54 protein-coding genes, 6 pseudogenes and 2 riboswitches (2 of these 62 only partly in view) are annotated in these 55,076 nt (G+C 64.9%); of the genes and pseudogenes, 22 read left to right on the top strand and 38 right to left on the bottom strand.

Annotation, left to right across the window (positions count from 1 at the left end):
* The 3 genes in view from ADT71_RS26175 to rpmF are tightly spaced (at most 27 nt apart) and all read right to left on the bottom strand, a layout consistent with a single transcriptional unit that may run on beyond the window.
* On the bottom strand, positions 1-272 hold the 5' portion of the coding sequence (locus ADT71_RS26175; RefSeq protein WP_054441642.1) for a beta-ketoacyl-ACP synthase III. The gene continues 697 nt to the left of window position 1, outside the view; only the first 272 of its 969 coding nucleotides appear in the window; it begins with the start codon at positions 270-272; its stop codon lies beyond the left edge, outside the window.
* Positions 272-1,333 (bottom strand): phosphate acyltransferase PlsX, encoded by a 1,062-nt coding sequence (gene plsX / locus ADT71_RS26170; protein ID WP_054441641.1) that lies wholly within the window; start codon positions 1,331-1,333, stop codon positions 272-274. Before plsX ends, ADT71_RS26175 begins: the two co-directional genes overlap by 1 nt.
* 27 nt (positions 1,334-1,360) lie before the next feature.
* Complete coding sequence (rpmF, locus tag ADT71_RS30805; RefSeq protein WP_082370565.1) at positions 1,361-1,540, bottom strand: 50S ribosomal protein L32; 180 nt, start codon at positions 1,538-1,540, stop codon at positions 1,361-1,363.
* Between the two features lie 161 nt (positions 1,541-1,701).
* Here rpmF and ADT71_RS26165 point away from each other — a divergent pair, with 161 nt between their 5' ends.
* The gene (locus ADT71_RS26165) at positions 1,702-2,094 is read left to right on the top strand and encodes an MAPEG family protein (RefSeq protein WP_054441640.1); all 393 of its coding nucleotides are present in this window, start codon (positions 1,702-1,704) and stop codon (positions 2,092-2,094) included.
* A gap of 61 nt (positions 2,095-2,155) precedes the next feature.
* On the opposite strand, the gene ADT71_RS26160 is transcribed toward ADT71_RS26165, so the two are convergent.
* Both ADT71_RS26160 and ADT71_RS26155 read right to left on the bottom strand, forming a co-directional pair.
* On the bottom strand, positions 2,156-2,812 hold the full coding sequence (locus tag ADT71_RS26160; protein WP_132468760.1) for an MBL fold metallo-hydrolase: 657 nt from the start codon (positions 2,810-2,812) through the stop codon (positions 2,156-2,158).
* A gap of 76 nt (positions 2,813-2,888) precedes the next feature.
* A complete protein-coding gene (locus ADT71_RS26155) occupies positions 2,889-3,713 on the bottom strand; it encodes a S24 family peptidase (protein ID WP_347812924.1) in 825 nt (274 codons plus the stop codon).
* Between the two features lie 100 nt (positions 3,714-3,813).
* Between ADT71_RS26155 and ADT71_RS26145 the strand changes: the two genes are divergently transcribed.
* Positions 3,814-4,206, top strand: coding sequence for a hypothetical protein (locus tag ADT71_RS26145; protein ID WP_231636205.1), 393 nt, complete (start codon positions 3,814-3,816; stop codon positions 4,204-4,206).
* A gap of 58 nt (positions 4,207-4,264) precedes the next feature.
* Here ADT71_RS26145 and ADT71_RS26140 read toward each other — a convergent pair whose 3' ends face one another.
* The 7 genes and pseudogenes from ADT71_RS26140 to ADT71_RS26115 form a co-directional block, all read right to left on the bottom strand.
* Positions 4,265-5,938, bottom strand: coding sequence for an acetolactate synthase large subunit (locus tag ADT71_RS26140; protein WP_054441634.1), 1,674 nt, complete (start codon positions 5,936-5,938; stop codon positions 4,265-4,267).
* Between the two features lie 76 nt (positions 5,939-6,014).
* A complete protein-coding gene (locus tag ADT71_RS36040) occupies positions 6,015-6,374 on the bottom strand; it encodes an NAD(P)-dependent oxidoreductase (RefSeq protein WP_369818342.1) in 360 nt (119 codons plus the stop codon).
* Between the two features lie 5 nt (positions 6,375-6,379).
* Positions 6,380-6,952: an NAD(P)-dependent oxidoreductase gene (locus tag ADT71_RS36035; protein ID WP_369818341.1), complete on the bottom strand. Its 573-nt coding sequence runs from the start codon at positions 6,950-6,952 to the stop codon at positions 6,380-6,382.
* Between the two features lie 120 nt (positions 6,953-7,072).
* On the bottom strand, positions 7,073-8,536 hold the full coding sequence (gene cysS / locus ADT71_RS26130; RefSeq protein WP_054441629.1) for a cysteine--tRNA ligase: 1,464 nt from the start codon (positions 8,534-8,536) through the stop codon (positions 7,073-7,075).
* 82 nt (positions 8,537-8,618) lie between these two features.
* Positions 8,619-10,433, bottom strand: a complete 1,815-nt coding sequence (gene cobT / locus ADT71_RS26125) for a cobaltochelatase subunit CobT (protein ID WP_054441624.1) — start codon at positions 10,431-10,433, stop codon at positions 8,619-8,621.
* Positions 10,434-10,537: 104 nt separating this feature from the next.
* Positions 10,538-11,187, bottom strand: a pseudogene (fsa, locus tag ADT71_RS26120) (fructose-6-phosphate aldolase).
* Between the two features lie 119 nt (positions 11,188-11,306).
* Positions 11,307-12,035 (bottom strand): DUF4197 family protein, encoded by a 729-nt coding sequence (locus tag ADT71_RS26115; protein ID WP_054441743.1) that lies wholly within the window; start codon positions 12,033-12,035, stop codon positions 11,307-11,309.
* Between the two features lie 48 nt (positions 12,036-12,083).
* Between ADT71_RS26115 and ADT71_RS26110 the strand changes: the two genes are divergently transcribed.
* Positions 12,084-14,249, top strand: a complete 2,166-nt coding sequence (locus ADT71_RS26110) for a primosomal protein N' (protein WP_054441623.1) — start codon at positions 12,084-12,086, stop codon at positions 14,247-14,249.
* 10 nt (positions 14,250-14,259) lie between these two features.
* Here the strand turns inward: ADT71_RS26110 and ada are convergent, their stop codons facing one another.
* Complete coding sequence (gene ada, locus ADT71_RS26105; protein WP_197283124.1) at positions 14,260-15,312, bottom strand: bifunctional DNA-binding transcriptional regulator/O6-methylguanine-DNA methyltransferase Ada; 1,053 nt, start codon at positions 15,310-15,312, stop codon at positions 14,260-14,262.
* A gap of 563 nt (positions 15,313-15,875) precedes the next feature.
* Here ada and ADT71_RS26095 point away from each other — a divergent pair.
* From ADT71_RS26095 to ADT71_RS26075, 5 genes and pseudogenes are all read left to right on the top strand, one after another.
* Positions 15,876-16,430, top strand: coding sequence for a F0F1 ATP synthase subunit delta (locus ADT71_RS26095; RefSeq protein WP_054441615.1), 555 nt, complete (start codon positions 15,876-15,878; stop codon positions 16,428-16,430).
* Between the two features lie 13 nt (positions 16,431-16,443).
* Positions 16,444-17,972: pseudogene (atpA, locus tag ADT71_RS26090) on the top strand (F0F1 ATP synthase subunit alpha).
* 103 nt (positions 17,973-18,075) lie between these two features.
* On the top strand, positions 18,076-18,957 hold the full coding sequence (locus ADT71_RS26085; RefSeq protein WP_054441613.1) for a F0F1 ATP synthase subunit gamma: 882 nt from the start codon (positions 18,076-18,078) through the stop codon (positions 18,955-18,957).
* Between the two features lie 24 nt (positions 18,958-18,981).
* Positions 18,982-20,439 (top strand): F0F1 ATP synthase subunit beta, encoded by a 1,458-nt coding sequence (atpD, locus tag ADT71_RS26080; protein WP_054441611.1) that lies wholly within the window; start codon positions 18,982-18,984, stop codon positions 20,437-20,439.
* A 6-nt stretch (positions 20,440-20,445) separates the two neighbouring features.
* Positions 20,446-20,703, top strand: a complete 258-nt coding sequence (locus ADT71_RS26075; protein WP_054441608.1) for an ATP synthase F1 subunit epsilon — start codon at positions 20,446-20,448, stop codon at positions 20,701-20,703.
* Positions 20,704-20,796: 93 nt separating this feature from the next.
* Here the strand turns inward: ADT71_RS26075 and ADT71_RS26070 are convergent, their stop codons facing one another.
* From ADT71_RS26070 to ADT71_RS34520, 3 genes are all read right to left on the bottom strand, one after another.
* The gene (locus tag ADT71_RS26070; RefSeq protein WP_054441607.1) at positions 20,797-21,681 is read right to left on the bottom strand and encodes a sulfatase-like hydrolase/transferase; all 885 of its coding nucleotides are present in this window, start codon (positions 21,679-21,681) and stop codon (positions 20,797-20,799) included.
* Positions 21,678-22,106, bottom strand: a complete 429-nt coding sequence (locus ADT71_RS26065; protein ID WP_054441605.1) for a hypothetical protein — start codon at positions 22,104-22,106, stop codon at positions 21,678-21,680. Before ADT71_RS26065 ends, ADT71_RS26070 begins: the two co-directional genes overlap by 4 nt.
* A gap of 73 nt (positions 22,107-22,179) precedes the next feature.
* The gene (locus tag ADT71_RS34520; protein WP_082370573.1) at positions 22,180-22,473 is read right to left on the bottom strand and encodes an HNH endonuclease; all 294 of its coding nucleotides are present in this window, start codon (positions 22,471-22,473) and stop codon (positions 22,180-22,182) included.
* 141 nt (positions 22,474-22,614) lie between these two features.
* Here ADT71_RS34520 and ADT71_RS26060 point away from each other — a divergent pair, with 141 nt between their 5' ends.
* Entirely contained in the window at positions 22,615-24,135 is a 1,521-nt protein-coding gene (locus ADT71_RS26060) for a CpaF family protein (RefSeq protein WP_082370564.1), read from the top strand.
* 417 nt (positions 24,136-24,552) lie between these two features.
* Here the strand turns inward: ADT71_RS26060 and ADT71_RS26055 are convergent, their stop codons facing one another.
* Positions 24,553-24,759 carry a hypothetical protein gene (locus ADT71_RS26055; RefSeq protein ID WP_054441604.1) on the bottom strand — a complete coding sequence of 69 codons (207 nt, stop codon included), beginning with the start codon at positions 24,757-24,759 and terminating at the stop codon, positions 24,553-24,555.
* Between the two features lie 101 nt (positions 24,760-24,860).
* Between ADT71_RS26055 and ADT71_RS26050 the strand changes: the two genes are divergently transcribed.
* The 3 genes from ADT71_RS26050 to ADT71_RS30795 all read left to right on the top strand — a co-directional run bounded on the left by ADT71_RS26050 (position 24,861) and on the right by ADT71_RS30795 (position 26,206).
* Positions 24,861-25,757 carry a DMT family transporter gene (locus ADT71_RS26050; RefSeq protein ID WP_054441602.1) on the top strand — a complete coding sequence of 299 codons (897 nt, stop codon included), beginning with the start codon at positions 24,861-24,863 and terminating at the stop codon, positions 25,755-25,757.
* An 86-nt stretch (positions 25,758-25,843) separates the two neighbouring features.
* The gene (locus ADT71_RS26045) at positions 25,844-25,978 is read left to right on the top strand and encodes an entericidin A/B family lipoprotein (protein WP_054441740.1); all 135 of its coding nucleotides are present in this window, start codon (positions 25,844-25,846) and stop codon (positions 25,976-25,978) included.
* Positions 25,979-26,077: 99 nt separating this feature from the next.
* Positions 26,078-26,206 (top strand): entericidin A/B family lipoprotein, encoded by a 129-nt coding sequence (locus ADT71_RS30795; protein ID WP_082370563.1) that lies wholly within the window; start codon positions 26,078-26,080, stop codon positions 26,204-26,206.
* 98 nt (positions 26,207-26,304) lie between these two features.
* Here the strand turns inward: ADT71_RS30795 and ADT71_RS26040 are convergent, their stop codons facing one another.
* From ADT71_RS26040 to ADT71_RS30790, 12 genes and pseudogenes are all read right to left on the bottom strand, one after another.
* Positions 26,305-26,766 (bottom strand): DUF1453 domain-containing protein, encoded by a 462-nt coding sequence (locus ADT71_RS26040; protein WP_231636203.1) that lies wholly within the window; start codon positions 26,764-26,766, stop codon positions 26,305-26,307.
* 58 nt (positions 26,767-26,824) lie between these two features.
* Positions 26,825-28,429 carry an aminomethyl-transferring glycine dehydrogenase subunit GcvPB gene (gcvPB, locus tag ADT71_RS26035; protein WP_054441598.1) on the bottom strand — a complete coding sequence of 535 codons (1,605 nt, stop codon included), beginning with the start codon at positions 28,427-28,429 and terminating at the stop codon, positions 26,825-26,827.
* Entirely contained in the window at positions 28,426-29,784 is a 1,359-nt protein-coding gene (gcvPA, locus tag ADT71_RS26030; RefSeq protein ID WP_054441597.1) for an aminomethyl-transferring glycine dehydrogenase subunit GcvPA, read from the bottom strand. The genes gcvPB and gcvPA overlap by 4 nt, the downstream gene beginning before the upstream one ends.
* 30 nt (positions 29,785-29,814) lie before the next feature.
* Positions 29,815-30,186: a glycine cleavage system protein GcvH gene (gene gcvH / locus ADT71_RS26025; protein ID WP_054441594.1), complete on the bottom strand. Its 372-nt coding sequence runs from the start codon at positions 30,184-30,186 to the stop codon at positions 29,815-29,817.
* An 11-nt stretch (positions 30,187-30,197) separates the two neighbouring features.
* On the bottom strand, positions 30,198-31,331 hold the full coding sequence (gene gcvT / locus ADT71_RS26020) for a glycine cleavage system aminomethyltransferase GcvT (RefSeq protein WP_231636202.1): 1,134 nt from the start codon (positions 31,329-31,331) through the stop codon (positions 30,198-30,200).
* A 34-nt stretch (positions 31,332-31,365) separates the two neighbouring features.
* A riboswitch (glycine riboswitch) is annotated at positions 31,366-31,488 on the bottom strand.
* 1 nt (position 31,489) lies between these two features.
* Positions 31,490-31,593: riboswitch (glycine riboswitch) on the bottom strand.
* A 92-nt stretch (positions 31,594-31,685) separates the two neighbouring features.
* Positions 31,686-32,378: an NAD(P)H-binding protein gene (locus ADT71_RS26015; protein ID WP_054441592.1), complete on the bottom strand. Its 693-nt coding sequence runs from the start codon at positions 32,376-32,378 to the stop codon at positions 31,686-31,688.
* Positions 32,371-33,531, bottom strand: coding sequence for a deoxyguanosinetriphosphate triphosphohydrolase (locus tag ADT71_RS26010; protein ID WP_054441590.1), 1,161 nt, complete (start codon positions 33,529-33,531; stop codon positions 32,371-32,373). The genes ADT71_RS26015 and ADT71_RS26010 overlap by 8 nt, the downstream gene beginning before the upstream one ends.
* A gap of 41 nt (positions 33,532-33,572) precedes the next feature.
* Positions 33,573-33,890 carry a hypothetical protein gene (locus tag ADT71_RS26005; RefSeq protein WP_054441588.1) on the bottom strand — a complete coding sequence of 106 codons (318 nt, stop codon included), beginning with the start codon at positions 33,888-33,890 and terminating at the stop codon, positions 33,573-33,575.
* Between the two features lie 24 nt (positions 33,891-33,914).
* Positions 33,915-35,388: pseudogene (locus ADT71_RS26000) on the bottom strand (NAD(P)(+) transhydrogenase (Re/Si-specific) subunit beta).
* Positions 35,388-35,705 carry an NAD(P) transhydrogenase subunit alpha gene (locus ADT71_RS25995; RefSeq protein WP_054441587.1) on the bottom strand — a complete coding sequence of 106 codons (318 nt, stop codon included), beginning with the start codon at positions 35,703-35,705 and terminating at the stop codon, positions 35,388-35,390. Before ADT71_RS25995 ends, ADT71_RS26000 begins: the two are co-directional and overlap by 1 nt.
* Positions 35,706-35,756: 51 nt before the next feature.
* Positions 35,757-36,890: pseudogene (locus tag ADT71_RS25990) on the bottom strand (NAD(P) transhydrogenase subunit alpha).
* Between the two features lie 2 nt (positions 36,891-36,892).
* On the bottom strand, positions 36,893-37,018 hold the full coding sequence (locus tag ADT71_RS30790) for an aa3-type cytochrome c oxidase subunit IV (RefSeq protein ID WP_082370561.1): 126 nt from the start codon (positions 37,016-37,018) through the stop codon (positions 36,893-36,895).
* Positions 37,019-37,265: 247 nt separating this feature from the next.
* Here ADT71_RS30790 and ADT71_RS25985 point away from each other — a divergent pair.
* Positions 37,266-38,689: pseudogene (locus ADT71_RS25985) on the top strand (sigma-54-dependent transcriptional regulator).
* A 96-nt stretch (positions 38,690-38,785) separates the two neighbouring features.
* Here the strand turns inward: ADT71_RS25985 and ADT71_RS25980 are convergent.
* Complete coding sequence (locus ADT71_RS25980) at positions 38,786-39,157, bottom strand: hypothetical protein (RefSeq protein ID WP_054441585.1); 372 nt, start codon at positions 39,155-39,157, stop codon at positions 38,786-38,788.
* A gap of 333 nt (positions 39,158-39,490) precedes the next feature.
* On the opposite strand from ADT71_RS25980, the gene ADT71_RS25975 reads away from it, so the two are divergent.
* Positions 39,491-40,234 carry an SDR family NAD(P)-dependent oxidoreductase gene (locus ADT71_RS25975; RefSeq protein WP_054441738.1) on the top strand — a complete coding sequence of 248 codons (744 nt, stop codon included), beginning with the start codon at positions 39,491-39,493 and terminating at the stop codon, positions 40,232-40,234.
* An 8-nt stretch (positions 40,235-40,242) separates the two neighbouring features.
* On the opposite strand, the gene folP is transcribed toward ADT71_RS25975, so the two are convergent.
* From folP to ADT71_RS25955, 4 genes and pseudogenes are all read right to left on the bottom strand, one after another.
* Positions 40,243-41,367, bottom strand: a complete 1,125-nt coding sequence (gene folP, locus ADT71_RS25970; RefSeq protein ID WP_054441583.1) for a dihydropteroate synthase — start codon at positions 41,365-41,367, stop codon at positions 40,243-40,245.
* A gap of 175 nt (positions 41,368-41,542) precedes the next feature.
* Positions 41,543-42,675 (bottom strand): annotated as a pseudogene (locus tag ADT71_RS25965) (site-specific DNA-methyltransferase).
* A gap of 383 nt (positions 42,676-43,058) precedes the next feature.
* Positions 43,059-43,973 (bottom strand): oxidoreductase, encoded by a 915-nt coding sequence (locus tag ADT71_RS25960; protein WP_054441579.1) that lies wholly within the window; start codon positions 43,971-43,973, stop codon positions 43,059-43,061.
* A gap of 13 nt (positions 43,974-43,986) precedes the next feature.
* Positions 43,987-44,619 (bottom strand): ribonuclease HII, encoded by a 633-nt coding sequence (locus ADT71_RS25955; protein ID WP_054441577.1) that lies wholly within the window; start codon positions 44,617-44,619, stop codon positions 43,987-43,989.
* On the opposite strand from ADT71_RS25955, the gene ADT71_RS25950 reads away from it, so the two are divergent.
* From ADT71_RS25950 to ADT71_RS25920, 7 genes are all read left to right on the top strand, one after another.
* Positions 44,618-45,799, top strand: a complete 1,182-nt coding sequence (locus tag ADT71_RS25950) for a PQQ-dependent sugar dehydrogenase (RefSeq protein ID WP_054441576.1) — start codon at positions 44,618-44,620, stop codon at positions 45,797-45,799. The two genes, ADT71_RS25955 and ADT71_RS25950, sit on opposite strands and share 2 nt — an antisense overlap.
* Before the next feature lie 65 nt (positions 45,800-45,864).
* On the top strand, positions 45,865-46,383 hold the full coding sequence (locus ADT71_RS25945) for a GNAT family N-acetyltransferase (RefSeq protein WP_054441574.1): 519 nt from the start codon (positions 45,865-45,867) through the stop codon (positions 46,381-46,383).
* Positions 46,384-46,456: 73 nt separating this feature from the next.
* Positions 46,457-47,002 (top strand): DUF1285 domain-containing protein, encoded by a 546-nt coding sequence (locus ADT71_RS25940; RefSeq protein WP_054441572.1) that lies wholly within the window; start codon positions 46,457-46,459, stop codon positions 47,000-47,002.
* Positions 46,999-47,592 carry a CoA pyrophosphatase gene (locus tag ADT71_RS25935; RefSeq protein ID WP_054441571.1) on the top strand — a complete coding sequence of 198 codons (594 nt, stop codon included), beginning with the start codon at positions 46,999-47,001 and terminating at the stop codon, positions 47,590-47,592. Before ADT71_RS25940 ends, ADT71_RS25935 begins: the two co-directional genes overlap by 4 nt.
* Complete coding sequence (locus tag ADT71_RS25930) at positions 47,585-48,757, top strand: CCA tRNA nucleotidyltransferase (RefSeq protein WP_054441569.1); 1,173 nt, start codon at positions 47,585-47,587, stop codon at positions 48,755-48,757. The genes ADT71_RS25935 and ADT71_RS25930 overlap by 8 nt, the downstream gene beginning before the upstream one ends.
* A 2-nt stretch (positions 48,758-48,759) precedes the next feature.
* Positions 48,760-49,395 (top strand): TIGR02281 family clan AA aspartic protease, encoded by a 636-nt coding sequence (locus ADT71_RS25925; protein WP_231636211.1) that lies wholly within the window; start codon positions 48,760-48,762, stop codon positions 49,393-49,395.
* A 43-nt stretch (positions 49,396-49,438) separates the two neighbouring features.
* A complete protein-coding gene (locus ADT71_RS25920) occupies positions 49,439-50,095 on the top strand; it encodes a TIGR02281 family clan AA aspartic protease (protein ID WP_054441563.1) in 657 nt (218 codons plus the stop codon).
* 52 nt (positions 50,096-50,147) lie between these two features.
* Here ADT71_RS25920 and parC read toward each other — a convergent pair whose 3' ends face one another.
* Positions 50,148-52,442 carry a DNA topoisomerase IV subunit A gene (gene parC, locus ADT71_RS25915; RefSeq protein ID WP_054441560.1) on the bottom strand — a complete coding sequence of 765 codons (2,295 nt, stop codon included), beginning with the start codon at positions 52,440-52,442 and terminating at the stop codon, positions 50,148-50,150.
* Between the two features lie 118 nt (positions 52,443-52,560).
* Here parC and ADT71_RS25910 point away from each other — a divergent pair, with 118 nt between their 5' ends.
* The gene (locus ADT71_RS25910) at positions 52,561-53,409 is read left to right on the top strand and encodes a DUF4349 domain-containing protein (RefSeq protein ID WP_054441558.1); all 849 of its coding nucleotides are present in this window, start codon (positions 52,561-52,563) and stop codon (positions 53,407-53,409) included.
* 41 nt (positions 53,410-53,450) lie between these two features.
* Here ADT71_RS25910 and ADT71_RS25905 read toward each other — a convergent pair whose 3' ends face one another.
* The 3 genes in view from ADT71_RS25905 to ADT71_RS25895 are tightly spaced (at most 4 nt apart) and all read right to left on the bottom strand, a layout consistent with a single transcriptional unit that may run on beyond the window.
* A complete protein-coding gene (locus ADT71_RS25905; RefSeq protein WP_369818345.1) occupies positions 53,451-53,780 on the bottom strand; it encodes a 2Fe-2S iron-sulfur cluster-binding protein in 330 nt (109 codons plus the stop codon).
* Between the two features lie 4 nt (positions 53,781-53,784).
* Entirely contained in the window at positions 53,785-54,864 is a 1,080-nt protein-coding gene (locus ADT71_RS25900) for a cysteine desulfurase family protein (protein WP_054441554.1), read from the bottom strand.
* On the bottom strand, positions 54,861-55,076 hold the final stretch of the coding sequence (locus ADT71_RS25895; protein WP_054441552.1) for a cysteine desulfurase family protein. The gene runs 828 nt beyond the window's last position; the window shows 216 of its 1,044 coding nt (coding positions 829-1,044); the start codon falls outside the window, past its right edge; its stop codon occupies positions 54,861-54,863. The genes ADT71_RS25900 and ADT71_RS25895 overlap by 4 nt, the downstream gene beginning before the upstream one ends.

Raw genomic sequence — 55,076 nt, 5'->3', positions numbered from 1 at the left:
GTTGCCGGAAAAGTCTGGTCGGGTGTTGCCGTGGCAAGCACGATCAGGTCGATCGAGGAGGCGTCGATCCCGGCAGCCTCAATCGCCTTGCGTGCGGCATCCGTTGCCAGGCTCGACGTGGTCTCGTCGGGCGCGGCGATGTGCCGGTTGGAAATGCCGGTACGCTCGACGATCCACTCGTCGCTCGTATCAACCTGTTCGGCAAGTTCCGCGTTGCTGACCGAGCGGCGCGGCAGGGCGGAACCCGTACCGACCAGAACCGAACGAATCATCAGGCACTCTCTTCCTGGACACGCGACTTGCGCAGGGACGCCCCGCCCACGCGGGCAAGGTCGGCGGATATCCGCTCGGTCACGTTTTCCTCCAGGAGCCGCGCGGTCACCGCCACGGCATTTGCGACGCCTGCGGCATTCGCGCCGCCATGGCTCTTCACGACAATACCGTTGAGGCCCAGGAAGACCGCGCCATTATGGTTATTGGGATCGAGGTGGTGCTTGAGCAGCTCGGTAGCAGGCTTCGAGATCAGGAAACCGATCTTGGAGCGGAGCGAACTGGTAAATCCGCGCCGCAGCAGGTCCGCCACGAATCGCGCCGTACCCTCGACCGCCTTCAGAGCGATGTTGCCCGAGAATCCGTCGGTTACGACGACATCCATCGAACCGCTGCCGAGCTTGTCCGCTTCGGTGAACCCGTCGAAAGACATCGACAGGTCGCCAGCCGCTTTCTTGAGGGTCGCCGCCGCTTCGCGCAGCATATCAGTGCCCTTGGTTTCTTCCGAACCGATGTTCAGAAGACGCACGCGCGGCTGCTCACGCCCCGTGGCGACGCGGGCATAGGCAGCACCCATGATCGCGAACTGCACGAGGTTGCGGGCATCGCACTCGGCATTGGCGCCGAGATCGAGCATGACAAGATCGTTGTCCCCAAGCGTCGGCAGCAGGGCTGCAAGCGCCGGGCGATCGATTCCGGGCATGGTCCGCAAGGTCAGCTTGGAAATCGCCATCAGCGCGCCGGTGTTGCCGGCGCTGACGGCGGCTCCGGCGTCACCCGCCTTCACCGCCTCGATCGCGCGTCCCATCGAGGTGCCCTTGGCCCGGCGCAAGGCCTGACTGGGCTTATCCTCACCGCTGATAACGCCTTCGGTATGCAGAATCTCGGAAGAAGCCCTGAGATTCGGATGATTTTCGAGCGCGGCCTTGATCCGCGGCTCATCACCGACCAGCAGGAACTTGAAACGATCATGACGACGGCGCGCGAGCGCAGCGCCCTCAATCATGACGCGCACGCCCTCGTCGCCGCCCATCGCATCGATCGCGATACGCGGCAGACTCATGGGCACTCTCCGGGAATCGTCGTAATCTTAGACTTCAACCGCGACGATTTCACGACCATTGTAGTGGCCGCAAGCGTTGCAGAGGTTGTGCGGGCGCTTCAGCTCACCGCAGTTGGGGCATTCGTGGAACGCTTCAACCTGCAGAGCATCGTGGCTGCGGCGCATGCCCCGGCGAGACGGGGACGTTTTTCTTTTAGGGACAGCCATTTCGGCACCTGTTCCTGGAATTGAATGTCAAAAAGGCCGCCGGAAACCGTGTTCGCGGACCGGCGGCTTGCGAAGGCGCGCCTATAACCGATTTCACACGAGTTGCAACCCGTTCCGCCCCGCCGCATGAACGCGAAATCGACAAAGAGGAAATTGCACCAATGATTCTGCAGACCACACTGTGCCTTGCGGCCGCCGCCGGTGTCATCACCTTCTGGCATATAGTGCGGATCGGACAATTGCGCATGCGCGAAAAGGTGCTCTTCGGCGACGGCGGTCACGAACGCCTGGGCCGCCGCATGCGCGCGCAGCCGAATTTCGTGGAAAGCACTCCCTTCCTGCTGATCCTCGTCGCCGCGATCGAGATGACGGGCAAGGCCGGCCCCTGGCTGGCGATCGCCGGCTCGATCTTCATGCTGGGCCGTGTGGCACACGCTCTTGGAATGGACATCGGCAAGCCCAACCTGCTGCGGGTAGGCGGCGTTATCATTACAGTGCTGACGCTGCTCGGGCTGTCGGTCATGGCGCTGCTGATCGCGCTGGGACGGTTCTGAGAATCAAAAAGGGGCGGCGCATCGACGCCGCCCCTCTCAAGAGTACCAAAGCCCGGCCGCTTCAGCCCGGAAGCCCCCGCTCCAGCGCAACATCCCCGACATAGGGATTCGTCCGCCGCTCATCCCCGAACGTGCTGATCGGGCCGTGACCGGGAACGAACGTGACATCGTCACCCAGCGGCCAGAGCTTCCGGGTTATCGAATCGACGAGATCCGCCAGATTGCCCCGCGGGAAGTCCCAGCGGCCAATTCCGCCCTGGAACAGCACGTCCCCCACCATGGCGAACTTACTCGGCTCATGATGGAAGACGACATGGCCCGGCGTATGCCCCGGGCAATGGACGACATCGAGCTCAAGGTCTCCCACCGTTACCTTATCGCCATCGTCGAGCCATCGATTCGGCTCGAAAGTCTGCGCCTCCATGTTCCAGCGAGGGCCATCGTCATTGAGCTGGGCGATCCAGAATCGGTCTTCTTCGTGCGGCCCCTCGATCGGCACGCCCATCTCCCTGGCGAAGATGCCGGCCATGCCGCAATGGTCCAGATGACCATGAGTCACGAGGATCTTTTCCAGAGTAACGCCCGTTTTCTCCAAGGCCTGACGCAGCTTGGGCAGGTCACCGCCGGGATCCACGAACGCGCCGCGCATGGTCTTCGTGCACCAGATCAGCGAACAATTCTGCTGAAGCGGGGTAACGGGAATGATGCCGACGCGCATCGGCTGCTCCTGAATATCGGTCATGCCTGCGGAAATGGCCGCAAGCCCCGGCCAATGCAACCGTCACCGACAGCCGCTAGATGCGCCCGCCCTTCCACACGACGCGGCCGATCACCTGGATATCCTCAAGCCCACATTCGAGCGGGCGATAGGCGGAATTGTCGCTCAACAAGGTGATACGTCCGCCTCGCCCCGCAGCCAGGCGCTTCACCAATACGGAATCATCCAGACGAACGACGTGAATACCGTCACGCAACGGCCGCCAGTCACGGTCCACGAGAATCTCGTCTCCGTCACGCAAGGTCGGCTCCATCGAATCGCCGCTGACCGCGATTGCGGAAAGCATGTCCGGGCGCAGCCCCATCGATCGCAACCATCGGGACGAAAACCGAATCGCCCCGAATACATCCTCGCCATCCGGCAAAGCGCCGGGACCAGCGGAGGCGCCCACTGAAAGGCGCGGAACTTCCACCCAATCCCCACTGGAGACATTTCCCGCGACTTCGGCGTATTTTTCTTTCGCCTTGCCCAGCTCAGCCTCGTCCACCCCGAAGTACCGCGCCAGCAGGCCACGGTCCTCCTCCTCCAGTTTGCGAGGGCTGCCCTTCTTGATAAATTGCTGAAGATAGCTCTGATTTTTGCCGATCATGCGTGAAAGACTGGACAAGCTAGCACCGCGAGCCTCGGCCAATTCAAGCAGTCGGGAGCGGACTTCAGGGCTTTCCATAATGTAATCCATAACAAGAGGAAATTTCCTAGACAAGTAGGAAATAGATGGAACATAAAAAGAACGCAAGCCCATCGAACGGAGCCTCTCATCCCGATGCTTATTCGCCAGATCGAACGCTTCCTGCGCCTGACAGACATGGCCTGGACCAGATTCGGACGGCTCGCCGCCCATGATCCGCGATTTGTCGGCGATCTCCGCAATGGCCGTACGCCCCGCGCCGGAACGGCGGCGCGGATCGAACTATTCATGACGAACTACCTGGAGAGCACCCATGCACGTTAATCTCGCCCATGACCGCTCGATGCTGGCCTCGGCGCACGCATCCGCTCGGGAAGCCATGGGCGGCGCCGCACGCGGTCCCTGGGTTCCGCTGCTATCGGCAGTGCTGAAGCTGGCAGGGCCGGAAGTGGAATTCCTGCGCCATGCCGAGCGCCCCTGGAGCAGTGCCACATTCTCAGGCTCGCGCCACACCATCGCTCTGGCCTTTACCGGCGAGGCCGCCATCACCGCTGGCGAGAACCTTATCGAAGCCCTGCCCGAACACGAATTCACCATTCCCCGACAGCTCGTCGCCGATGCGGCGCTCGGTGAAGTCGCGCACGAAGCCGGGCCGCCTGCACGCATGACGGTGGAACTGGAACTGCTGCTGCTTGAGGACTTCTGAGATCGCCGAAAGGCTGAAATGAAAAAGGCAGGGATGAAACCCTGCCTTTTTCATATTATCAAAGCGCTGCCGAAAGCTCCTTGATCTCGATATTGAGGATCCGGTCGTTTTCCGAATAATCGACCGGGCAATCTATCAGGTGGACACCGGGCGTATCCCGGCAATGAGCCAGCAATTCCTTGAGATGCGCGGCGCTTTCAACTCGGTAGCCGTTCGCGCCATAGCTTTCGGCATACTTCACGAAGTCCGGGTTGCCATAGGTCAGACCAAAGTCGGCAAAGCCCATGTTGGCCTGCTTCCAGCGGATCATTCCGAAAGCGTTGTCGTTCAGGATCAGAACGGTGAGATTGAGACCAAGCCGCACCGCCGTCTCCATCTCCTGGCTATTCATCATGAAGCCGCCATCGCCGCAGACGGCGAAAATCTTCCGATTCGGATAGACCATCGCGCTTGCCATGGCCGAAGGTAGCCCTGCCCCCATCGATGCAAGCGCGTTGTCCAGCAACACGGTGTTCGGCTTGCAGGCGCAATAACCACGAGCGAACCAGAGCTTGTAGACCCCGTTGTCGAGACAGACGATCGCATCATCAGGCAGCGCTTCACGCACCTGCTGAACGAGATGGGGCGGGAAGATCGGAAAGCGTTCGTCAGCCGCCAGTCGGTCGGTATGCTCGACCTCGGCCTTGCGATAGCCGAGCATGGCTTCGAAATTCCATCTGGCAGAGGGCGTGATCGCTTCCTTGATCTGCCACATGGCGTTGGCAATATCGCCGATCACCTCGACATGCGGGAAGTAGACGGGGTCAACCTCGGCGGTCTTGGTCGAGATGTGAATGACCACGCGATCATCCCGCGTACCGTCGTTATGCATGAAGAACGGCGGCTTCTCGATCACGTCATGGCCGATGTTGACGATGCAGTCGGCATCCTCGATCGCACGGTGAACGAAGTCCCCCGACGACAGAGCCGCGCAACCGAGGAAACGGGGATGGCGCTCGTCGATCACGCCCTTGCCGAGTTGGGTGGTCAGGAAGGGAATGCCGGTCTTCTCGACGAACTCACCCAGCATCTTGCTGGTCATCTTGCGGTTGGCACCCGCTCCGATCACCAGCACCGGCCGCTTGGCCTTCTCCAGCGCTGCCACCGCCTGTGCGATCGATTTCACATCGGCGGTTGGCCGGCGCACCGTCGAGCGCAGGATGGGGCGCGAATCGGTGTACTCGTCGGCAATGTCTTCCGGCAGTTCGACATGGGTCGCGCCGGGCTTTTCCTCCTCGGCGATGCGGAATGCCTCACGCACGCGGCTCGGGATATTGTCCGAACTTGCCATCTGGTGCGCATACTTGGTGATCGGCTGCATCATCGAGACGACATCGAGGATCTGGAACCGACCCTGCTTGGACTTCTTGATCGGCTTCTGGCCCGTAATCATCAGCATCGGCATCCCGCCCAGCGTCGCATAGGCGGCAGCGGTGACGAAATTCGTTGCCCCCGGGCCGAGGGTCGAAAGGCATACCCCCGCCTTGCCGGTATGGCGGCCGTACGTCGCCGCCATGAAGCCCGCGCCCTGCTCGTGACGCGTGAGGATCAGTTTGATCTTCCGCGACCGTGAGAGCGAATCGAGGAAATCGAGGTTCTCCTCGCCCGGAACGCCGAAGATATATTCGACGCCTTCCGCCTCAAGACATTCGATGAATAGATCGGACGCCTTGCGCTTGTCGCTCTCTGCCATGTGCACCTTCCCTCAAACCGTTTGCACATGTCTCGGGAAATGTGGCGCACAATTCAATGGCGCTCATGCCGGCGCTTCAATAGCCATTCGACAGATCGACCAGGTGTTCGAGCGGCTCACCGCGAACGAAGTGTTGAAGATTGCCGAGAAAACGCGCCGATCCGCGCTCGAACAATGCATCCTGCGCGCGGCCGGAGAGATGCATCGATATATGGATATTTGCACGCGACCACAGCGCATGGTCTGCGGGAAGCGGTTCAGGCTCGGTAACGTCGAGGAACGCTCCGCCCAGATGGCCCGAGTCGATGGAAGCAAGCAAGGCATCCTGCTCGATCACCGTTCCGCGTGCGAAATTGAGGAAGACGGCCCCCGGCTTCATCGCCGCGAACTCGGCCTCGCCGAACATGCGCAAGGTTTCCGGTGTGGAAGGGACCACGGCAATCACCCAGTCGAACCGGCCAAGCTCGGCCCGCCACGCGTCGGAGCCCAGCTCGCCCGCCCCCGGCCGCGCCGGACCCCGGTGACTTCCGCCCCGAATACACGCAGCATCTCGCCGATACGGCCGCCGATCTCTCCCGATCCGACCACCAGCACCTTCGAGCCAAGCAGTTCGCGCTTGCCGGGCGGTTCCATCAGCCATTCATGCCGGTCCTGCGCCCTCACCACTTCGCGCCAGCCCTTCGCCACCGTGAGCATGCCCATAAGGGCATATTCGGCGACGGACTGGGCATGAATTCCCGAACCATTGGTAAGCCGGATTCCGCGCTCGCTCAGAACCCGGAGCGGGAGCCAGTCCACGCCCGAAGAAAGAGCCGTGTACCAGGCCAACCTTTCGGCAGCCTCGATGAATTCCGCCGCGACAGCAGGCGCGACCGGATCGAGCCACGCCACTTGCGCCTGCGGCGCAAGCTCCAGAAGCTGACTGTCGCTTTCGAACCAGAGCGGCTGCACGCCATCAGGCAGGCGGCCCTCCAGAAGCGGGCGCGACTGGGCGTTGATCACGGCGACGGTCATGGCGAACTCCGATAAATGGCCGATTAGAGGCCCTTATCGTTTGATCGGGACAGCCGGATGGAATGGCAAGCCCCCCAATGCGCCGGTTAACGCAAGTGCAGTCCCGCCCTGCTCACGCGCTCAGCCGAGCTTCCATTCCCAGCCGAGCGGATCGCCGTCCATCACCTCAACACCCTTCGCCGACAGTTCGTCGCGAAGGGCATCGGAACTCGCAAAGTCCTTCTCCGCGCGCGCCTGATTACGGCGAGCGAGCACATCCTCGATTTCGGCCTCGGTGATTTCGGCAGCCTTGGGACGAATACGCAAGTCGGCACGGCCCGTCCCGAACAGATCGAGCCCCAGCACCGAATCCATCGCCTCTATCGCTGCCCGCTTGGCTGAGGGGTCCACCTTCTTGGCGGCGAGCACATCTTCCAGCGCCGTCAACGCGACGGCGGTGTTGAGATCCTCGCCGATCGCCTTTTCGAACGTTTCGAGCATGGGCGCGAGCTTCGGGTGATTGGCGTCCCCTGCCTCCACCTCACCGAGGCGTTCGGCCACGATGATCATGCGCTTGAGGCGCACCAACGCGGCGGCAAGGCCTTCCCACGAGAATTCGAGCTCCGACCGGTAATGCGCCTGAAGGCACATCATGCGGTAGCCCAGCGGGTGGTAGCCCTTGTCGATCAGCAATTGCAGCCGCAGGAACTCGCCCGAAGACTTGCTCATCTTGCCTGAACGCTCAACGAGGAAATTGTTGTGCATCCACACCCTGGCGCCCGAATTTGCGGGAACGTCGAGGCCGCAAGTATCATCGGGCTTGCAGCAGAACGCCTGGTTCTGCGCGATCTCGTTGGGGTGATGGATTTCGCGGTGGTCGATCCCGCCGGTATGGATATCGAACGGGAATCCCAGCAAGTCGCCGGACATCACCGAGCATTCGAGGTGCCAGCCCGGCGCGCCCTTGCCCCACGGCGAATCCCATTCCATCTGCCGCTTCTCGCCCTCGGGCGTCTTGCGCCAGATCGCGAAGTCGGCGGCGTTTCGCTTGCCCTCGACGGCCTCGATACGGCCCTCCCCCTCGTCGGTCACGGCACGCGCGAGGCGGCCGTAATCCGAGACCGTGGAAACGTCGAAATAGAGGCCGCTCTCCAGTTCGTAGCAGTGCCTTGGCGCGATCTTTTCGGCAAATTCGATCATCTGCGGAACGTAATCTGTCGCGATGGACCACTTGGCGGGCTGACGGATGTTCAGCGCCTCGATGTCGGCCCAGTAGGCCTGCGTATAATGCGCGGCGATATCCCAGATGGACTGGGCCTGGGTCCGCGCCATCTTCTCCATCTTGTCCTCGCCCGCGTCGGCGTCGTCGGTGAGATGGCCGACATCGGTGATGTTGATGACGTGAGTGAGCCTGTAGCCCTTGTGGCTCAGGGTACGGCCGAGAATGTCTGCAAAGACATAGGCACGCATGTTGCCGATGTGGGGGTAGTTGTAGACCGTCGGCCCGCACGTATAGACCCGCGCCTCGCCTTCGTGGACGGGCTGGAACGGCTCCAGCTGGCGGGTCAGGCTGTTGAACAGCGTCAGGCTTTGCGTCTCGGTCATGACGCAGGGCAATTAGGCAGGAGCCGGGCGCAGTCAAGCCATCAGCGATGCGCCCGGCGGTTCCTCGGACTTGTGGAAACGATCACTCTTCCTCGAACAGTCCCGCGAGTTGCTCGATCATCGTGCCGCCGAGTTGCTCGGCGTCCATGATCGTCACCGCGCGCCGGTAGTATCGCGTCACGTCGTGGCCGATGCCGATGGCGACGAGCTGGACCGGGCTCTTGGCCTCGATCCATTCGATCACCCGGCGCAAATGCGCCTCCAGATAGCCTGCGGAGTTCACCGATAGCGTCGAATCGTCCACCGGAGCGCCGTCGGATATCACCATCATGATCCGCCGATCCTCAGGGCGGGCAAGCATGCGGTTGTGCGCCCAGAGCAACGCCTCGCCGTCGATGTTTTCCTTGAGCAGGCCCTCGCGCATCATCAGGCCGAGGTTCTTGCGCGCACGGCGCCACGGCTCATCCGCCTTCTTGTAAATGATATGGCGCAGGTCGTTGAGGCGGCCCGGGTGCTGGGGACGGCCACTCGCAAGCCAGGACTCACGGCTCTGCCCGCCCTTCCAGGCGCGGGTGGTGAAGCCGAGAATCTCGACCTTCACGCCGCAGCGCTCCAGCGTGCGTGCCATTACATCGGCACTGATCGCCGCGATCGAGATAGGGCGGCCGCGCATCGAGCCGGAATTGTCGAGCAGCAGGGTGACGACGGTATCCTTGAACTCCACATCGCGCTCGATCTTGTAGGAGAGCGACTGGCCGGGCGAGACGACCACGCGGGCAAGCCGCGCGGCATCGAGCATGCCCTCTTCCTGATCGAAGTCCCACGAGCGGTTCTGCTGCGCCATGAGGCGGCGCTGGAGGCGGTTCGCAAGACGCGTGACAACGCCCTGCAAGCCCTTGAGCTGCGCGTCGAGATAGGCGCGCAGGCGCGTCAGTTCCTCATCGTCGCAAAGCTCGGAGGCGACCACCACCTCGTCGTAGGCCTCGGTGAAGACCTGGTAGTCGAAGCTGTCCGGGATATCGGTCCAGGGCCGGTTCGGGCGGACGGGCAACATGCCCTCCTCGCCCTCCTGGCCTTCCTCGCCGTCGTCCATGTCTTCCGAGTTATCGCCCTCGGCCTCGCTCTCGCCTTCGTCCTGACCACCGGAAGGCTCGGCGGCCATTTCCGCAGGCTGCTGTTCCTGCCCGCTTTCGTCGCCGGTCTCGTCTTCCTCGGTCTCCTCGTCGCCGTCCATGTCCTCGGACTCTTCGGGCGGCTGCTCGATCTGCTCGGCCTGGGTCATCTCCAGATGCATCAGCATGTCGAGCGAGAGCTTCTGGAAAGCCTTCTGGTTCTCGATCGAGTCGGCCAGAGCCTCGAAATCGTCGCCGGCCTTCGATTCGATCCAGCGGCGCACCATGTCCACGCCAAGTTGCGCCGCTTCCGGCACCGACTGGCCGGTGAGCCGCTCGCGCAGCAGGAGCGCCAGCGCTGTCGGGATCGGAACGCCGTCCGGGCTATCCGCGCGCGAAATCGGATCGCTGGCTATCCGCGCCTCCAGCGAAGCGTCGAGATTGGCCCGCATCCCTTCGTAACTGTTGGCGCCGAGCGCTTCGTAACGCACGGCCTCCACCGCATCGTAACAGGCCCGGGCCGAAGGATCGGACGGGGCGTTGCGCATGTGCAGCCGGTCGTTGTGATGGCGCAGCCGAAGCGCGAAGCTGTCGGCATAACCGCGCGCCTGCATGGCAGCCCCGCGCGGAATCGAGCGGCCCGGCATGGGCACCCGGAAGGTCTGGCCGGTGGAACTGGGAGCGTCGGCAGTCCAGTTGACCTCGACTTCGGCATCGTGCGCGATGGCGCGCGAGGCGCCGGTCAGGGCCAGCTTGAAGCGATCGACGGGAGTATCTTCGGACATGGCACGCTCAATGGCGGCTTAGTCCGCCCGGTGCAAGCCGGGATGAAAGGGCATCGCTCCGAGTTCGCCCCGGAATGATGCCCTTCCTGTTCAGATCGGCAGGATCAGAGCGACTGGCCGGTCTTCGCCCAGTCGGCCATGAAGCCTTCGATGCCCTTGTCGGTGAGCACGTGCTTCACGAGGTTCTTGATGACTGCGGCGGCATCGTCGCCACGTCAGCGCCGATGCGGGCGCATTCGAGAACGTGGACAGGGTGGCGGATCGAAGCAGCGAGGATTTCGGTGTCGAAGGCGTAGTTGTCATAGATCAGGCGGATGTCGCGGATCAGGTCCATGCCGTCGAAGCCATTGTCGTCATGACGGCCGACGAAAGGCGAGACGAAGCTGGCGCCGGCCTTGGCCGCGAGCAGAGCCTGGTTGGCCGAGAAGCAGAGGGTGACGTTCACGAGCGTGCCGTCGCTGGTCAGCTTCTTGCAGGTCTTGAGGCCGTCGATCGTCAGCGGCACCTTGATGCAGACGTTGTCTGCGATCTTGCGGAGGATTTCGGCCTCGCGCATCATGCCTTCATGGTCGAGCGCGACGACTTCGGCACTGACCGGTCCATCGACCAGGCCGCAGATTTCCTTGGTGACTTCCAGGAAGTCGCGGCCGGACTTGGCGATCAGCGAAGGGTTGGTGGTGACGCCGTCGAGCAGGCCGGTGGCGGCCAGATCGGCGATGTCGTTGGTGTCGGCGGTGTCGACGAAGAACTTCATGGCGCGGTTCCTGTGGATGCGGGGCTGCGACGGGCGAGTCTAACGCGCCCGTCGATTCTGGCGCTCCCTATAGGGATGCGCGGCGTTCTGCGCCACCCTGGCCCCGCTGCTCCGGCGAATCAGCCCTGCTTCAGCGCGCCGATCAGCGCTGCGTCATTGGTTTCCCCCGGATTTTGCCGGATAGCCGCTTCGGCTGCGCCGACTTCGTACCAGATGCCGTTATCTGCATCGAGTGCGAGAGCATGGGCGGCATCCTGGATCGTCACGCCCTTGAGCGCGGCGATCGCCTGGTTCAGCGTCGGATCCTGGGCTTCGCGCATGGCACGCTCGATCTCGGGAATCATGGCGTTGACTAGAGCCGGGCCCATGTTCCGACGAAGGAACGTCGTCGCCGCGGTATTGCCTCCGCTGAGGATTTCGGCGGGTTCGCGGACGGGAATATCCTGAACGGCCTTGAGCGCCACCGGCCCGGCAGCGCGGGCGCCCGGCGCCGCGAAAAGATTGAGCTGATATTGCAGCTTGTCACGGAAGGCCTTCGACTTCAGCACCCCGCTGTTGGTGCGGCCGGGACGGCTGAACAGAAGCGGAAGCGGCAGGCGCGCAACGGGGCTGGTCCAGAAACCTTCCGGCTGGCCGAGCCAGGTGAACGCGCGCTCCGACGAATAGCGCATGAGGCGGCGCACCGGATCTGCGCCGGCGGAGCTGCTTCCACCAAGCGTCGAGCAGCCGGGCAGCATCAGCACGCCGGTGGCGAGCATACCGACCAGCACGCCCCTGCGGTTCCAGTCGGCGGGGCGCGAATTCTCGCCCTCGGACAGTCCGTTTTCCCCTGTTCCCCAGTTCACCATCATCAACTCCTTCACGCCCCGTGCAACCAGTGCCTATATGCAACCCACATGAAACGCGTCCGAATCCTCGTCTTCAACGCCGCGCTGGGCGTCCTCGACTACCGCGTCCCCGAAGGCATGGCGATAGAATTCGGCGCCGTGGTGATCGCGCCCCTCGGGCCAAGGCAGGTCCTCGGGATCGTCTGGGAACCGGAACGCCTGAGTACGCAGGAAGTGCCTGAATCCAAACTGCGTCCACTTCTCGAAGTGCTGCCCGTACCCCCGCTTCCCGAACGACTGCGCCGATTGATCGAATGGACGGCGGATTACTATTGTGCCTCGCTCTCCTCGGTCGCGCGCATGGCACTCGGCAGCATGGCAGCGCTGCGCGGCGGAGGCACGACCACCGAATACCGCCTGACGGGGCATGAACCCGCCCGCCTGACCCCCCAGCGCGCCGCCGCTCTCGATGCCCTGCAGGGCGAGCAGGGCTCGATCAAGGAACTTGCGGAACTGGCATCCGTCTCCGAAGGCGTGCTGCGCGGGATGGTCGGCGCGGGATTGCTGGAGCCCGTCGTGGTCGATCTGGACCGCCCCTATCCGCGGGCCCTGCCCGAGTTCGCCGAACCGAAACTGTCCGACGGCCAACAGGCTGCGGCCGACATATTCGTAGAGGCCGTGCGCACGCACAAGTTCGCCCCCTTCCTGCTCGACGGCGTCACCGGCTCGGGCAAGACGGAAACCTATTTCGAGGCGGTGGCCGAAGCCCTGCGTCTCGGGCGACAGGTCCTGGTACTGCTTCCCGAGATCGCGCTCACCGAAAATTTCCTCCGCCGCTTCGAACATCGTTTCGGTGTCCCTCCGCTGCTTTGGCATTCCTCGCTCAAGTCCAGCGAACGGCGGCGGGCCTGGCGTTCCATCGTCCTTGGTGACGCTCAGGTGGTCGTAGGGGCACGTTCTGCCCTGTTTCTACCCTATGCCCGACTGGGCCTCATCGTGGTGGATGAAGCACACGAAGTCTCGTTCAAGCAGGATGACGGCGTGCGCTACAACGCACGGGACGTCGCGGTGATGCGCTCCAAGTTCGAGGGTATTCCGGTGGTTCTCGCCAGCGCCACCCCCGCCCTCGAATCGATGCAGCTTGCGGAAGCGGGGGTCTATCGCAAGGTCGACCTGCCGGCCCGTTTCGGCGGCGCGCAACTGCCCGATATCCAGATCCTCGACCTCCGGCAGGAAGCGCCGGAGCGCGGCAAATGGCTTGCTCCCCGCCTCGTCGAGGAGATGAAGAAGCGGCTGGCGAAGGGCGAACAGTCGCTGCTGTTCCTCAACCGCCGGGGCTATGCGCCGCTGACGCTTTGCCGCCACTGCGGTTATCGGTTCCAATGCCCGAACTGCACGGCCTGGCTGGTGGAACACCGCTTCTCCGGGCGCCTAGCCTGCCATCACTGCGGCCACGAAGTGCCGGTTCCCGATGCCTGCCCCGAATGCGGCACGGGCGACTGCCTCGTCGCCTGCGGTCCCGGCGTCGAACGCATTGCCGACGAGGTAGCGGAAATCCTGCCCGAGGCACGGGTGGCGCTGGTCACGTCGGACACGATGAATACGGCCGAGGCCGTCGGAGAATTCGTCGCCAAGGCAGAGGGCAAGGCGATCGACGTGATCGTCGGAACGCAGCTTGTCACCAAGGGCTATCACTTCCCCGACCTTACGCTGGTGGGCGTGGTCGATGCGGATCTCGGCCTTGAAGGTGGCGACTTGCGCGCTGCCGAGCGGACCTATCAGCAAGTCGCTCAGGTGGCCGGTCGCGCGGGACGCGGCGACAAGCCAGGCGAGGTGCTGATCCAGACCCGCCATCCCGAAGCCTCCGTTATAGCCGCCCTTGCCGCCGGAGACCGGGACGCGTTCTACGCCGCGGAAACAGACGCCCGCCGAGACGCCGGCGCCCCGCCGTTCGGCCGCTGGGCAGCGATCATCGTGTCTTCCGAAGACCAGTCCGAAGCGCAGGCAGCCGCTCGCGCCATCGGCGGAACCGCGCCCAACCATCCCGACATGCTGGTGCTCGGCCCGGCTCCCGCGCCGCTTTCACTGCTACGCGGACGTCACCGTTTCCGCCTGCTCATCAACGCCCGGCGATCCGCCGAATTGCAGAAGATGCTGCGCGAGTGGCTGGAGCCGCTTCAATTCCCGCGCAGCGTCAGGGTAAACATCGACATCGATCCATACTCGTTCGTATGAGCCCAGCGGTTCAGCCCCGTTCCCGCTTCAACAGTTCTCGCTTGATCGCCTCGCCATAGGCATAGCCGCCGATAGAACCATCTGCCCTGATGACGCGGTGGCACGGGATGAGCACTGCAACCTTGTTCGCGCCATTGGCCGAACCTGCTGCACGCACCGCGCCCGGCTTTCCCACCGCCGCCGCGATCTGCGCGTAACTCCGGGTCTCACCGGCAGGAATACGTTGCAACTCGCGCCACACCGCCTCCTGAAATGCGGTCCCCTGCACGTCCAATGGTATCGCGCGAGACTGGCCCGGCTGCTCCACTGCCGCGACGACCTTTTCCAGCAGGCTCTCGAATTCGCTACCCCCCTCGACGAGCTGCGCATGGGGGAACCGCCCGGCCAATTCCTCGCCTCCTTCATCGAACGAGAGACGGCACACGCCTTTTCCGGTCGCGGCAACAAGCATCCGCCCCAGACTGGTCTGAACCACGGCCCAATGAATCGTCACGCCTCGCCCACCGTTTCGCCAGGCCGATGGGGTCATGCCCAATCTGCCCTCGCTGGCTTGATAGAACCGCGAACTCGCGCCGAACCCCGCCTCGTAGATCGCCTCGGTCACACTGGCGCCTCCACTCATGGCATCACCGGCACGCTCAACTCGGCGTACGCGCAGATATTCCGAGGGAGAAAGGCCGACGGAGCGCTTGAACACGCGCTGGAAATGGGTGGCACTGTATCCCACCGCTTCGGCCAGTTCCGAAAGACGCGGTGAGACTTCATCCGCATCCAATATCCGCAGCGCATGCGCAACGGCCTCCTCATCGCGCGACACGTCGTTGGGGCGGCAGCGCAGACAAGCCCTCAAGCCTGAACACTCCGCTTCGCCAACCTGCGCGAAGAACCGAACGTTCTCTCGCCGGGGATGCCGGGCCGAACAGGACGGCCGGCAATAGATACCCGTCGAAAGCACACCCGTAACGAAGCGCCCGTCGAAGCTGCGATCCCGTTCGAGCACCGCCTGCCATGCCCGCTCGTCCGTAATGCCTGCCTCAGTCACGCCGATGTCCTCGAACTTCATTGTTGGCCTCCATGACCCTCGATCCGCGCAGAGAAACATCCGCGCAAACCACGCAGCCACCGCGAGCGGGCGACGAAGCGCTCACCTTCCGGCACGTCCTCCGGAATATATATCGTGCAAGCGGTACGATAGGGATTAGCGTCATCGTGCCTCCCGCAATCGAGCGGCACCAGGCTCTCGATCAACCCGGCGTCGTCCCTTCTGACGCGGCAGCGATGAGCCGGTTGTCCATCGGCAGTCATACGCTGCGCTTCGTGTCTGGCCAATTCCGCGGGGTCCATCCCGAATAAGGGCTGGAATTGCAGCACAGGCAATTCGATGATTCGACAGGTCATGGGAAACTCCGCAGGATCGTTTGTCCCGACCTTGCCGCACCCGCGATCCTGTTACTTCCCGCCCCTTGCTTTTAAAGCGCTTTCCCAAGCATTGTCTCAATCGCGCCTGCGGCAGCTTGCATCGTAACACTATCGTCGCTATGCGCGCCCCGTCTGCGGGCCGGGGGGCACGTCATTGTCGTGCGCCCCAAAGTGCCCCAGCCCACCCGATGTAAGGATAGGACACGCGTGGAGAATTCCGGCGGCATCAAGGCCAGCTTGCAAGGACGCTACGCTTCGGCGCTGTTTGATCTTGCCAGCGAGAACGGCACCGTAACGACGGTCGAATCCGACCTCGAGAAGATCGGCCTGGCGATCAGCGAAAGCCGCGATCTCGCCGAGTTGATTCGCAACCCCGAAGTCAGCCGCAAGGCTGCCGGCAAGGCTATCGAAGCCGTCGCCGACGTGCTCGGCCTCGCACCTCTGACCAAGAACTTCGTGGGCGTGCTCGCGGCCAATCGCCGCCTCTCCGCCCTGCCCGAAATCATCCGCGCCTTCGTAGCGATCGCCGCCGCCCAGCGCGGCGAGGCGACCGCCGAAGTCAGTTCTGCCCACGCCCTGAACGACCAGCAGGTCGAGCAGCTGCGCCAGAAGCTGGAACTGCGCGAAGGCCGCAAGGTCAAGGTCCGGACCAACGTCGACCCAGACCTGCTTGGCGGTCTTGTGGTCACCATCGGGTCCAAGCGCATCGACAGCTCGATCCGCACCCGTCTCAATTCGCTCGCCCAGGCCATGAAGGGCTAAGAAAGGCAGAACAATGGATATCCGCGCAGCAGAAATCTCGAAGGTCATCAAGGACCAGATCGCCAGCTTCGGCACCGAAGCCCAGGTTTCCGAAGTCGGCTCGGTTCTGTCGGTCGGTGACGGCATCGCCCGCATCCACGGCCTCGACAAGGTCCAGGCCGGCGAAATGGTCGAATTCGCCAACGGCGTTCAGGGCATGGCGCTCAACCTCGAAGCCGACAACGTCGGTGTCGTGATCTTCGGCTCGGACGCCGAAATCAAGGAAGGCGACAGCGTCAAGCGCACCAACACCATCGTCGACGTTCCCGTCGGCAAGGGCCTGCTCGGCCGCGTGGTGGACGCTCTCGGCAACCCGATCGACGGCAAGGGTCCGATCATCGCTGACAAGCGCGCGCGCGTGGAAGCCAAGGCTCCGGGCATCATCCCGCGCAAGTCGGTGCACGAACCCGTGCAGACCGGCCTGAAGGCGATCGACGCCCTCGTCCCCGTCGGCCGCGGCCAGCGCGAGCTGATCATCGGTGACCGCCAGACCGGCAAGACCGCCGTCGCCATCGACACCTTCATCAACCAGAAGGAAGCGAACAAGGGCGACGACGAGTCCAAGAAGCTCTACTGCATCTACGTCGCTGTCGGCCAGAAGCGCTCGACCGTCGCGCAGATCGTTCGCCAGCTCGAAGAAAACGGCGCGATGGAATACTCCATCGTCATCGCCGCGACCGCTTCGGAACCGGCTCCGCTTCAGTACCTCGCGCCCTACACCGGCGCGCCATGGGCGAGTTCTTCCGCGACAACGGCATGCATGCCGTGATCGTGTATGACGACCTTTCCAAGCAGGCCGTCGCCTATCGCCAGATGTCGCTGCTGCTGCGCCGCCCGCCGGGCCGCGAAGCCTATCCCGGCGACGTGTTCTATCTCCACAGCCGCCTGCTTGAGCGCGCTGCGAAGATGAACGAGGAAAACGGTGCAGGCTCGCTCACCGCGCTGCCGATCATCGAAACCCAGGCTGGCGACGTTTCGGCCTACATTCCGACCAACGTGATCTCGATCACCGACGGCCAGATCTTCCTTGAAACCGGCCTGTTCTACCAGGGCATCCGTCCGGCCATCAACGTGGGTCTGTCGGTGTCGCGCGTCGGCGGTGCAGCCCAGACCAAGGCGATGAAGAAGGTTGCCGGCTCGATCAAGCTGGAACTGGCGCAGTACCGTGAAATGGCGGCCTTCGCGCAGTTCGGCTCGGACCTCGACGCTTCGACCCAGAAGCTCCTCAACCGCGGTGCGCGCCTGACCGAACTGCTCAAGCAGAAGCAGTTCTCGCCGCTTGCGTTCGAAGAGCAGACCGTGTCGATCTTCGCCGGCACCAACGGCTATCTCGACAGCCTGCCGGTTTCGAAGGTCACCGAGTACGAAGCCGAAATGCTCGACTTCATGCACGAGCAGCATGCCGACGTCCTCGCGCTGATCCGCACGACCAAGGACTTCGGCGACGAAGCGAAGAGCAAGACCAAGGCTGCGCTCGACGCCTTCGCCAAGCAGTTCGCGTAAGTACAACCGCCATCCCGGCGAAAGCCGGGACTGCCGGCAGGGTCGCATGACGCTGCCAGCGGTCCCGGCCCATGGTCCAGGATGACGAAACGAGGAACAACGAGTGGCTTCGCTCAAGGAACTCAAGGGCCGCATCAACTCGGTCAAATCGACCCAGAAGATCACCAAGGCCAAGCAGATGGTCGCCGCGGCCAAGCTGCGCAAGGCGCAGGCCGCCGCGGAGTCCGCGCGTCCCTACGCCGCGCGTCTGGCCGAGGTGATGGGCTCGCTCGCGAGCAAGATCACAGTCAGCGAGAACAGCCCCCGGCTGCTCGCCGGCACCGGTAGCGACAAGGTGCACCTGCTCGTCGTCGCGAACTCGGACAAGGGCCTTTGCGGCGCGTTCAACTCGAACATCGTCAAGGCCGCCCGCGTCAAGGCAAAGGAACTGGAAGCCCAGGGCAAGACCGTCCTGTTCTATCTGGTGGGTCGCAAGGGCCGTGCGCCGCTGCGCCGCGAATTCCCGAAGCAGATCGCACACCTGTTCGATACCACGGACGTACGCGATCCCGGTTTCGACGAAGCCGAGCGCATCGCCAACGAACTGGTCGCCCTCTATGAGGCCGGCAAGTTCGACGTGGCGCACCTGTTCTACTCGAAGTTCCGCTCGGCGCTCGTTCAGGAACCGACCGACCAGCAGATCATCCCCGTTCCCGCTCCCAAGGCCGTCGTTGCGACCGCCGGCGCGGATGCGGTGACCGAGTATGAGCCGGAGGAGGAAGAGATCCTCGACGCGCTGCTGCCGCGCTACCTGCGCACACAGCTCTTCGGCGCCCTGCTGGAAAACGCCGCGTCGGAACAGGGCGCGTCGATGACCGCCATGGACAACGCGACGCGCAATGCGGGCGACCTGATCAAGAAGCTGACCATCCAGTACAACCGCAGCCGTCAGGCCGCGATCACGACTGAACTCGTTGAAATTATCGCGGGCGCGGAAGCGCTCTAAGACATCGCAGGCAAGGAAACCAAAATGGCCACCGCCCCCGTGCTAAACCAAACCGCCACCGGCAAGATCAGCCAGATCATTGGCGCCGTCGTCGACGTCACCTTCGAAGGTGAGCTGCCGGCAATTCTCTCCGCGCTGGAAACCAGCAACAACGGCCAGAAGCTGGTCCTTGAAGTTGCCCAGCACCTTGGCGAGAATACCGTCCGCACCATCGCCATGGACGGCACCGACGGCCTGACCCGCGGTCAGGACGTGATCAGCACCGGCGCCCAGATCTCGGTGCCGGTCGGCCCGAAGACCCTCGGCCGCATCATGAACGTCGTCGGCGATCCGATCGACGAGCGTGGCCCCGTCGGTTCGGACATGTTCGCCCCGATCCACGCCGAAGCCCCGCCGTTCGTCGACCAGTCGACCGAAGCGGCGATCCTGGTCACCGGCATCAAGGTCATCGACCTTCTCGCGCCTTACGCCAAGGGCGGCAAGATCGGCCTGTTCGGCGGCGCCGGCGTGGGCAAGACGGTTCTCATTCAGGAACTGATCAACAACATCGCCAAGGGCCACGGCGGCGTCTCGGTCTTCGCGGGCGTCGGTGAACGTACCCGTGAAGGTAACGACCTTTACCACGAGTTCCTCGACGCCGGCGTTATCGCCAAGGACGCCGAAGGCAACGCCACCTCGGAAGGTTCCAAGGTTGCCCTCGTGTTCGGCCAGATGAACGAGCCCCCGGGCGCCCGTGCCCGCGTCGCTCTCTCGGGCCTGACCATGGCCGAGTACTTCCGCGACCAGGAAGGCCAGGACGTCCTGTTCTTCGTCGACAACATCTTCCGCTTCACCCAGGCAGGCGCGGAAGTGTCGGCTCTGCTCGGCCGTATTCCTTCGGCAGTGGGCTATCAGCCGACCCTCGCCACCGACATGGGCCAGTTGCAGGAACGCATCACCTCGACCACCAAGGGTTCGATCACCTCGGTCCAGGCGATCTACGTCCCTGCGGACGACCTTACCGACCCGGCTCCGGCTGCATCGTTCGCTCACCTTGACGCGACGACCACGCTGAACCGCGCCATCTCGGAACTGGGTATCTACCCGGCCGTCGACCCGCTCGACTCGACCTCGCGCGTTCTTGAGCCCCGCGTCGTCGGCGCCGAGCACTACGAGACCGCCCGCAAGGTTCAGGAAACCCTGCAGAAGTACAAGTCGCTTCAGGACATCATCGCGATCCTGGGCATGGACGAGCTTTCGGAAGAAGATAAGCTCACCGTCGCCCGCGCCCGCAAGATCCAGAAGTTCCTTTCGCAGCCGTTCCACGTCGCGGAAGTCTTCACCGGCATCTCGGGCAAGTTCGTCCAGCTCGAAGACACCGTGAAGTCGTTCAAGGCCGTCGTCGAAGGCGAATACGATCACCTTCCCGAAGCAGCCTTCTACATGGTCGGCGGCATCGAGGAAGCGGTCGCCAAGGCCAAGAAGCTGGCCGAAGAGGCGTAATCAGTCATGGCACTGCACTTCGAACTCGTCACGCCGGCCAAGCTCGTCCGCTCGGAAGACGTCCACATGGTGGTCGTCCCCGGCACCGAAGGCGAGTTCGGCGTGCTGGAGGGTCATGCACCCTTCATGTCGACGATCGCCGATGGCGCGCTCAAGGTCTACAAGACCGAGAACGCCGCACCGGAAGAGATCCGCATCACCGGCGGTTTCGCCGAAGTGGGCGACAAGGGCCTGACCGTGCTCGCGGAGCACGTCGGGGTCTGATCTACCGTCCGGTTGGACGATACTGAAAGCGCCGGACCGCACATCGCGGTTCGCGCTTTGTCGTTTTACGGCCCTGCTTCGCCCTTTCGATCGTCAGGCAGGCCGGTTGCGAAGGACGATCCAGGGAACACTGTAACCGTCGAAGTCGAGCCGCTCGTTGCGGCGCATGAACGGAGGCATGTGGTCTCCGACGATGAGAAAATCGGTAGGAGGCAGCGCCGGGTCCATCGCCAGCGCCGAAATGGCTTCCGCGATGTCGTGATGCGCCTGGAACAGGCGGCACTGAAGCAGCGACGCATGAGCGAGCGGCGCCGCACCATCCTCGCAGCCGGCCAGCCCCGGTGTCGCCCCTGCAAGCACGGGAATGTGGGAATTGAGGGTCACCCAATAGATGAACTGCGGCCGACTTGCCGACTTGAGCCGCTGGCCGATCTGAGCCGCGATATCCACGTCGCAGGCGCCGGGCCACATCCCGCCACATTTGCGGGCGCCGCCACGAACCAGGTCCGGCGCGAATTCGGTTCGGGCGAACCCTGCTCGCGGCCACCACGCCCTCCTGTCGAAGAAGCCGCCATCGAAGGCATGGATCGCGAGAGTGTCGTATCCGGCTTTTGAATAGCGACGGGGCAGGCAATCCGCATGAGCGAAATCGAACCCGTCGAAATTCGCGAATGCGCCGCAAAGCTCCCTTATCTCCCCATTGGTAGTCGAGCCGAAGTAGGCAACCTTGCCGCTTGCCACTTCGTACCTGCCACGCCACGCTGGCCGATCCCAGTCTGCAGCGAACAGCCGCTTCCCTTCCTCGAACGTCGGAATGCCGAGCGCTTCCACGACGATCACCACGAGATGCCGTCTGGCCAGGCCGGGTTGAGCCACGCCGCCACTCTCGACACCGGATGCGAAAGGCGTCCCTTCCGGCGGCAGTCCCTTGTAGGTATTACTGGTGGCGACGGTCGCGACGGCATCGATCTGCATCATGCCGAGGATGGCGCAGATCGCAAAATCCAGTGCGACGGCCTGGCGAAATGCTGGACCCGCCCCGCCCCGCGAACGGCCAGTGCAAGGGCTGCGCAAAGAATGACGAGACCGGCAAGATATTCCGCCGACGCCAGCGGCTTGGCATTCTTCAGGAATTCCGAGGCGGCATCGATGCGCATCGCTTCGAGGTTGAACGAGTTCACGATATATTCGAACGTGATCCCGAGCCCGAGCACGGCCACCGCCATCCGGCGAAGCAGGAGCGAGCGCATCTGCGAGAAAGCGAGCCCGAGCAGGCCGGCAACGAAGATCGGACGACCCATCGGCGGCCCGCCGATCGGCCACATCACGATCACGATGATGTTCGGCAGCAGCAGCCAGTAAAGGCACCAGCGCCAAGGCCATTGATGAGCCGGAATTCTCATTGCAATCTCGATTTTCCGCCCCGTGCTCTTCTGACAGACTACCTAGGTTTCAATCGGTGAAACTTTGCTTAATTCAAGGTTGACGCTTCCGGGTCGGTGCGTGGAAATCGGCGGGCTTCCCCGCTATCCATCGCAGGAAGCGCGCGATGGCCGGGTCTCGTGAGAGGGCTGCGGGATCGGCCGGCAGGCGTGCAAGTTCGGGATTGCTGAAGGTCGCATGGATCGTGCGGTGGCATATCGGGTGGAGCGGCACGGTTTCTCGCCCGCCTCGGCTTCGCGGGATCGGATGATGCCACTCCGTCCTGCGGCCCAGCGGCCGTTGGCACAGCCAGCAAACCAAACCCTGCACCGCGCCAGCCTGAGACATTTTGCGCCTTTCGCCACCCTTTGCACCGATGCGGCAACCTGCCGCCATTAGGAAGTTATCAAAGTTTCAACCTTAATCCTTCGCTTATCGCGGGACATCGCGCCGGACGAGAGCCGGGGCGTTGAAAGGGTTGACGAGACAATGACGGCATTCGGGCGGCGTAATGGCATCGGCGGCATGGGTCAGGGCGCCCGGCCGGCATTCGGCGTGGCCAAGCCGCTGAAAGGGGGCGCCGAGAAAGCGCCGATGCCCGGCAACGTGCCGATGCCTGGCGGCGAACCGTTCCCGCCGGTACCGGGGATGGACGCCCCCTCGCCCGCGAATTCCCGCGATGACGCCATGTCTCGCCTGGCCGACCGCGCCAATGCGGTTCACGACACCCAGTCCGACCAGAACGGTTTCGAAGCTTCCATCCACAAGATCAAGGAGCAGGTGCTTCCCCGCCTGCTCGAACGCGTCGACCCCGAGGCGGCCGCCACGCTGACCAAGGATGAGCTGTCCGAGGAATTTCGCCCGATCATCATCGAGGTGCTGGCCGAGCTCAAGATCACCTTCAACCGCCGCGAGCAGTTCGCGCTGGAGAAAGTGCTGATTGACGAACTGCTTGGCTTCGGCCCGCTGGAAGAGCTGCTGAACGACCCCGACGTGTCGGACATCATGGTCAACGGCCCGAACCAGACCTACATCGAGAAAAAGGGCAAGCTCCAGCTCGCGTCGACCAAGTTCCGCGACGAACAGCACTTGTTCCAGATCGCCCAGCGCATCGTCAATCAGGTCGGCCGCCGCGTCGACCAGACCACCCCGCTGGCCGACGCCCGCCTCAAGGACGGCAGCCGCGTCAACGTGATCGTGCCGCCGCTCAGCTTGCGCGGCACCGCGATCTCCATCCGTAAGTTCTCCGAGAAGCCGATCACCATCGACATGCTCAAGGACTTCGGATCGATGAGCGAGAAGATGGCCACCGCCCTCAAGATCGCCGGCGCCTGCCGCATGAACATCGTCATCTCCGGCGGTACGGGTTCGGGCAAGACGACGATGCTGAACGCCCTGTCCAAGATGATCGACCCGGGCGAGCGCGTGCTGACCATCGAGGACGCCGCCGAACTTCGCCTGCAACAGCCCCACTGGCTGCCGCTGGAAACACGCCCGCCGAACCTCGAAGGCCAGGGCGCGATCACCATCGGCGACCTTGTGAAGAACGCCCTGCGTATGCGGCCTGACCGCATCATCCTCGGCGAAATCCGCGGCGCCGAGTGCTTCGACCTGCTCGCTGCGATGAACACCGGCCACGACGGTTCGATGTGCACGCTCCACGCCAACTCCCCGCGCGAATGCCTTGGCCGTATGGAAAACATGATCCTGATGGGCGACATCAAGATCCCCAAGGAAGCCATCAGCCGCCAGATCGCCGAGTCGGTGGACATCATCGTGCAGGTAAAGCGCCTGCGCGACGGTTCGCGCCGCACCACCAACATCACCGAAGTGATCGGCATGGAAGGCGATGTCATCGTCACGCAGGAACTCTTCAAGTTCGAGTATCTGGACGAGACCGACGACGGCAAGATCATCGGCGAATTCCGCCCCTCGGGCCTGCGTCCCTATACGCTCGAGAAGGCCCGCCAGTTCGGCTTCGACCAGGCCTACCTCGAAGCCTGCCTCTGACATCTGGTTGATACCGGACCGGGTACGAAACCCGCCGCATCGCCTTCGCTGCGGCCCGGCGGGCAGGCGGCACATCCGCGCCAGGCCGCGGCCGCAGCCGCAGCCGATAGGCAGTCTCGCGCGTCATCCCCACGCGGCGCGCGCGCAGCGGGTTTCCGGCAGCGCCCCGAGAACGCCGCCTGCCGCGCGGGCGTCCAGCCATCGGCACGGGATCGCGGCCGGACAGGCACTAAGGCCGGTACACGGACATGGCAGGCACGGCGTCCCTTACGGGCGCGGCGGCGGCGAGAAGGGGTGTTCTTGATCCCCGAACATAGGACAGCTTTGCCTGCAGCAGGAAAGCGCTCCCTTCGATGGGCTAAACATCGCGATGATCGCTTGCCCCGCGCGGCTACACGAGAGCGGGGCGCTTCCGTTCTACCCGGCGAACCAGTCCCGTCCGGCCACGCCGAGCAGCAGGACGGCCAGCATCAGCGCGAAGAAGAACACCGTGGTCCACGGCATGAAGCCCACGCGGTCGAGATCGCGGCGCTTCATCCGGCGGCGGTCGCCGATCCAGGCGATGACCGCGAACAGCGCGGCGACACCGCCCACGGCGGCCATGATCTTGTCGGAATCGTTCATGGAGCGCCCTTGCCTACTTCCGCGAGGAAGTTAAAGCCCGGCCGGTGAACGCCGCCCCATCCCGTCAGGATCGCCCCCTTCTCGCACTTGGCTTGCGGCTGATGGCGATGGTCATGCTCTCAACGATGTTCATGCTCGTCAAGCTGGCCGGTCGCCACGGCGTATCTGCAGCCGAGATGGTGTTCTGGCGGCAGGCCATGTCAGTGCCGCTCATCGCCGGGTGGCTGCTGGCGACCGGCCGGATCGGCCAGTTGAAGACCCGCCGGGTCTCCTCCCATGCCTTCAGGGCGACCTCGGGCACGCTCGGCCTCGTCTGCAACGTCACCGCCGCCATGCTGCTGCCTCTGCCGGTGGGCACGACACTCGGCTTCACGGCGCCGCTCTTCGCCGTGCTCATCACCGCGATCGTCGTGCGCGACAAAGTGGGGCCATGGCGATGGCTGGCGGTCGTCCTCGGTTTCGCGGGAGTTCTCGTCATCACCCGGCCCGGCGGGGAAACCGGGGCGCTTCCTCTCGCAGGATTGGCCGCCGGGCTCGGCGCCGGAGTGATCGTCGCCGTGGTCAGCTTCCAGATCCGCGACCTCGCACGGACAGAGGCACCCATCGCCTGCGTGTTCTGGTTCGCCTTCTTCGGTTCGCTTTTCGCAGCCGTGCTTCTGCCGTTCTACGGTCAGTCCCACGAGCCCCGCGTCTGGATGCTGCTCGTGGCGGTAGGGCTGGCGGGCACCCTTGCCCAGCTCCTCATCACCGCAGCACTTCGCCATGGAGCGGTGGCCACCGTCGTGGTCATGGACTATACCGCGCTGATCTGGGCGACGGCCTATGGCTACACCATCTTCGGCGACCTACCGCCTGCCTCCACCTGGCTCGGCGCGCCTCTCATCATCGCCGCCGGGCTCATCATCACCTGGCGCGAACACTATCTTTCGAAGCGAATTTCGCCGACCTCGTCGCTGGACGAAAGCGCGATCGAGGAAACCGTGCCTACCGCAAGGTGATTGGCGGGAACCGCACGCACGGCCACGAGTTGCGTCCTTCGATCCCGGCAGAAAACGCCGGGACCTCCAGGAAAAGGAAACCGACAATGGTCAAGAAACTCGTTCTCGCGCTTGTCGCCGGAGGCATCGTCTTCTCCGCAGCAGCCTGCAACACCGTGAAGGGCGCTGGCCAGGACATCGAATCGGTCGGCAAGGCCGGGGATGACGCCATCAACCGCTGACAAGGCTGACTGCAGACCCCTTCCCCTCGCAATCCCTATGGATTAGCGCCGAAAGGCGGCGACCATTTCGCTCGCCGCTACAGGAAGGATTACGCAGTCATGATCAGGAAAGCGGTTCTGGCGCTGGCGGTATCGGGCCTCGTGCTCGGCGCGGCGGCCTGCAATACCGTGCGCGGCGTCGGACAGGATCTCGAATCTGCCGCGAATTCGGTGGATCGCGAAACCTGAAACGGCTGCGGCGCGAAATGGATGGTCCATTTCGCGCTGCAGCCTTCGGTTCTCTCGCGCCGTGAAGCAGGAGCCCTTGTTCTTATGCCTGCCCGCCCTCAGCTATCGGTGATGTGATCCGCCACCATCGAGCGCGCACGCTGCCACAGGATCAGGCGGCTCACTACCACCATGCCCAGCACGAAACCCAGCATGGCATCGGTCATGAGCAGAGCGTTGGCGGCATGAGGATCACCCTGAACGCCCATTCCGCCCGGCAGGATCAGCCGCCGCACGGCGAACACCGCGAGCACGAGCACTAGCGCCAGCGGTGATTGGCGCATCATGACGCGGGCCTCGTCGCCCTCCCCCTCGACATGAAGGCGCATGAGGCGCGAGCGCTGCATGCCGATGCCGCCGCCGACCGCAAAGCCGGCAAGCAGCGCCAGCCAGCCCAGAATGCTCGGCGGCATGCCGTAGAGCGCGAGGGATACCGCCGCCGAAACGATCAGCGGCGCGACCCAAAGGAGGGGAAGACGGAGCGGCCTCGCCTTTTCGAGGCTGCGGAAACGCCAGGCCATTACCCCGACGAAAATCAGCAACGGCAACCAGGCCGCAAACCCGCTTCCCCCCATATCGTCAACTTCCCCCGATCTCGCTGAGCGAGGGCGTTGCCGGCACACCCGGCTGGCCCTGCCATACGAGCACAGGCTTGCGCGCCGCGAGCGTTTCGTCAAGCCGGCGGCGCGGTGCGAAGTGCGGTGCGCTGTGCAGGCTCTGGTCGCCGTCCTTGGCGCGCTGGGCAAGACTGCGCAGCGAACCGATGAAGCGGTCGAGCCCGGCCTTGCTCTCGGTCTCGGTCGGCTCGACCAGCATCGCGCCCTTCACCACCAGCGGGAAGTAGACCGTCATCGGGTGGAAGCCCTCGTCGATAAGGCCCTTGGCGATGTCGAGCGTGGAGAAGCCCTCTGCCAGACCGGCGTCGCTGAACAGCGCCTCGTGCATGCACGGGCCGCTCCTGGCGAAAGGTGCCGGCAGCAGGTCCTCGCACGAACGCAGGACGTAGTTGGCGTTGAGCACCGCATCCTCGGCAACCTGGCGCAGACCGTCCGCGCCGTGGCTGAGGATATAGGTCAGCGCGCGGGTGAACATGCCCATCTGGCCGTGGAAAGCGACCATGCGGCCGAACGCCTGCGCATGGCCCTCGCCCGCGTTCTCCTCCTCGACGAGGTGGACACGGCCATCATCACCGCGCGTGACAAAGGGCAGCGGCGCGAAAGGCGCCAGCGCTTCGGACAGCACCACCGGCCCTGCACCCGGTCCGCCGCCGCCGTGCGGGGTGGAGAAGGTCTTGTGCAGGTTGATGTGCATGGCATCGACGCCGAGGTCGCCGGGGCGCACCTTGCCGACGATGGCGTTGAAGTTCGCGCCGTCGCAATAGACGTAGCCGCCCGCCGCATGAACAGCATCGCCGATCGCCTTCATCTCCGGCTCGAACAGGCCGCAGGTGTTGGGATTGGTAATCATCACGCCCGCGACGTTCGGTCCCAGCTTCGCCTTGAGCGCATCGAGATCGACGCGGCCTTCGGGGGTCGCCGGGATCGACTGGACCTTGAAGCCGGCGAACGCAGCGGTCGCCGGGTTGGTGCCATGGGCGCTCTCCGGCACCAGCACGACGTCGCGCGTCTCGCCCCGCGCATCGAGCGCGGCGCGGATGCAGAGCAGCCCGCAAAGCTCGCCGTGGGCACCGGCCTTCGGGCTCATCGCCACCGAGGCCATGCCGGTCAGCGTGATGAGCCAGTCCGCCAGTTGCTCGATAACCTCAAGCGCACCTTCGACCGACTTCTGCGGCTGGAGCGGATGGACATCGGAGAAGCCCGGCAGGCGGGCCATCTTCTCGTTGAGCCGCGGGTTGTGCTTCATCGTGCACGAACCGAGCGGGAACGGCCCGAGGTCGATGGCGTAGTTCTGGCGCGAGAGGCGCGTGTAGTGGCGCACCGTCTCCGGCTCGGTCAGGCCCGGCAGGGCCGGCGCGGCCTTGCGCAGGAACCGGGAAAGCCCCGCTGCCGGTGCACGGGCGGGCGTGTCGAGATCGACCCCGCACTTGCCTTCGGCGCCGAGTTCGAAGCTCAGTGCCTCCTCCAGCATCAGGCCATAATCACCTGACGACGTTACGAATTTCTCGCCGGAATCGCCCGTCTCACCCATGGACGGACGCCAGCCCGCTGCGTTTACCGCGCTCATGCCAGCACTCCTTCCAGTTCCTTGGCGAAGGTCTCGATATCCTCGTCCGTGACGGTTTCCGTCGCAGTGACGAGCAGGCCGTTATGCAGTTCGCTCGCCTCGGGGAACAGGCGCCCGAGCGACACGCCGCCCAGCACCTTGCGGTCCGCCAGTTCACGCACGACTTCGCGCGCATCGCGCGGCAGGACCAGCGTGACTTCGTTGAAATAGGCATCATTCAGCAGCGTCACGCCGGGAACAGTGGTAAGCCGTTCGACGAGCGCCTGGGTGCAATCGTGATTGACAGCAGCGAGCCGGGCCAGTCCATCACCGCCCAGAAGCGTGAGATGAATACTGAAAGCCAGAGCACAAAGCCCTGAATTCGTGCAGATATTGCTCGTGGCCTTTTCGCGGCGGATATGCTGCTCGCGGGTAGAGAGCGTCAGCACGAAGCCTCGCTTGCCCTCAGCATCCACGGTCTGCCCGCAAAGACGGCCCGGCATCTGGCGCACGAACTTCTCGCGGCAGCCGAACAGGCCGAGGTAAGGCCCGCCGAACTGGAGACCCACGCCCAGCGACTGGCCCTCGCCCACGACGATATCCGCACCCAGCACGCCGGGCGCCTCGATCATGCCGAGCGCAACCGGCTCGGTGACGACCGCCACCAGGAGCGCCCCCTTGGCATGGGCTGCCTCGGCGATCGCAGCGAGATCGGGGATGCGCCCGAGGATGTCAGGGTACTGGACGACGACGCAGGAGGTCTTGTCGTCGATCGCCGCGATCACCGCCGCGTCGTCCGCCTCTGCCACCAGTTCGGGCGAGAGGGAGACGATGTCGTCCTCGGTGAACTTCGCCATGGTGCGCACCACTTCGCCGTAATGCGGGTGCAGGCCGCCCGAGAGCACGGCGCGATCCTTACGGGTGACGCGCGCAGCCATCAGGATCGCCTCCCAGCACGCGGTCGAACCGTCATACATCGAGGCATTGGCGATGTCGGTGCCGAACAGGCGCGCCACCTGGGTCTGGAACTCGAACAGCACCTGAAGCGTGCCTTGCGCGATTTCCGGCTGGTAAGGAGTGTAGGCGGTGAGGAACTCGCCGCGCTGGATCAGGTGATCGACCGAGGCCGGAACATGGTGGCGATAGGCACCGGCGCCGAGGAAGAACGGGGCCGAACCGGCCGAGAGGTTCTTCGCCGCAAGCGCGGACATGTGCCGTTCGACGGCCATTTCACTGGCGCGGAGCGGCAGCCCCGCGATGGGGCCGGAAAGCCGGGCCTCGGCGGGCACGTCGACGAACAGGTCGTCCACCGTGTCGGCACCGATGACGCCGAGCATCTCGGCGCGATCGGCGGGGGTCAGGGGCAGGTAGCGCAAGCGGCGATACTCCGTATTTCTATATTTGGATCAGAGGCTTTCGACGTACTTCTGATACGCGGCCTCATCCATGAGCGCGTCGAGTTCCGAAGCGTCCGAGAGGGTGATGCGGAACAGCCAGCCGCCCACTTCGGCGTCGGTGTTGACCAGTTCCGGCTCATCGGTCAGCGCGGCGTTAGCTTCGGCAATCGTGCCCGAAACCGGGGTGTAGACGTCCGAGGCGGCCTTTACCGAATCCACCACGGCAACGGAATCGCCCTTGCCGAACGCAGCGCCAGCTTCGGGCAGTTCCACGAAGGTGATGTCGCCAAGCTGGCCCTGTGCGTAATCGGTGATGCCGACGGTGCCGAGATCGCCCTCGACTTCAAGCCACTCGTGTTCCTGCGAGAAATAACGGGTCATGGGTAGTTTCCTCAGCGGTGATAGCGATTGGGGACGAAGGGCATGGCTGCGACTGTTGCGTCGAGCTTCTTGCCCCGGATTTCGATCGAAAGGGCCGTGCCGTCAGCGGCCACTGCCGCATCGACATAGGCCATGGCGACGGGATGCTGGAGCGAAGGCGAGAAACCGCCCGAAGTTACCACTCCAACCTCCTGTTCTCCATGGAAAACCTTGACGCCTTCACGCGCCGCCTGCCGGCCTTCGAGCTTGAGGCCGATGCGCTTCTGCGCGGTGCCTTGCGCAAAGTCGCGCTGGACGCGCTCGGCACCGGGGAAGCCGCCTTCGAGGCGGCGGCGCTTGTTGATGCCGAAAGCAAGGCCGGCTTCGACCGGGCCGCGTTCCGGGTCCATGTCATGGCCATAGAGCGGCAGGCCGGCTTCGAGGCGCAGCGAATCGCGCGCACCAAGGCCGATCGGCTTCACTTCCGGCTCTCCGCACAGCAGCTCGGCGATCATCGCGGCGGATTCGCCGGGGATCGCGATCTCGAACCCGTCTTCGCCGGTGTAGCCCGAGCGGCTGATCCAGGCATCGACGCCGCCCAGCTTGAACGCGCCGCCCTTCATGAAGGTCAATGCGGAAACCCCGGGCACCAGACGCTCAAGCGCTTCCGCGGCCTTGGGGCCCTGGAGCGCCAGCAGGGCGCTGTCATCAAGGTGATTGAGAGTGACGTCGTCCGGTAGCAGTTCGCGCAGCGTGCCGATATCGTCCCACTTGGTCGCGCCGTTCACGACGAGGTAGAACCCGGTTTCCCAGCGCGTGACCATGAGGTCATCGAGGATGCCGCCGTTCTCGTCGAGCAGCAGCGAATAGCGCACCGAACCGGTCTTCAGGGTCGACAGATCGATGGGAAGCGCCGTTTCGAGCGCCGCTTCCACGCCTTCGCCGGAGATGTAGAGCTGGCCCATGTGGCTGACGTCGAACAGCCCGGCGCTCTCGCGGGTCCAGAGATGCTCGGCCATGATGCCCTCGTACTGGACGGGCATGATGTAACCGGCGAATTCGACCATGCGGCCGCCACGCTCACGGTGCCAGCCGTCAAGCGGCAGCAGCAGCGGCGCCGGGGGTGCTTCTTCCTGATCGGAATCGGAAATCGGATATTCGCTCAAGACATGACTCCGCACAGTTCGGTACACCATTTCAGGTGCCCCCTCTGTCACGGAAACCTGAGAGCTTCCCTCGACCCGCCCCTGAGGACAAACCCGAAGTTACACCGTCGGCGGCCTCTGCCCGATGAGGGCAGCGACACTTTCCAGAGTCTCGCTATCGACGCTGCGCGGTCCTTTTGCCTGAGAGATTCCGGGGCGGTTGCTCCTTCGGCGCCTGCTTCTTCGCAAATGCGAATCGGCAGGTCTCTCCCGCGCTGTCAGCGATATTTGGTCACTTGGTTGAGCGCCGCGCGCAAGTCAACGCAATCGCGCCGCACTGCATCACAATTTCCACCAGTAGTCGGAATAACCGGCTCAGGACTGCTGCCCGCGCAGGATATCGGCCATGGAATCGTGCTCGTGGACGAACGTTCCGGGCGCCTGCTCACCGCTGAGCGCGAGGATGACTTGCGCCAGCCGCACTGCCGCGATCGAGCGGAACCGGCGCAGTCTTGCATGAAACACCAGCAGGTCCGCGATCGGCGCAACCACCTGCCCGGCTTTCTCCAGCGGCCGATCCTCTTCGCGCCGACCGCGCAGCAGGCCCGGTTGGAGGATATCCAGCCGCGCGAAACCGAGCTTGCCGAGCGCGGCCTCGACCTCGCCCTTGGTACGCAGATAGAGGTTGGAACTTTCGGCATCCGCGCCCACCGAGGAAACTAGGATCATGCGGTGGATACCGGCCCCGCGGGCGGCGGCGGCGGCTTCCAGCACGAGATCGTGGTCTACCGCGCGAAAGGCTTCGTCGCTACCGGCCGCCTTGCGCGTGGTGCCCAGTGCGCAGACGAACACGTCCGCATGGGCTGCGGCGATCAGCACCGGCCAGTTGGCGGTTTCTCCCAAGAGGATTTCCAGCCGCGCGCCATCCGGCAGCGGCACCTCACGCCGGGCGACACCGATGATACGCACCTCAGGCCGCCGGACGCTCTCCTCGATGACCGCCGAGCCCACCAGTCCGCTGGCGCCGACGAGGCAGATCCGCCGCGCCGCCGAAATCGCATCAGACATTGCGCAGCCCTTCCGGGGTGCTGCCGTAGATCTGGGCATGGCACGAGATGGCATAGCGGTCAGTCATGCCCGCGATATAATCGGCGATGTGGCGGCTGCGGGCAGGTTCGTGGCGCGGCAGGCCGTCGATCCAGCTCTCCTCCATCAGCACCGGCTCCTGCGAGTAGGCAGAATAGAGCTCCGCCAGCAGCGCACGGGCGCGACGGGCGGTTTCAAGCTGCTCGGGATGATAGTAGAGCTTCTCGTACATGAAGCGCTTGAACTCGCGCTCCCCCTCCTCGACCTCGCTCGAAAACGCGACGAGTTGGCGGCCCGCGGCGCGCACCTCGTCCACGCTCTCGATGCCGACTAGCCGCTGCTGCGTTTCGGCCAGCAGATCGTTGACCATGAAGCCGATCTGGCTGCGGATCAGCTCGGCGAGTTGGCGATCGCGCGGCACGCCCGGATAGCGGCGCTCCACCTCGTTCCAGCGCGGCACGATAAAGGGGTGGGCCAACAGTTCGTCGAGATCGAGGAAGCCTGCGCGCAGCCCGTCGTCGATATCGTGGTTGTCATAGGCGATATCGTCCGATAGGGCCGCGACTTGCGCTTCGAGCGATGCGTAAGTGCCCAGTTCGAGGCCGTAGGCCGCGTCCAGCTCTGCCAGCGCCCAGTTCGGTTCGGTGACCGGCCCGTTGTGCTTGGCAAGGCCTTCGAGCGTTTCCCAGGTCAGGTTCAGCCCGTCATGCTCGCAATAGGGGCTTTCGATCCGCATCAGCGTGCGCAGGCAATTGGCGTTGTGGTCGAACCCGCCCGCCTTGTGGAGCGCCGCGTCGAGCGCTTCCTCACCGGCATGGCCGAAGGGGGGATGGCCGATATCGTGGGCCAGCGCGAGCGCTTCGGTCAGGTCCTCGTCTAGACCGAGGATACGGGCGATCACGCGGGCGACTTGCGCCACTTCGAGGCTATGCGTCAGGCGCACCCGGTAGTGATCGCCGTCTGGCGCGATGAAGACCTGGGTCTTGTAGCGCAGGCGGCGGAACGCAATCGAATGCACGATCCGGTCCCGGTCGCGCTGGTAGGGGCTGCGCTGACCGCGCGGCAGGCCCGTGTCCATGGGAAACTCTCGGCCACGCGAACGGGCCGGATCGGAGGCGTAAGGTGCAAGGGTCAAGCTGAAATCTTTCCCGGAGCAGGCTTGCTCGCCCGTCCCCCTTACCGAGCAAGCCCTGTCTTGCACAAGGCCGCCGACGAAGTGGTCACGAGGATGACCTTGCGGTCATCGACCAGCTCCACCGCGCGGATCCAGGCGCCGATGGTGGGCTTGTCACCCTGAAGGTTCTGCAGCCGGACGAGCTGCGGCAGGCTGAGCCGCTTGACCATGCGCCGGGTCATGCAGCTAGCCACCCGGTCCGACAGGCCTGCTTCCACCAGAGCGCCATGCAGGCGCCAGCCGGCGTAGAGATGCACACCGCCCACGAGTACGACGAGGAGACCGACGAGCAGCAGGATTCGCTTGAAGATGCGCAGCATGGCGGGCCGTATAGAGCCCCTCGATCAGTCCGCCAGCGCTTTCACGATATCCTCTACCATCTTCTTCGCATCGGCGAGGAGCATCATGGTCTGGTCCATGTAGAACACGTCGTTGTCGACCCCGGCATAGCCCTGCCCGCCCATCGAACGCTTGATGAAAAAGATCGTCTTCGCCTTCTCCACGTCGAACACAGGCATGCCGTAGATCGGCGACGCCTTGTCGGTCTTCGCGGCGGGGTTCACCACGTCGTTGGCACCGATGATGAAGGCCACGTCGCGACTGGGCGAATTCGCCGTTGATGTCCTCCAGCTCGAACACTTCGTCATAAGGCACGTTCGCCTCGGCCAGCAGCACGTTCATGTGCCCCGGCATCCGGCCAGCCACCGGGTGGATCGCGTATTTCACGCCGACGCCGTGGGACTTGAGCTGGTCCGCCATCTCGCGAACGACGTGCTGGGCCTGCGCCACCGCCATGCCGTAGCCGGGAATGATGATGACGTTCTCCGCCTCCTTCATCAGGAAGGCAGCATCCTCGGCGGAACCGCGCTTCCAGGGGCGATCCGTTGCCGCGGCGCTGCCGGTCGTGCCCGCCTCCGCGCCGAAACCTCCGGCGATCACCGAGATGAAGCTGCGGTTCATCGCCTTGCACATGATGTAGCTGAGGATCGCGCCTGAAGAGCCCACGAGCGCGCCGGTCACGATCATCGCGGTGTTGTGGAGCGTGAAACCCATCGCCGCCGCCGCCCAGCCCGAGTAGGAGTTGAGCATCGATACGACGACCGGCATGTCCGCACCGCCGATCGGGATGATCAGCAGGAAGCCGATGGCGAAGCTGAGCAGGACGATCGCCCAGAACAGCGCCGGCGTGTCCCGGTGAAACAGGGCGACGAGAACGGCGATCCCCACCAGCGCCGCAAGATTGATGACGTGGCGGCCGGGCAGCAGGATCGGCGCCCCGCCCATGTTGCCGTTGAGCTTCGCGAAGGCGATCACCGAACCGGAGAACGTCACCGCGCCGATGGCGACGCCGAGCCCCATCTCGATCCGGCTGGCTGCCAGGATATCGAGCCCGCCGGGTGCGAGAATGCCGAACGCCGCCGGGTTGTAATAGGCGGCGATCCCCACGAGCACGGCGGCAAGCCCGACCAGCGAGTGGAATGCGGCGACAAGCTGCGGCATCGCCGTCATCTGGATCTTGCGGGCGGTGGTGAGCCCGATCACCGCGCCGATGGCGATGGCGACAAGGATTTCACCCATGGACGCCAGGTCGATAGAGGAAGTGTCGTAACGGGGAAGGCCGGGCCCGGTTGCAAGGTCGATCCGCGGGACATGCGTTGCCAGCGTCGTCACCACGGCGATCGCCATGCCGATCATGCCATAGCGGTTGCCCCTGCGGCTCGTGGCCGGGGAAGACAGTCCGCGCAGCGCCAGGATAAAGCAGATGCCGGCGATGAGGTAAGCCACCGCCACCCACGGATTCACGGCATGAGGCTCCATCACTTCGCCTCCTTCGATATCGGCCTGCCCGCCGCCGGCTTGTCCTTTTTCCGGTACATCGCCAGCATCCGCGCGGTGACCGCGAAGCCTCCGAAGATATTGATGCTTGCCAGCACCACCGCCCCCAGCCCCAGCCATTTCGCCAGCGGCGAGCCCTGCGCCGCGCTGGCCACCAATGCGCCCACGACGATAACCGAGGAAATGGCGTTGGTAACGGCCATCAGCGGCGTGTGCAGGGCCGGTGTCACGGACCAGACGACGTAATAGCCCACGAAGCAGGCCAGCACGAAGATCGACAGGATCGAGATGAAGTCCATGAGCACCCTAACCTTTTCGGCGCCCTGCGAGGCGCCTCGTTCCGCGCCTTTTCAGCCGAGCAGCCGTTCGTGAACCACTTTCCCGCCTTGCGTCAGGCGGATGGCATTGCCGATTTCCTCGTCGAGAACCGGCTTGCCCAGTTCCTTGTCCCAGAAGGCCGAAACGAAGTTGAGCAGATTCCGCGCGAAGAGGGCGGAAGCATCTGCCGGCAGTTGCGCGGGGGTATTGGCGTAACCCACGATCCTGACGCCGTGCCGCTCCACCACCTGATCGGCCACGCAGCCTTCGACATTGCCGCCCTGCGGCGCCGCGAGGTCGAAGATCACGCTTCCGGGTTTCATGGTGGCGATCTGCGCGTCGGAGATCAGGCGCGGCGCCGTCCTGCCGGGAATCAGCGCGGTGGTGATGACGATATCCTGCTTCGCAAGGTGCCCGGAGACCAGTTCCGCCTGCGCAAGCTGGTATTCCTCGGTCATTTCCGTTGCGTAGCCGCCCGAGCCCTCCCCCTCGATACCGCGCACGTTTTTCCACGAAGATCGGCTTAGCGCCCAGCGAGAGGATCTGCTCCCGCGTGGCCGAGCGAACGTCGGTTGCGGAAACCTGCGCGCCAAGGCGGCGGGCGGTGGCGATGGCCTGAAGCCCGGCAACGCCCACCCCCATGATGAAGGCCTTGGCGGCGCTGACCTGCCGGCCGCCGTCATCATCATCGGGAAGGCCCGGCCATAGAGGTTCGCGGCGACCAGCACGGCCTTGTAGCCGGCGAGGTTGGACTGCGAGGACAGGATATCCATCGACTGCGCGCGCGTGATGCGCGGCATGAACTCCATCGCCAGCGCTTCCAGCCCGGCGGCGGCATAGGCATCGATCCGGGGGCGCTGCCCCGATGGATCAAGCGCGCCGACCACCCATGCCCCCGGCTTCACGCCCGCCAGCAGCGCGGGATCGGGGCCCTGAACGCCGAAGACGATGTCCGCACCGGCCGCAGCCTGCTCCGCCGGGCCGAGTTCGGCCCCTGCGGCGACATAGTCTGCATCGGCAATGCTGGCGGCGAGGCCGGCCCCGGCCTCGACCGCCACTTGGGCGCCCAGCGCGGTGAGCTTCCGTACCGTTTCGGGCGTTGCCGAAACGCGCGTTTCGCCGGACGCCCGTTCCCGAAGAACGGCGATCCGCGTGCCTGCCGCCACGCTCAGGCGGAAATCAGGCTGACGACGAATGCCACGATAAGGATGACGATGCCCGTGCTCCAGGTAGCGGCCTTGACGAAGCCGTTGTAGGTCGCGGTGGCGGCCTTCATGTCGTTGCCTGAAGCCATGAACTGGTATCCCCTGTGATTATTGCCGTTTGATCCATTATGTTTAGACGTCGCAGCGGCCGGGCTCAAGCCCGAACCCCGCCAAATCGGCCCGGAACGGCGGCAAATGCTTCGGTTAACGGCAGGGCGAACCAGAAATGCCTTCACGGTTTCTCTGCGACGAACCGAATTGAGCCTTAATTTCGTCTTTACTGGTTTGCCCTAATTCGGGACTGAGATACCTAGGAGGCGACACGGCGGGCGGAAAATGGCGGAACAAGAACAGCGCCTCTTCATGCTGATCGACGACGAACCCGCGCAAAGCCGCCTGATTTCGGCACTGGCGGCGCGCGAGGGCTGGCGCACGGTCATCGCACGCGATTCGGAAACCGCGATCGCCACGCTCGGCACGCGCCAGGGCATGCAGCTTTCGGCCATCATCCTCGACCAGTGGGTGCCCGGTGACGATGCCTGCGCCCTGATCGCCGAACTCAAATCCCGCCGCCCGGCCCTGCCGATCCTGATGCTCACCGCTTCCACCTCTCCGCTGCTGGCGGTCGAAGCGATGCGCGCGGGCGCGACCGACTATCTGGTGAAGCCCGTTGCGCCGGACCGGCTGATGCACGCGCTGCGAACCGCCACCACGCGCGAGGCGCCGAGCGACGAACTCGCCCCGCTGACCGAGAAGATGCCCTCCAATCCCGACTTCGAGTCGATGATCGGTGCCGCTCCCAACTTCCGCAAGGCGCTCGCCGTAGCCGCCAAGGCGCGCGCGGGCACGGCCCGGTGCTGATCGAGGGCGAGACCGGCTCCGGCAAGGAAATGCTGATACGGGCGATGCACGCCGCCAGCCCCCGCTCGAAGGCGCCGCTGCGGATCGTCAATATCGGCGGGCTTCCGGCCAATTCCATCGAATCCGCCCTGTTCGGCCACGAAAAGGGCGCCTTTCCCGGCGCGTTCGACCGGCAGGTGGGCGCGCTCCAGCATTGCGACGGCGCCACGCTTGCGCTGGACGAGATAGATCGGCTGCCGCTCAGCGTGCAGGAACGGCTGCTGGAATCGATCCGCAAGAGCGACGTGCGCCCGATCGGCGCGCGCCACTCCTTTCGCATCGACGTGCGCCTGATCGCGGCCAGCAACCTGCCGCTTCAGGACCTGGTGACCGAAGGCCATTTCCTGCCGGAACTGCTTGAGGCGCTGTCTCCCACCAAGGTCAGCCTGCCGCCGCTGCGCGAACGCACCGGCGACATTGCCGCCCTCGCCCGGTTCTTCCTCGCGCGGATCGGCGAACAGCCGGGGCTGCGTGCGCTGGGCATCACCGATGGCGCGCTCTCGCTGCTGGCGGCTTACGACTGGCCGGGCAATGTCCGCCAGCTTCAGGCAGTCCTGTTCCGCGCCGCCGTCTTCTGCGACGGAGATGCGCTGACCTCGCAGGACTTCCCACAGCTTACGAACATTCTGGGCACAGGTTTATCCACAAGCCCCAGCAGCCCCATGCACGAAAGCTCCGGGGTGATGCTCTACACGGCCGACGGCAACCTGCGCCCGCTCGACGAGATCGAGGCCGACGTCATCCGGCTCGCCATCGGCCTCTATCGCGGACGGATGACCGAAGTGGCGAGGCGGCTGGGGATCGGCAGGTCCACCCTCTATCGCAAGCTCGGCGAACTCGGCATCGACAACGCCGCCTGAACGCGGCCGTGCCGGCAAACCGCTGACGGCTGCCGGCACGGTATTGATCGGTGAACGCTCCGACCTTGCGGCCAAAGCCCGTGACTCAAGCCCGGATCACAGATTCTCGAAATAGACGTTCGGCACGCGGTAGCCGCGCTTGCTCATGTACTTCACGTACTTCCCGCGTTCGCTGTGCAGTTCGGTCGCGTATTCCTCCCAGGCATCGCGGCGATCCTCGATGTCGGTGGAGTGGCGCAAATCGCTGGCGAGCTCCTTCTGGCTCTCGTTCACGTTGATGCGATAATCGTACCACTTGCTGTTCTGGACGCCGCCGATGGGATTCTGGAAGATCAGGGCCTCTTCCTGGCGGGCGACGGATTCCTCGTACATGATCGGCTGAACGGCGAAAGCGGCTACAGGAATGGCGACGGCCGGAACCGCAGCGAGCGCCACGAGGCGATTACGAAGGTTCTTGGTCTGGTTCATGGGACTTCTCCCTTTCGCTTGGACGCAGGCACTATTGCCCGCGTTTGAAAGGGAAACGAACGCCGACGCAATTATAGTCCCGCGTCCGGGACGAAACGGGCCGTAGACGGGACATTTCGGTGAAGTCCCCCGCCATGCGTGCGCTGGTCGACACAGCGCCTGGCCGTGTTCATCGGGCAGCAATCGCAGGTTCATCGCACGTCCATGTTTGTCGCGGGATTTTAAGCGGATACGGCGCGTTCCGCGCTACCGGAAATGCGGAAAAGTCATCGCCGATCACGCGAACCGGCGCCGGGGCGGCTGCGTTGAACGGTCATCAAGGAGATGATCGCAATGCAGGATTTCAAGGACAAGGCCGGTATCGTGACAGGCGCCGCTTCGGGCATCGGCGCAGCAGTGGCGCGTGAACTCGTCGCTCAGGGCGGCCGCGTGGTAATCGCCGATTTCGACGAGGACGCCGCCCGCGCCCTTTCCGACGAACTGGGCGCGCAAAGCACCGCCGTATTCAGGCTGGACGTGGCGGACCCTGCCGCCAACGAAGCGCTCGTCGCCTTTACCCTGGGCAGCTTCGACCGGCTTGATTTTGCCGTGAACAATGCGGGTATCGGCGCGCCCGCTGCCAAGCTTGCCGACATTCCGCTGAATTCCTGGTCGCGCGTGATCGACGTCGATCTCAACAGCGTATTCTATGCCATGAAGTACCAGATCCCGGCGATGACGGCGCGCGGCGGCGCGATCGTGAACATGGCCTCCATCCTTGGCGCGGTGGGCTGGGCCGGATCGACCGCTTACGTGACCGCCAAGCACGCCCTGCTCGGCATGACCAAGGTTGCCGCGCTCGACTATGCCGACGCCGGAGTGCGGATCAACGCGGTCGGGCCGGGCTTCGTGTCCACGCCCGCGCTCGAAAAGAACATGACCGAGCAGGCCATCGCCGAACTGGCGGGCAAGCACGCGCTGGGCCGGCTGGCACGGCCCGAGGAAATCGCGGCGGTGACGGCGTTTCTCCTGTCCGACCGCGCCTCCTTCGTGACAGGCACCTACTATCCGGTGGACGGAGGATATCTGGCGGTCTGACCGCGCTTTCAGGGAAGCTGCGCGAAGTCGGTCAGAGCCGCATCGCGCAGCCCCCGCCAGACCCGCGCGGCCTGAACCGTCTCCGCCACGTCGTGGACGCGGATGAGATGCGAGCCCGCCTCCATCGCCTTCAGCGCCAGCGTGACCGAACCGCCGAGCCGCTGGTGCGCGGGCGCCTCGTTCGAAAGCGCGCCGATCATGCGCTTGCGGCTGGCACCGACGAACAGCGGCTGGCCCAGCGCGTGGAACAGCGCGAGCCCGTTCATCAGCGCAAGGTTTTCGGCCAGCGTCTTGCCGAAACCCACGCCCGGATCGAGCAGGATGTTCTCGGGGGCGACACCCGCGGCCACGGCCCGGTCGCGGCAGGCGGCCAGCCAGTCGAACACGTCGAGCACGACATCGGCGTAGTCGCCGTTGGAATGCAGGTCCTCGCCGTCGCCGGGCGCGTGCATCAGCACCACCGGCACGCCCGAGGCCGCCGCCAGTTCCAGGCTGCGCGGATCGTAGCGCAGGGCGGACACGTCGTTGATGATATGCGCGCCGGCCTTCAGCGAAGCCTCCATGACGGCGGGTCTGCGGGTATCGACGCTGATCGCCGCTCCCATCGCGGCGAGCCGCTCGACCATCGGCACCACGCGCCTGATCTCATCGCCTTCCCAAACCGCACCGGCACCGGGGCGGGTGGATTCACCGCCGATGTCCACCATCGCCGCCCCCGCTTCCAGCATGACGGCGGCATGGACGGATGCCACTTGCGCATCGTCGAGGAAGGCTCCTCCATCCGAGAAGCTGTCAGGCGTCATGTTGAGGATACCGGCGATCTGCGGCTGTTCGAGCCGGATCGTGCGCACTCCGCCGCCCTTGAGCGGAAGTTGAAGCGGCGCATGGACCTTGCGCAAGTTGGCCCACTGGATCTCGGCGCTGGCGCCGAGTTCGGCGGGAAGCCCCGCCAGCGCCGCGGCAGCCTGCTCAGCCCCGAAGCGCGTGCGCGAAAGAACCCTGCCGTTCTCCCGCACGATCAGGGCGAACCGGCTCGCCCAGGCCATCGAACCGCCAAGGCGGATGGCCTCTCCCTCCTCGCTCTGGGGGCTGTCGGCAAAGGCGATCGGGCGAATGTAAACGGTGCGGGTCATGGTCGCCTCTTAGCCTGGGCGCGGGCGGCGCAGAACAGGTTTTGAGGAAGTCCCCATCACCTCTCGCTAATCGTTTATCCGAAACAAGCGCCCATATGGAGGAGCGCGCCGGAGGGCCGGAACGGCGCAGACCGCTCCGGATACCCTGCCTTGCCGCCTATGCGGCCTTATGGCCTCAAGGTTCGGTTGCGAGAATGTAGAGCTGGCGGATCGCGTCGATCGGCTTGACCTGGCCTTCATGTTCCAGATGCCAGAAGGTCCAGCCATTGCACGAGGCGCGCCCTGGAGTTCCTTGCCGAGGCCGTGGATCGAACCGTTCAGCTTGTCACAGGCCAGCGATCCGTCGGCACGGACGATGGCTTCGAAGCGGCCCTTCTTGTCGGTGAGCCGGGTGCCGGGCTTGATCCAGCCGGTCTCGATCAGGGTGCCGAAGGCAACCTTGGGCGCGCTGCGCTTGGACTGCATGGTCTTGAGCGAGCGTTCGTCGAGCGGCAGCGCCATCTCGATGCGTTCGAGAGCGGCCTCGCGGTAATCGCTCTCACGCTCGCAGCCGATCCACTCGCGGCCGAGGCGCTTGGCGACGGCGCCGGTGGTGCCGGTGCCGAAGAACGGGTCAAGCACGACATCGCCCTCGTTGGTGGTGGCCAGCATCACGCGGTAGAGCAGCGCTTCGGGCTTCTGCGTCGGGTGAACCTTGCGTCCGCCCTTCTTCAGGCGCTCGGCGCCGTTGCAGATCGGCAGGACCCAGTCCGAACGCATCTGCAGTTCGTCGTTGAGGGTCTTCATCGCGCGGTAGTTGAAGGTATACTTCGACTTTTCGCCCATCGACGCCCAGATCAGCGTTTCATGCGCATTGGTGAAGCGGGTCCCCTTGAAGTTCGGCATCGGGTTGGCCTTGCGCCAGATGATGTCGTTGAGGATCCAGAACCCCATGTCCTGCATGATCGCGCCGAGGCGGAAGACGTTATGGTACGAACCGATCACCCACAGCGAACCGTCGGGCTTGAGCACGCGGCGCGCCTCGGTCAGCCAGTCACGCGTGAACTGGTCGTAGACGGCGAAGCTGGAAAACTTGTCCCAGTCGTTGGTGACGGCATCGACGTGGCTGCCGTCGGGGCGCGAAAGGTCGCCGCCGAGCTGGAGATTGTACGGCGGGTCCGCGAAGACCATGTCAACGCTGGCGTCGGGGATCGTGCGCATCGCTTCGATGCAGTCGCCCGGGATGATCTGGCCAAGCGGCAGAAGTTCCTTCGGCGTAGGCGCCGGCGCGGCTGCGCGGATCTTCTGCTTGACGAGTATCTGGCCCATGTTTGCTCCGGGAATTTGAACTGTGGATTGACGCCCTAGTGAGTCTTTCGAGACTCGCCGTCAACCCGCGACTCGTGGGATTCCCTTGTGATTCAGGTGTTCAGCAAACAGAACAAAACGAATCCGACACAAGATGTCGAGTCATGATCGATCCGGCAGACTCTAGATGTGGGGGTTGTGACTCCCCGGACTCACCGCGAAAAATTTGTCCCGGCGCGGGTTTTCGGGCGGCGGCGCGCAGATGCGGAGGAACGCGCCGGAGGCGGCCTGCGAACGACTGAATCTTGTTCGGCAGGCACTGCCGCGGACAGGTTCAATTCACCCCGCGCCGATAATTCGAAGCCATGCCGGATTCAGAATCCGGCGCCTTAAAATCCGGCACCTCAAAACCCGGCAAGGCCGCAATCGATGCCCGTCATCTGCACGCTGACTTCCCAGAGCCTTCGCGCAGCGGCGCCGTCGCGTGCGGAGGCATTGCGCTTCGCTACGCCCGAAGGACCGGACATGCCTCCAAACCGCCGGGGCCCGAAGTATTGACCCGCCCCGGCATCCGGGTCCGTCGCCGCCTGGAGCGTTGGCCAGGCGCCTTCCTCCGCCGTGTTGAGCACGATGCCCGCAACCGGGAACAGCAGCCGGAACCCCAGCGAATGGCGCCCCAGTTCGGTCTCGGCGATGCCGGGATGGCAGGCCATTGCGCGCACCGGAGAACCGGCGGCGCGTAACCTGCGGTCCAGTTCCAGGAGATGGAGAAGGTTCGCCAGCTTGCTGTCGCCATAACGCTGCCGCGCCTTGTAGCTCCGGTGTGCGTCGAGGTCGTCCCAGTCGATCCGCCCCCGCATGTGCGCGAGGCTGGCGGTAATCACCACGCGCGCGCCGGGCGCTTCCGACAATTTGGGAAGCAGCAGCCCGGTCAGCGCGAAAGGAGCAAGGTGGTTCACCCCGAACTGCAGTTCGTGCCCCTGCACCGTGCGTTCGAGCGGCGGCACCATGACGCCGGCATTGTTCACCAGCACATCGAGGCGCGGCTCGTCGCGTGCGACTTGCTCGGCACACTCGCGCACGCTGAACAGGTCGGCCTGGTCCAGCGGCACGAAGGCGAGGTTGGCGCCGGGCAGTTCCATGCGGATGCGTTCCATCGCGTCCCGCGCCCTCTCCTCGCTGCGGCAGGCGAGCAGCACCCGGGCGCCGCGCGCCGCCAGAACCCGGGTGGTCTCGAAGCCGAGGCCAGTGTTGGCGCCGGTGACGAGGAAGCATTTGCCGGCCTGCCCCGGAACGTCGGCAGCGGTGAAGCCCGTCACGTCATCGATCCCGTCATAAAGCCATCTCCAACTGCGCGACCGGCGCAAAGCTGCGGCGGTGATGCGGGGTAGGCCCGTGGCGGCGCAATGCCTCCAGGTGCTGTGCCGTACCGTAACCGGCGTTGCGCTCCCAGCCATAGTGGGGGTGCGCCAGCGCCAGTTCGCGCATCAGCCGGTCGCGGTGCTCCTTGGCGATGATCGACGCCGCCGAGATGCAGGGCTCGATCGCGTCCCCGCCCACGATGGCGCGGGCCTGCCAGCGCCAGTCGGCAGTGCGGCCCGCCGGTGTCAGATTGCCGTCGATCAGCACCTCGTGCGGCTCCTCGTCCAGCCCGGCGCAAAGCGCGGAAACGGCGCGGGTCATCGCCAGCATGGTGGCCCCGAAGATGTTGAGACGGTCGATCTCATCGACCTCCACGACGCCCACGGCCCAACGGCAGCGGCGCTTGATCGTCGTTTCCAGCACCGCGCGGCGCTTGCCGGTGAGCTTCTTGGAATCGTCCAGCCCGGAAGGCCGGGGCTTGCACAGCACCACCGCGCCCGCCACGACCGGACCGGCCAGCGGCCCCCGGCCCGCCTCGTCCACACCGATGACAAGACGGCCGGCACCGGAACGACCACTACCAGACAGGGATTCAAACGACATGACCAAGCGGGTGATCTCCAGACCCTTCGTTGCGGCGGTATCGCCCGTCGCGCTCGTGCTGGCAAGCTGCGGCGCGGCGGCCACCGGGGAGAAGGCTTCGGCGGAAACATCCGCAGAACCCCCGTTCAAGGTCGAACAGGTCGCCGGTTTCGACGAGCCCTGGGCCATGGCCATCGACAGGGCAACGGGCGCGATGATCGTCACCGAGAAGAAGGGCACGATCAGGCTGCGCCTGGCGGATGGCACGCCGGGCACCGTCTCGGGCGCGCCGAAAGTCGCTTACGGCGGCCAGGGCGGCCTTGGCGACGTAGCCTTCGCCCCGGGGCAGAGCGGCCCTACCCTGAACGGCCGGGTGATCTACCTGAGCTGGGCCGAAGCCGGCGCCGGAGACACGCGGGGCGCCGTGGTCGGCCGGGGCACCCTCTCCTGCCCCCAGCCGGCGAGTTGCGCGATCGAAGGCCTCTCGGTGATCTGGCGGCAGGTGCCCAAGGTGAAGGGACAGGGCCACTATTCGCACCGCATCGCCTTCTCGCCGGATGGCAAGTACCTGTTCGTCAGTTCCGGCGAACGGCAGAAATTCACGCCCGCACAGGATCTCGGCACCAATCTCGGAAAGATCGTCCGCCTCCTGCCCGATGGCACTCCCGCGCCTGGCAATCCTTATGCGGACAAGGGCGCGCCGACCGACCAGATCTGGTCCTACGGCCACCGCAACGTGCTGGGCCTGGCCTTCGACGGCGAGGGGCGGCTCTGGGATCTGGAGCACGGCCCGGCGGGCGGCGACGAACTCAATCTCGTGAAGCCGGGACAGAACTACGGCTGGCCGCTGGTGTCGGACGGCGATCACTATGACGGCAAGCCGATCCCGCGCCATGCCACCCGCCCTGATCTTGCCGCGCCCGCGATAAGCTGGAACCCCGTTATCGCGCCGGGCGACTTCATCTTCTACACCGGCGCCCTGTTCCCCCAGTGGAAGGACCAGGTCCTGATCGCCTCCTTCACCGTTCCGGGACTGGTGCGCGTGCGGATCGACGGGGAAAAAGCCACCGAGGAAGCGCGCTACCCGCTCGACAACCGCATCCGCGAGATCGAACAGGGCCTGGACGGCACGATCTGGCTGCTCGAGGACGGCCCCGCCGATGCTTCCGGGCACCTGCTGAAGCTGACCCCGAAGTCCTGACCGGACTTTCGCCGGATTCCGAATTGAATCGACAAAAGCGCGTGCCGACCCTATCGGCCCGCGCCATGTCCCAGACTGCCACCCTTATTCCGCTCGACAATGTCGACCCCGTTCTCGTCGAGGCTCTCCTCGATAGCGCGTTCGAGCCCGAGCGACACCAGCGCACCGCCTACAAGGTTCGCGAAGGCGTGGAATGGCTGCCGGGCCTGAGCTTCGCGGCGCTCGACGCCGATGAAATGCTCGTCGGCACGATCCAGTGCTGGCCGGTCGCGCTCAACGATCCGGAGGGCCGCGCCCATCCGATGATCATGGTCGGCCCGGTCGCCGTCATGCCCGGACATCAGGGACAGGGATTCGGCCAGGCGCTGATGTCGGCGGCGATGGCCGGTATCGACTCGCGCGCGCCGCTGCCGCAGGTCATGGTCGGCGATCCCGAGTACTACGGCCGCTTCTGGGGCTATACCAACGAATGGACGCAAGGCTGGAACATGCCCGGCCCGTTCGAGCGGCATCGCCTGCTGGTCCGCTGCGACAATCCCGCGGTCCTGCCGCGCGAAGGCATGCTGGGGCCCTGGCTGCGATAATTCGCTCCGGCGCGGGATACGATCCCGCGCTCTGGACCTTGGCGTATCAGGCCCTATCTGGCATCGCAGACCGATGCCCTATGAACCGCCGCCAGAACTGAACGCGCTTTCGCTTGCCCAGGTGGCCGACCTGCTGGCCGCCCGCAAGCTTCCCCCCGTGGCCGACTGGTCCCCCCGGATCACCGGCGACAGCGAGATGACGATCCGCGCCGATGGTCGCTGGTTCCACCAGGGCGGCGAAATCCAGCGCCATGCCATGGTCCGCGCCTTCGCGTCGCTGATCCTGCGCGAAGCCGATGGCCGGCACTGGCTGGTCACCCCGGTCGAGAAGCTGTCGATCGAGGTGGAGGATGCCGCTTTCATCGCCGTGGACGTGCGGCAGGACGAAGGTTCGCTCGTGTTCCGCCTCAACACCGATGATCTCGTGATTGCCGGGCGCGAACATCCCATCCGCGTCGAGGGCGACCCGGAAACGCCCGCGATCTATCTTGGCGTGCGCAACGGCGCCGAAGCCCGCCTGAACCGCAGCACTTACGGCCAGCTCGTGGAGATCGCGCTGGCCGGGGGCGAGCTTGCGGTTTCCAGCCAGGGCGAGACTTTCGGGCTGGTTCCCTCATGAGCGCGCTCTTCGCCGATGTTTCGCGACGGTTCGAAGCCGGGCACGATACCATGCCTGACGAACTCTGGATCGATCCGCGCATTCACCAGATCGAGACGTTCAAGCCCGCCGCCGTGCTGATCGCGCTGACGGAGCGCCCGCGCCCGGGCATGCTGCTGCTTCACCGCCCTTCAACCATGCGCGCGCATCCGGGGCAGATCGCCTTCCCCGGCGGCCGGCTCGATCCGGGCGAAACCGCTGTCGAGGCGGCCCTGCGCGAAGCGGAGGAAGAACTCGGCATCCATCCGCGCGATGTGCAGGTGATCGGCACCAGCGATCTCTACCGCACCGGCAGCGGATACGAGATCACGCCGGTGATCGGCGTGGTTCCGCCCGATCTCGAAATCCGGCCCAACCCGGCCGAAGTCGCGCAATGGTTCGAGGCACCTGTCGAATTCGTGCTCGATCCGGCAAACCAGAAGACCCGGTGGATCGACTGGGAAGGCGGCCGCCACGCCTTCGTCGAGATCACCTGGCACGACCACCGCATCTGGGGCGTCACCGGCGCCATCCTTCACAATCTTGCCCGCAGGCTGAACTGGAATGACTGAGACACTGACCGCCGACTGGATGGCCCGCGAAGACCTCGCCGCGCTCGTTGCCGCGCTGGGCCATGAAAATGCCCGCTACGTGGGCGGCGCCGTGCGCGACACCCTGCTCGGCCAGCCGGTGAAGGACATCGACATGGCCACCGTCCTTCCGCCCGAGGAAACGATGCGCCGCCTGCAGGAAGCGGGCATCCGCCATGTCCCCACCGGCATCGATCATGGCACCGTCACTGCCGTCCTCCCCGGCGGCCCGGTGGAGATCACCACCTTGCGCCACGACGTCTCGACCGACGGCCGCCGCGCTACCGTGGCTTTCGCCACCGACTGGCGCGAGGATGCGGCCCGCCGCGATTTCACGATGAACGCGCTCTATGCCGATCCGGTGGGCGGAGAGCTGTTCGACTGGTTCGGCGGGCTTGAGGACCTCTCCGCCCGGCGCGTGCGCTTCATCGGCGATGCCCGTCAGCGCATCCGCGAGGATCACTTGCGCATCCTGCGCTACTTCCGCTTCCAGGCCCGGTTCGGAACCACCCCGGCAAACGAGGAAGCCGAAAGCGCCTGCTCCGAGCTCGCGCCCACGCTCAAGGGTCTCTCGCGCGAGCGTGTGGGCATGGAAATGATGAACCTGCTCGGCCTGCCCGACCCGGCGCCGACCGTGCAGCGCATGGCGGAACTGGGCGTGCTGGAAGTGATCCTGCCAGAGGCCGACACCGCCGCCCTCGCCGCGCTCATCGCCGCCGAACGGGCGCAGGCTGCCGGGCCCGATCCGGTCCGTCGCCTTGCCGCGCTGCTGCCCGCGCAAGTGCCACTGGCCGAACAGGTCGCCTCGCGCTTCCGTCTCTCCGGCGCCCAGAAGAAGCGCCTCGCGGTCGCCGCTGCGCGAAACGGAGCCCCCGGCGAGCCGCGCGCCCTTGCCTATCGCCTCGGCATGGACGGCGCGCTTGACCGGTTGTTGATCGCAGGCGCCGATTGCACCGCCTTGACGGGCTGGAACGTGCCGCAGTTTCCGCTGAAAGGCGGCCAGATCGTCGCCCGCGGCGTGGGTGCCGGGCCCGAGGTCGCCCGCGTGCTGCGGCAGGTGGAAGAGCGCTGGGTGGCGGAAGGCTTCCCCGGCGAAGCGCGGATTTCGGAACTGCTCGACGCGGAACTCGCCGGGCAAGCTTCTTGAACGTGGATGAACTCGGCGGGCTGCTTTACCGGCAGCCGCTGCTGGCGCTGACGATCGGCGCCATCCTCGTGGCCGTGCTGGCCGGGATGCTGGCGGCCCGCCGTCCCCGGCTCGGCCATGCCTTGCGCAATCTCTCCCACTTCGGCCTGATCGCCGCGCTCCTGCTGACGGTAGCGCAAGTGGCCCTGCACAATACGCGCTCGGAAGCGGCGCTCTGGCTGGACGAGCCCCGGCCGCCCTCGATCGAAGGCAGCGAAACCATCGTGCCGCTTCGAGCGGACGGTCATTACTGGATACAGGCCCGGCTCCAGGGCGAGCCGGTTGATTTCCTGGTCGATACCGGGGCGACCTATACCGGCATCTCGAAATCGGTCGCCGCGCGCGCAGGGATCGAACCCGATGCCGGTGACCGGGGCGTGATGCTCGATACGGCCAATGGCACCATCGTCGCGCGTATGGCGACGGCCGGCTCACTGGATTTCGGGTCGATCTCCGCCCGCGACCTGCCCGTCGCCATCGGCCCTGACAACGAAGTGGAAACCAACGTCATCGGCATGAACCTGCTGTCCCGGCTGGCCAGTTGGCGGGTCGAGGGAGACCGGCTGATCCTCGTTCCCCGCAATGGGCGGGGAACGTGATTCCGTCAGCGTTCCGACAGCATGTTCATGGCATGATCGGGTAATGGATTTTCCCGGACTCCTGACTTTCCTTGCCGGCCAGCCCTTGCTGGCACTGGCGCTGGCGGCGATTTTCGTCTCGGTGCTGGGCGGTCTGCTGCGCGGCGCGTTGCCGTTGCTTGGCGGATTCCTTCGCGGCATGGGCAACCTCGGCGTCGTGGCCGCCCTGCTGCTGACCGTGGCGCAGGCGACCCGGCTCACCAGCGGCGCCGACTTTGCGCTTCCCGGCATCGAACTGCCCGAGCTCGGTCTTTCGCGCCAGAGCGTGAGCGGCGGCGAAACGCGCGTGCCGATGGCGCCTGACGGTCACTTCTGGGTCAAGGCCACGATCAACGGCGTGAAGGGCGATTTTCTCGTCGATACCGGCGCCACGCTCACCGCGATCTCGCCTAGAGTGGCGAATAGTGCCGAAGTCCGCCCGCAGACCATGCGGCAGGACATCGCGATGCGCACCGCGAACGGCACGGTCGCGGCCCGGCTCGGCACGGTCGATGAGCTGCGCTTCGGCAGCGTCGTCGCGCGTCAGCTTGACGTGGTGGTCGCGCCGGGGCTGGAGGACCAGAACGTCATCGGCATGAACCTGCTTTCGCGGCTGGCGAGCTGGCGCGTCGAGGGGCGCACGCTGATCCTCGTGCCGCATCACCCGCAACCGGCAACCTGATTTTCGTACGGATCGGCGCGCTCCCGGAACGGAACCGGGACGGCGCGCGAACTCAGTCCTGGAACTTGTTGTCGCGCGGGAAGCCGACCGGCGGCAGCCGGCCCGCCGCACCGCGCGCGACCTTCCACATCACCGTGTCCTTCTCGGTCCGCGTACGGCCGCTTTCGCCGCCCATGGTCCAGGAAAGGCCGTCCTCCAGCTTCAGCGTGGTGATGTCCGACATGCCGCCGTCACGGTAGCGCTGGAGCGTCACGCCCTGCCCCTTTGCCATGACCGGGAGTTCTTCGAGACTGAAGATCACCAGCTTGCGATTGTCGCCCACGACCGCGACGTGATCGTGCTCGGCCGGGATTTCCCGCACGACGACCAGCTGCACGCCCGGCTTGGTGGACATGACCGCACGGCCCTTGCGGGTTTCGGCCAGAAGTTCGTCGGTTTCCGCCGCGAAGCCGCGCCCGATGTTGGAGGCCAGCAACAACTGCGCCTTGGGCCTGTATGGCAGGGCCGCAACGATATGCGCCTCGGTGTCGATGTCGATCATCGTGCGGATCGGCTCGCCAAAGCCGCGCGCGCCGGGCAGTTTGTCCGCACCGAGCGTGTAGAAGCGCCCGTTGTCCACCGCGAGCAGGATCTTGTCGGTCGTCTGCGCGTGGAAGGCATAGGCCGGGCCGTCGCCTTCCTTGAACTTGAAATCGCCGTCCAGGGCGACATGCCCCTTGGCGGCGCGTATCCAGCCCTTGGCCGAGAGGATCACCGTGACCGGCTCCTTCTCGATCATCGCGTCCATGCTGAACTCGACCGTTGGCGTGGCCTGCGCGATCGTGGTGCGGCGACGGCCAAGCTCGGTATTCTCGGCATAGTCCTTGCGCAAGTTGGCAAGGTCGCGCTTGAGCCGGGTCCGCTGGCGCGCCGGGCTTTCGAGCAGCTTGTTGAGCTCTTCCTGCTCCCGAAGCAGTTCCTCGTGCTCCTTGCGAAGCTCCATTTCCTCAAGCTTGCGCAAGGACCGCAGGCGCATGTTGAGGATGGCTTCGGCCTGACGGTCGGTCAGCTCGAACTCGGCCATCATCACCGGCTTGGGCTCATCCTCGGTACGGATGATCTCGATGATCCGGTCAAGGTTGAGATAGGCGATGATGTAGCCGGCAACCAGTTCCAGCCGCGAGGCGATCTTTTCCAGCCTGTGCCGGGTACGGCGCAGCAGGATGTCGATCTGGCTGTAGACCCATTCCGACAGCAGCAGCTTGAGCCCCAGCACACCCGGCGTGCGGTGCGAATCCAGCACGTTGAGGTTGAGCGAGAAACGGCTTTCGAGGTCGGTCAGCCGGTAGAGGCTTTCCTTCAGCAGTTCCGGATCGACATTGCGGCTCTTGGGCACGAAGACGATGCGGATCTGCTCGTCGCTCTCGTCGCGAATGTCTTCGAGGATCGGCAGCTTGCGGTCGGCGATGAGCTGGGCGACCTGCTCGATCAGCTTGCCCTTGGCCAGCATGTAGGGGATTTCGGAAATGACGAGCTGCCACTGGCCGCTGCCCAGTTTCTCGACCCCGGTTTCCTCCCAGTTGCCCGCCTCGTCCTTTCCGCAGGAAAAGCGGCCGCGCACGCGGAAGGCGCCCTTGCCGGTGGCATAGGCGTGGCTGATCGCCTCCGGGCTGTCCACCACGAGGCCGCCGGTGGCAAAGTCCGGGCCGTGGAAGACCTGCATGAGCTGGTCATGCTCGGCATGGGGATTGTCGATCAGCATCAAGGTCGCGTCGATGATCTCCGCGACGTTGTGGCTGGGGATCGAGGTAGCCATGCCCACGGCGATGCCGGTGGCGCCGTTCGCCAGCAGGTTCGGGAACAGGCCGGGGAATATCTCCGGCTCGCTTTCCTCGCCGTTGTAGGTGGGAACGAAGTCGACCGTGCCTTCGTCCAGCCCGGCCATCAGGTGGATCGCCGTGCGCGTCAGGCGCGCTTCGGTGTAGCGGTAGGCCGCCGCGTTATCGCCGTCGATATTGCCGAAGTTGCCCTGCCCCTGCACCAGCGGATAGCGCAGCGAGAAGTCCTGCGCGAGGCGGACCATGGCGTCGTAGACCGAGGCATCGCCATGCGGGTGATACTTACCGATCACGTCGCCAACGACGCGCGCGGACTTCTTGTAGGCATTGCCCGGATCAAGCTTGAGCTGCCGCATCGCCCAGAGCAGACGGCGATGCACGGGTTTCAGTCCATCTCGCAAGTCCGGCAGCGAACGGGCCGTGATCGTGGACAGGGCATAGACAAGATAGCGCTCTGAGAGCGCAGCATCGAAAGGCGCATCGACGATGGCGTCGAAAGGATCTGAGTCTTCGTCGGTCGTGGTCACCATGGCACGGACCCTAGCAGCGCCCTTCCCAGTGCCAAAGTCGCTTTTCAGCGTTTTCCATAAGCTTGCCGCTCGGATAGCGTCTGCCTTCGAATCAGCGCGCCATCAAAAGGGGGAAACGATGCGCAAGACATTCATGGCCTTGGCTTTACTGGCGCTTGCCGGTTGCGGAGGCGAGTCTCCTCGCGACCTTCGAAAAGTCACCACTTCCGACAGCAAGGAAGAAGTCGCTGCAGGGAGCAGCGATCCCATTGCCGTGAGCGCACCGAATGCGCCGAAGATCGCCTATGTCTACGAATACGGCTACCGCCTGAGCGCTGCCGCCATCCCGCAAGTCCAGCGCAAACAGGCCGATCTCTGCGAAAAGCAAGGCCCGCAGGTCTGCCAGATCCTCGACATGAAGCAGAGCGGCGCCGAGGGCGACTATGCCTCGGGTTCCCTCTCGCTCGCCGTCGCGGCCCCTCGCGCCCGCTCATTCGGAACCGAACTCGGCAAAATCGCCGGCGCCGCTGAAGGGGAACAGGTTTCAAGCGGGATTTCGGGTGAGGATCTCTCGAAGCAGATCGTCGATACCGAGGCCCGCCTGCGCGCCCGCACCGTGCTGCGTGACCGGCTGATGGAAGTGCTGGCCAGCCGCAAGGGCACCGTCGCCGAACTGGTCGAAGCGGAACGCGGAGTCGCCAAGGTCAATGAAGAGATCGACGAAGCGAAAAGCTGGCTCGCGGAAATGCAAGGCCGCGTCGATTACAGCCGGATAAACATATCCTACGAAGCCGGAACACCGTCGAGCGGCGGTTTCATGGGACCGATCCGAGGCGCTCTCGGCAATGTGGGGACCGTACTGGGCGCTGTCATCGGCTTCCTCATCCTCGCCGCAGCCGTCATCGTACCGCTGGGTTTGGTCGGACTGGGCATCCGCTATGGAATGAGCCTGTATCGCCGCCGCACGCAACCGGGCGAGGAAGCCTGAACAGGCCGAAGTCGTCATCCCGGACTGTTCCGGGGTGACGATCAGCCGATCTGCATGTCCCGTGAAACGCCCGGAATCCTGACCTCCAAACCGTCCAGCGCCTGAGTCAGTTCGATCTGGCAGGACAGGCGGCTGGTCCGCGCAACTCCGGCGGCGAGGTCGAGCATGTCTTCCTCGTCCATCGAGGCCGGTTCCAGCCTGTCGAACCAGTCGGGCGCGACGATCACGTGGCAGGTCGAGCAGGCCATCTGCCCCTCGCACGTTCCTTCGAGCGGCATACCGGCAGCTTGCGCCACACGCAGCAGAACGTCTCCCGTCTCGGCCTCGGCCAGAACGAGTTTTCCTTCCGCGGTCAAAAACCTCACGTTCAGCAACTCAGACTCCCTGCGCCGCTGCTGCGGCTTCTATTCGTATGCAGGCATCCTTCAGCTCCCCAAGGTCACTATATCGCCCGAATCCCAGACGGATAGAGGCTTTGGCGCCGGAATCGGAAAGTCCGAGCGCCTTGAGCACGTGGCTGGGCCGTCCCGAGCCGCTGGCACAGGCGGAACCGGCGGAAAACGCCACGTTCCTGAGGTCGGACATCAGCCGCGCCACATCGAGCCCCGGCAAGCGCAAGTTGAGATTTCCGCGCCAGCGATCTGTGGACGAGCCGTTGAGGGTCCAGCGCGCCAGCACTGCGCGCGCGGCATCCCACAACGCCTCGACACGCGCGGCGTCCTCTTCCATCCGCGCTGCCGCGAGCGATGCGGCCACGCCGAACCCGGCGCACAGCGCGGGACTGAGCGTGCCCGAACGCAGGCCCTGCTCCTGCCCGCCACCGTGCATCATCGGCGCCAACTCCAGCCCATCACGCACCCAGAGCGCCCCGATCCCCTTCGGTCCATAAAGCTTGTGGGCCGAGATCGCGATCAGGTCCGCGCCGACAGGCGCCGCGATCTTGCCCGCCCCCTGGACGGCATCGCAAAGGAACAGCGCGCCTGCGGCATGAGCGGCTCGGGCAAAAGCTTCGACCGGCTGGATCGTGCCGATCTCGTTGTTGACCTGCATGACGGCGACAAGGCCCGTCCCTTCCGCGATCTTCGTGGCCGGATCGACCAGCCCCTCCGCGTTCACCGGCAGGATGGAAACCGCCGGATCGAGCGCCCGCGCCGTGTCGAGCACGGCGGCATGTTCGATGGCGGAAACCGCAAGGCTCCGCGCCCTGCTCCCCGCCATGGCGAGATTGATCGCCTCGGTCGCACCGGAAGTGAAGATCACCCGCCCGCCCGGCGGCAGCAAGGCGGCAACCTGATCGCGTGCCACTTCAACGATGGCGGCAGCGGCCCGGCCCGGCCGGTGCGGGCTATGGGGGTTGGCGAAGCCCACCGCTTCCGGCCCGCCCAGCCATGGCAGCATGGCCTCGCGCGCTTCGGGAGCCAGCGGCGTCGTCGCCTGATAGTCGAGATAGATCATGCCGCGCGCCGGCTTCCGGCAATCGCGCGCCAGGCATCAAGGAAGCGCGCGATATCGGCCTCGCAAGTCTCGCGGCCGATCGAGACCCGGATCACTTCCGTCGGATGCGGATAGTTCATCGCCTCCAGAACGTGACTGGTCCTGAGCGATCCAGAGGAACAGGCGCTTCCCGCAGAGACGGCGATGCCCATGGCGTCGAACCGGATGAGCTG

Origin of the sequence: Novosphingobium sp. ST904 (assembly GCF_001298105.1) — a bacterium.
In the GTDB taxonomy this organism is placed as follows: domain Bacteria; phylum Pseudomonadota; class Alphaproteobacteria; order Sphingomonadales; family Sphingomonadaceae; genus Novosphingobium.
The sequence above is the reverse complement of the archived record's forward strand: the minus strand, read 5'-3'. Positions and strand labels throughout refer to the sequence as shown.

Bases quoted from the DNA above. Each gene is read 5' to 3' on its own strand.
- plsX (WP_054441641.1), bottom strand. From the start codon at position 1,333: ATGAGTCTGCCGCGTATCGCGATCGATGCGATGGGCGGCGACGAGGGC.
- rpmF (WP_082370565.1), bottom strand. From the start codon at position 1,540: ATGGCTGTCCCTAAAAGAAAAACGTCCCCGTCTCGCCGGGGCATGCGC.
- ADT71_RS26165 (WP_054441640.1), top strand. From the start codon at position 1,702: ATGATTCTGCAGACCACACTGTGCCTTGCGGCCGCCGCCGGTGTCATC.
- ADT71_RS26160 (WP_132468760.1), bottom strand. From the start codon at position 2,812: ATGCGCGTCGGCATCATTCCCGTTACCCCGCTTCAGCAGAATTGTTCG.
- ADT71_RS26155 (WP_347812924.1), bottom strand. From the start codon at position 3,713: ATGGGCGGCGAGCCGTCCGAATCTGGTCCAGGCCATGTCTGTCAGGCG.
- ADT71_RS26145 (WP_231636205.1), top strand. From the start codon at position 3,814: ATGCACGTTAATCTCGCCCATGACCGCTCGATGCTGGCCTCGGCGCAC.
- ADT71_RS26140 (WP_054441634.1), bottom strand. From the start codon at position 5,938: ATGGCAGAGAGCGACAAGCGCAAGGCGTCCGATCTATTCATCGAATGT.
- ADT71_RS36035 (WP_369818341.1), bottom strand. From the start codon at position 6,952: ATGACCGTCGCCGTGATCAACGCCCAGTCGCGCCCGCTTCTGGAGGGC.
- cysS (WP_054441629.1), bottom strand. From the start codon at position 8,536: ATGACCGAGACGCAAAGCCTGACGCTGTTCAACAGCCTGACCCGCCAG.
- cobT (WP_054441624.1), bottom strand. From the start codon at position 10,433: ATGTCCGAAGATACTCCCGTCGATCGCTTCAAGCTGGCCCTGACCGGC.
- ADT71_RS26115 (WP_054441743.1), bottom strand. From the start codon at position 12,035: ATGGTGAACTGGGGAACAGGGGAAAACGGACTGTCCGAGGGCGAGAAT.
- ADT71_RS26110 (WP_054441623.1), top strand. From the start codon at position 12,084: ATGAAACGCGTCCGAATCCTCGTCTTCAACGCCGCGCTGGGCGTCCTC.
- ada (WP_197283124.1), bottom strand. From the start codon at position 15,312: ATGAAGTTCGAGGACATCGGCGTGACTGAGGCAGGCATTACGGACGAG.
- atpD (WP_054441611.1), top strand. From the start codon at position 18,982: ATGGCCACCGCCCCCGTGCTAAACCAAACCGCCACCGGCAAGATCAGC.
- ADT71_RS26075 (WP_054441608.1), top strand. From the start codon at position 20,446: ATGGCACTGCACTTCGAACTCGTCACGCCGGCCAAGCTCGTCCGCTCG.
- ADT71_RS26070 (WP_054441607.1), bottom strand. From the start codon at position 21,681: ATGATGCAGATCGATGCCGTCGCGACCGTCGCCACCAGTAATACCTAC.
- ADT71_RS26065 (WP_054441605.1), bottom strand. From the start codon at position 22,106: ATGAGAATTCCGGCTCATCAATGGCCTTGGCGCTGGTGCCTTTACTGG.
- ADT71_RS34520 (WP_082370573.1), bottom strand. From the start codon at position 22,473: ATGTCTCAGGCTGGCGCGGTGCAGGGTTTGGTTTGCTGGCTGTGCCAA.
- ADT71_RS26060 (WP_082370564.1), top strand. From the start codon at position 22,615: ATGACGGCATTCGGGCGGCGTAATGGCATCGGCGGCATGGGTCAGGGC.
- ADT71_RS26055 (WP_054441604.1), bottom strand. From the start codon at position 24,759: ATGAACGATTCCGACAAGATCATGGCCGCCGTGGGCGGTGTCGCCGCG.
- ADT71_RS26050 (WP_054441602.1), top strand. From the start codon at position 24,861: ATGGCGATGGTCATGCTCTCAACGATGTTCATGCTCGTCAAGCTGGCC.
- ADT71_RS26045 (WP_054441740.1), top strand. From the start codon at position 25,844: ATGGTCAAGAAACTCGTTCTCGCGCTTGTCGCCGGAGGCATCGTCTTC.
- ADT71_RS30795 (WP_082370563.1), top strand. From the start codon at position 26,078: ATGATCAGGAAAGCGGTTCTGGCGCTGGCGGTATCGGGCCTCGTGCTC.
- ADT71_RS26040 (WP_231636203.1), bottom strand. From the start codon at position 26,766: ATGGCCTGGCGTTTCCGCAGCCTCGAAAAGGCGAGGCCGCTCCGTCTT.
- gcvPB (WP_054441598.1), bottom strand. From the start codon at position 28,429: ATGAGCGCGGTAAACGCAGCGGGCTGGCGTCCGTCCATGGGTGAGACG.
- gcvH (WP_054441594.1), bottom strand. From the start codon at position 30,186: ATGACCCGTTATTTCTCGCAGGAACACGAGTGGCTTGAAGTCGAGGGC.
- ADT71_RS26015 (WP_054441592.1), bottom strand. From the start codon at position 32,378: ATGTCTGATGCGATTTCGGCGGCGCGGCGGATCTGCCTCGTCGGCGCC.
- ADT71_RS26005 (WP_054441588.1), bottom strand. From the start codon at position 33,890: ATGCTGCGCATCTTCAAGCGAATCCTGCTGCTCGTCGGTCTCCTCGTC.
- ADT71_RS25995 (WP_054441587.1), bottom strand. From the start codon at position 35,705: ATGGACTTCATCTCGATCCTGTCGATCTTCGTGCTGGCCTGCTTCGTG.
- ADT71_RS30790 (WP_082370561.1), bottom strand. From the start codon at position 37,018: ATGGCTTCAGGCAACGACATGAAGGCCGCCACCGCGACCTACAACGGC.
- ADT71_RS25980 (WP_054441585.1), bottom strand. From the start codon at position 39,157: ATGAACCAGACCAAGAACCTTCGTAATCGCCTCGTGGCGCTCGCTGCG.
- ADT71_RS25975 (WP_054441738.1), top strand. From the start codon at position 39,491: ATGCAGGATTTCAAGGACAAGGCCGGTATCGTGACAGGCGCCGCTTCG.
- folP (WP_054441583.1), bottom strand. From the start codon at position 41,367: ATGACCCGCACCGTTTACATTCGCCCGATCGCCTTTGCCGACAGCCCC.
- ADT71_RS25950 (WP_054441576.1), top strand. From the start codon at position 44,618: ATGACCAAGCGGGTGATCTCCAGACCCTTCGTTGCGGCGGTATCGCCC.
- ADT71_RS25955 (WP_054441577.1), bottom strand. From the start codon at position 44,619: ATGTCGTTTGAATCCCTGTCTGGTAGTGGTCGTTCCGGTGCCGGCCGT.
- ADT71_RS25945 (WP_054441574.1), top strand. From the start codon at position 45,865: ATGTCCCAGACTGCCACCCTTATTCCGCTCGACAATGTCGACCCCGTT.
- ADT71_RS25940 (WP_054441572.1), top strand. From the start codon at position 46,457: ATGCCCTATGAACCGCCGCCAGAACTGAACGCGCTTTCGCTTGCCCAG.
- ADT71_RS25935 (WP_054441571.1), top strand. From the start codon at position 46,999: ATGAGCGCGCTCTTCGCCGATGTTTCGCGACGGTTCGAAGCCGGGCAC.
- ADT71_RS25930 (WP_054441569.1), top strand. From the start codon at position 47,585: ATGACTGAGACACTGACCGCCGACTGGATGGCCCGCGAAGACCTCGCC.
- ADT71_RS25920 (WP_054441563.1), top strand. From the start codon at position 49,439: ATGGATTTTCCCGGACTCCTGACTTTCCTTGCCGGCCAGCCCTTGCTG.
- parC (WP_054441560.1), bottom strand. From the start codon at position 52,442: ATGGTGACCACGACCGACGAAGACTCAGATCCTTTCGACGCCATCGTC.
- ADT71_RS25910 (WP_054441558.1), top strand. From the start codon at position 52,561: ATGCGCAAGACATTCATGGCCTTGGCTTTACTGGCGCTTGCCGGTTGC.
- ADT71_RS25900 (WP_054441554.1), bottom strand. From the start codon at position 54,864: ATGATCTATCTCGACTATCAGGCGACGACGCCGCTGGCTCCCGAAGCG.